This window comes from Flavobacterium sp. WC2421 (assembly GCF_040822115.1).
Taxonomy (GTDB): domain Bacteria; phylum Bacteroidota; class Bacteroidia; order Flavobacteriales; family Flavobacteriaceae; genus Flavobacterium.
The window spans coordinates 3,373,357-3,431,027 of sequence record NZ_CP162004.1; the positions used below are offsets into that span (position 1 = coordinate 3,373,357).

Annotated in this window: 54 protein-coding genes and 1 other RNA gene (1 of these 55 running past the window's edge); 33 read left to right on the forward strand and 22 right to left on the reverse strand. The window is 33.0% G+C overall.

All coding sequences use genetic code 11. The features are described from left to right. The first annotated feature begins 92 nt into the window (after positions 1 to 92). Both AB3G33_RS14370 and AB3G33_RS14375 read left to right on the forward strand, forming a co-directional pair. Positions 93 to 602, forward strand: coding sequence for a GNAT family N-acetyltransferase (locus tag AB3G33_RS14370; RefSeq protein WP_367770779.1), 510 nt, complete (start codon positions 93 to 95; stop codon positions 600 to 602). A gap of 55 nt (positions 603 to 657) precedes the next feature. Further along, positions 658 to 1,161, forward strand: a complete 504-nt coding sequence (locus tag AB3G33_RS14375; protein WP_367770782.1) for an SRPBCC domain-containing protein — start codon at positions 658 to 660, stop codon at positions 1,159 to 1,161. A 91-nt stretch (positions 1,162 to 1,252) separates the two neighbouring features. On the opposite strand, the gene AB3G33_RS14380 is transcribed toward AB3G33_RS14375, so the two are convergent. The 6 genes from AB3G33_RS14380 to AB3G33_RS14405 form a co-directional block, all read right to left on the reverse strand. Then, on the reverse strand, positions 1,253 to 1,795 hold the full coding sequence (locus tag AB3G33_RS14380) for an NADPH-dependent FMN reductase (protein ID WP_367770784.1): 543 nt from the start codon (positions 1,793 to 1,795) through the stop codon (positions 1,253 to 1,255). Positions 1,796 to 1,915: 120 nt separating this feature from the next. Beyond that, on the reverse strand, positions 1,916 to 2,446 hold the full coding sequence (locus AB3G33_RS14385; RefSeq protein ID WP_367770787.1) for a carboxymuconolactone decarboxylase family protein: 531 nt from the start codon (positions 2,444 to 2,446) through the stop codon (positions 1,916 to 1,918). 113 nt (positions 2,447 to 2,559) lie between these two features. Beyond that, complete coding sequence (locus tag AB3G33_RS14390; RefSeq protein WP_367753959.1) at positions 2,560 to 2,943, reverse strand: DUF3037 domain-containing protein; 384 nt, start codon at positions 2,941 to 2,943, stop codon at positions 2,560 to 2,562. Further along, positions 2,921 to 3,715 carry a HipA family kinase gene (locus AB3G33_RS14395; RefSeq protein WP_367770790.1) on the reverse strand — a complete coding sequence of 265 codons (795 nt, stop codon included), beginning with the start codon at positions 3,713 to 3,715 and terminating at the stop codon, positions 2,921 to 2,923. Before AB3G33_RS14395 ends, AB3G33_RS14390 begins: the two co-directional genes overlap by 23 nt. A 46-nt stretch (positions 3,716 to 3,761) precedes the next feature. Then, positions 3,762 to 4,253: a hypothetical protein gene (locus tag AB3G33_RS14400; RefSeq protein ID WP_367770793.1), complete on the reverse strand. Its 492-nt coding sequence runs from the start codon at positions 4,251 to 4,253 to the stop codon at positions 3,762 to 3,764. Positions 4,254 to 4,269: 16 nt separating this feature from the next. Next, positions 4,270 to 5,124 carry an NAD(P)H-hydrate dehydratase gene (locus tag AB3G33_RS14405; RefSeq protein ID WP_367770796.1) on the reverse strand — a complete coding sequence of 285 codons (855 nt, stop codon included), beginning with the start codon at positions 5,122 to 5,124 and terminating at the stop codon, positions 4,270 to 4,272. Positions 5,125 to 5,342: 218 nt separating this feature from the next. Between AB3G33_RS14405 and gcvT the strand changes: the two genes are divergently transcribed. The 5 genes from gcvT (at position 5,343) to AB3G33_RS14430 (ending at position 12,794) form a co-directional block, all read left to right on the forward strand. Further along, positions 5,343 to 6,425 carry a glycine cleavage system aminomethyltransferase GcvT gene (gene gcvT, locus AB3G33_RS14410; RefSeq protein WP_367770799.1) on the forward strand — a complete coding sequence of 361 codons (1,083 nt, stop codon included), beginning with the start codon at positions 5,343 to 5,345 and terminating at the stop codon, positions 6,423 to 6,425. 110 nt (positions 6,426 to 6,535) lie between these two features. Further along, positions 6,536 to 8,575, forward strand: coding sequence for a carboxy terminal-processing peptidase (locus tag AB3G33_RS14415; protein ID WP_367770802.1), 2,040 nt, complete (start codon positions 6,536 to 6,538; stop codon positions 8,573 to 8,575). A gap of 99 nt (positions 8,576 to 8,674) precedes the next feature. Beyond that, positions 8,675 to 9,388: a YebC/PmpR family DNA-binding transcriptional regulator gene (locus tag AB3G33_RS14420; RefSeq protein WP_367774160.1), complete on the forward strand. Its 714-nt coding sequence runs from the start codon at positions 8,675 to 8,677 to the stop codon at positions 9,386 to 9,388. A gap of 84 nt (positions 9,389 to 9,472) precedes the next feature. Then, entirely contained in the window at positions 9,473 to 10,330 is an 858-nt protein-coding gene (locus AB3G33_RS14425) for an EamA/RhaT family transporter (RefSeq protein ID WP_367770805.1), read from the forward strand. A 391-nt stretch (positions 10,331 to 10,721) separates the two neighbouring features. Continuing rightward, complete coding sequence (locus tag AB3G33_RS14430; RefSeq protein ID WP_367770807.1) at positions 10,722 to 12,794, forward strand: hypothetical protein; 2,073 nt, start codon at positions 10,722 to 10,724, stop codon at positions 12,792 to 12,794. Between the two features lie 85 nt (positions 12,795 to 12,879). Here the strand turns inward: AB3G33_RS14430 and AB3G33_RS14435 are convergent, their stop codons facing one another. Both AB3G33_RS14435 and AB3G33_RS14440 read right to left on the reverse strand, forming a co-directional pair. Continuing rightward, positions 12,880 to 13,920: a PLP-dependent cysteine synthase family protein gene (locus AB3G33_RS14435; protein WP_367753975.1), complete on the reverse strand. Its 1,041-nt coding sequence runs from the start codon at positions 13,918 to 13,920 to the stop codon at positions 12,880 to 12,882. 70 nt (positions 13,921 to 13,990) lie between these two features. Next, positions 13,991 to 16,051 (reverse strand): S9 family peptidase, encoded by a 2,061-nt coding sequence (locus AB3G33_RS14440; RefSeq protein ID WP_367770810.1) that lies wholly within the window; start codon positions 16,049 to 16,051, stop codon positions 13,991 to 13,993. A gap of 134 nt (positions 16,052 to 16,185) precedes the next feature. On the opposite strand from AB3G33_RS14440, the gene AB3G33_RS14445 reads away from it, so the two are divergent. Further along, the gene (locus AB3G33_RS14445; protein ID WP_367753977.1) at positions 16,186 to 16,506 is read left to right on the forward strand and encodes a YbaB/EbfC family nucleoid-associated protein; all 321 of its coding nucleotides are present in this window, start codon (positions 16,186 to 16,188) and stop codon (positions 16,504 to 16,506) included. A 64-nt stretch (positions 16,507 to 16,570) separates the two neighbouring features. On the opposite strand, the gene AB3G33_RS14450 is transcribed toward AB3G33_RS14445, so the two are convergent. Next, positions 16,571 to 17,590: a low specificity L-threonine aldolase gene (locus AB3G33_RS14450; RefSeq protein ID WP_367770812.1), complete on the reverse strand. Its 1,020-nt coding sequence runs from the start codon at positions 17,588 to 17,590 to the stop codon at positions 16,571 to 16,573. Between the two features lie 89 nt (positions 17,591 to 17,679). On the opposite strand from AB3G33_RS14450, the gene prfB reads away from it, so the two are divergent. Then, a protein-coding gene (gene prfB / locus AB3G33_RS14455) for a peptide chain release factor 2 (RefSeq protein ID WP_367770814.1) occupies positions 17,680 to 18,778 on the forward strand; the annotation gives its coding sequence in 2 pieces (ribosomal slippage) (positions 17,680 to 17,742 and positions 17,744 to 18,778; 1,098 coding nt in all). A 127-nt stretch (positions 18,779 to 18,905) separates the two neighbouring features. Here prfB and AB3G33_RS14460 read toward each other — a convergent pair. Then, positions 18,906 to 19,622 carry a L,D-transpeptidase gene (locus AB3G33_RS14460; RefSeq protein ID WP_367770817.1) on the reverse strand — a complete coding sequence of 239 codons (717 nt, stop codon included), beginning with the start codon at positions 19,620 to 19,622 and terminating at the stop codon, positions 18,906 to 18,908. Between the two features lie 499 nt (positions 19,623 to 20,121). Between AB3G33_RS14460 and AB3G33_RS14465 the strand changes: the two genes are divergently transcribed. Further along, complete coding sequence (locus AB3G33_RS14465; RefSeq protein ID WP_367770819.1) at positions 20,122 to 22,086, forward strand: aconitate hydratase; 1,965 nt, start codon at positions 20,122 to 20,124, stop codon at positions 22,084 to 22,086. Between the two features lie 138 nt (positions 22,087 to 22,224). Next, complete coding sequence (locus AB3G33_RS14470) at positions 22,225 to 22,923, forward strand: energy transducer TonB (RefSeq protein ID WP_367770822.1); 699 nt, start codon at positions 22,225 to 22,227, stop codon at positions 22,921 to 22,923. A gap of 25 nt (positions 22,924 to 22,948) precedes the next feature. Here the strand turns inward: AB3G33_RS14470 and AB3G33_RS14475 are convergent, their stop codons facing one another. After that, positions 22,949 to 23,860, reverse strand: a complete 912-nt coding sequence (locus tag AB3G33_RS14475) for a phospholipase A (RefSeq protein ID WP_367770825.1) — start codon at positions 23,858 to 23,860, stop codon at positions 22,949 to 22,951. Positions 23,861 to 24,043: 183 nt separating this feature from the next. Between AB3G33_RS14475 and lpxD the strand changes: the two genes are divergently transcribed. The 5 genes from lpxD to AB3G33_RS14500 all read left to right on the forward strand — a co-directional run bounded on the left by lpxD (position 24,044) and on the right by AB3G33_RS14500 (position 29,857). After that, positions 24,044 to 25,042: a UDP-3-O-(3-hydroxymyristoyl)glucosamine N-acyltransferase gene (lpxD, locus tag AB3G33_RS14480; RefSeq protein WP_367770828.1), complete on the forward strand. Its 999-nt coding sequence runs from the start codon at positions 24,044 to 24,046 to the stop codon at positions 25,040 to 25,042. Positions 25,043 to 25,209: 167 nt separating this feature from the next. Then, complete coding sequence (locus AB3G33_RS14485) at positions 25,210 to 26,838, forward strand: acyl-CoA carboxylase subunit beta (protein WP_367770831.1); 1,629 nt, start codon at positions 25,210 to 25,212, stop codon at positions 26,836 to 26,838. Positions 26,839 to 26,915: 77 nt separating this feature from the next. Next, positions 26,916 to 28,490 carry a S41 family peptidase gene (locus AB3G33_RS14490; RefSeq protein ID WP_367770834.1) on the forward strand — a complete coding sequence of 525 codons (1,575 nt, stop codon included), beginning with the start codon at positions 26,916 to 26,918 and terminating at the stop codon, positions 28,488 to 28,490. A 156-nt stretch (positions 28,491 to 28,646) separates the two neighbouring features. Then, complete coding sequence (locus tag AB3G33_RS14495) at positions 28,647 to 29,279, forward strand: hypothetical protein (RefSeq protein WP_367770836.1); 633 nt, start codon at positions 28,647 to 28,649, stop codon at positions 29,277 to 29,279. Between the two features lie 155 nt (positions 29,280 to 29,434). Next, on the forward strand, positions 29,435 to 29,857 hold the full coding sequence (locus tag AB3G33_RS14500; protein ID WP_367753998.1) for a DoxX family protein: 423 nt from the start codon (positions 29,435 to 29,437) through the stop codon (positions 29,855 to 29,857). Positions 29,858 to 29,931: 74 nt separating this feature from the next. Here the strand turns inward: AB3G33_RS14500 and AB3G33_RS14505 are convergent, their stop codons facing one another. Continuing rightward, on the reverse strand, positions 29,932 to 30,978 hold the full coding sequence (locus AB3G33_RS14505; protein WP_367770839.1) for an AMP-binding protein: 1,047 nt from the start codon (positions 30,976 to 30,978) through the stop codon (positions 29,932 to 29,934). A 14-nt stretch (positions 30,979 to 30,992) separates the two neighbouring features. Further along, a complete protein-coding gene (locus tag AB3G33_RS14510; protein WP_367770842.1) occupies positions 30,993 to 31,931 on the reverse strand; it encodes a lysostaphin resistance A-like protein in 939 nt (312 codons plus the stop codon). A gap of 105 nt (positions 31,932 to 32,036) precedes the next feature. Between AB3G33_RS14510 and arsC the strand changes: the two genes are divergently transcribed. Then, entirely contained in the window at positions 32,037 to 32,378 is a 342-nt protein-coding gene (gene arsC, locus AB3G33_RS14515; protein ID WP_367770845.1) for an arsenate reductase (glutaredoxin), read from the forward strand. A gap of 95 nt (positions 32,379 to 32,473) precedes the next feature. Then, the gene (locus tag AB3G33_RS14520; RefSeq protein ID WP_367770848.1) at positions 32,474 to 34,954 is read left to right on the forward strand and encodes a TonB-dependent receptor; all 2,481 of its coding nucleotides are present in this window, start codon (positions 32,474 to 32,476) and stop codon (positions 34,952 to 34,954) included. 168 nt (positions 34,955 to 35,122) lie between these two features. On the opposite strand, the gene AB3G33_RS14525 is transcribed toward AB3G33_RS14520, so the two are convergent. Further along, positions 35,123 to 35,290 (reverse strand): hypothetical protein, encoded by a 168-nt coding sequence (locus AB3G33_RS14525; RefSeq protein ID WP_367754008.1) that lies wholly within the window; start codon positions 35,288 to 35,290, stop codon positions 35,123 to 35,125. 253 nt (positions 35,291 to 35,543) lie between these two features. Here AB3G33_RS14525 and fumC point away from each other — a divergent pair, with 253 nt between their 5' ends. After that, a complete protein-coding gene (gene fumC / locus AB3G33_RS14530; RefSeq protein ID WP_367770851.1) occupies positions 35,544 to 36,941 on the forward strand; it encodes a class II fumarate hydratase in 1,398 nt (465 codons plus the stop codon). 101 nt (positions 36,942 to 37,042) lie between these two features. Here the strand turns inward: fumC and AB3G33_RS14535 are convergent, their stop codons facing one another. Continuing rightward, positions 37,043 to 38,245, reverse strand: a complete 1,203-nt coding sequence (locus AB3G33_RS14535; RefSeq protein ID WP_367770854.1) for an NAD(P)-dependent oxidoreductase — start codon at positions 38,243 to 38,245, stop codon at positions 37,043 to 37,045. 239 nt (positions 38,246 to 38,484) lie between these two features. On the opposite strand from AB3G33_RS14535, the gene AB3G33_RS14540 reads away from it, so the two are divergent. Next, positions 38,485 to 39,681, forward strand: coding sequence for a serine hydrolase domain-containing protein (locus AB3G33_RS14540; RefSeq protein ID WP_367770856.1), 1,197 nt, complete (start codon positions 38,485 to 38,487; stop codon positions 39,679 to 39,681). A 94-nt stretch (positions 39,682 to 39,775) separates the two neighbouring features. Further along, positions 39,776 to 40,172, forward strand: a transfer-messenger RNA (tmRNA) gene (ssrA, locus tag AB3G33_RS14545). Between the two features lie 40 nt (positions 40,173 to 40,212). Here the strand turns inward: ssrA and AB3G33_RS14550 are convergent. Then, positions 40,213 to 40,683: an OsmC family protein gene (locus AB3G33_RS14550; protein ID WP_367770859.1), complete on the reverse strand. Its 471-nt coding sequence runs from the start codon at positions 40,681 to 40,683 to the stop codon at positions 40,213 to 40,215. A 123-nt stretch (positions 40,684 to 40,806) separates the two neighbouring features. On the opposite strand from AB3G33_RS14550, the gene AB3G33_RS14555 reads away from it, so the two are divergent. Both AB3G33_RS14555 and AB3G33_RS14560 read left to right on the forward strand, forming a co-directional pair. Continuing rightward, the gene (locus tag AB3G33_RS14555; RefSeq protein WP_367770862.1) at positions 40,807 to 41,670 is read left to right on the forward strand and encodes a DMT family transporter; all 864 of its coding nucleotides are present in this window, start codon (positions 40,807 to 40,809) and stop codon (positions 41,668 to 41,670) included. Between the two features lie 375 nt (positions 41,671 to 42,045). Next, positions 42,046 to 42,951, forward strand: a complete 906-nt coding sequence (locus AB3G33_RS14560; protein WP_367770865.1) for a DUF6268 family outer membrane beta-barrel protein — start codon at positions 42,046 to 42,048, stop codon at positions 42,949 to 42,951. Between the two features lie 69 nt (positions 42,952 to 43,020). Here the strand turns inward: AB3G33_RS14560 and AB3G33_RS14565 are convergent, their stop codons facing one another. The 4 genes from AB3G33_RS14565 to AB3G33_RS14580 all read right to left on the reverse strand — a co-directional run bounded on the left by AB3G33_RS14565 (position 43,021) and on the right by AB3G33_RS14580 (position 48,018). Then, positions 43,021 to 43,692: a hypothetical protein gene (locus tag AB3G33_RS14565; protein ID WP_367770868.1), complete on the reverse strand. Its 672-nt coding sequence runs from the start codon at positions 43,690 to 43,692 to the stop codon at positions 43,021 to 43,023. 337 nt (positions 43,693 to 44,029) lie between these two features. Beyond that, positions 44,030 to 45,907, reverse strand: a complete 1,878-nt coding sequence (locus AB3G33_RS14570) for a M1 family metallopeptidase (RefSeq protein ID WP_367770871.1) — start codon at positions 45,905 to 45,907, stop codon at positions 44,030 to 44,032. A gap of 165 nt (positions 45,908 to 46,072) precedes the next feature. Next, a complete protein-coding gene (locus AB3G33_RS14575) occupies positions 46,073 to 47,653 on the reverse strand; it encodes an NADP-dependent glyceraldehyde-3-phosphate dehydrogenase (protein WP_367770874.1) in 1,581 nt (526 codons plus the stop codon). Positions 47,654 to 47,706: 53 nt separating this feature from the next. Further along, positions 47,707 to 48,018 (reverse strand): rhodanese-like domain-containing protein, encoded by a 312-nt coding sequence (locus tag AB3G33_RS14580; protein WP_367754028.1) that lies wholly within the window; start codon positions 48,016 to 48,018, stop codon positions 47,707 to 47,709. 296 nt (positions 48,019 to 48,314) lie between these two features. Between AB3G33_RS14580 and AB3G33_RS14585 the strand changes: the two genes are divergently transcribed. The 3 genes from AB3G33_RS14585 to AB3G33_RS14595 all read left to right on the forward strand — a co-directional run bounded on the left by AB3G33_RS14585 (position 48,315) and on the right by AB3G33_RS14595 (position 51,154). Beyond that, the gene (locus AB3G33_RS14585) at positions 48,315 to 48,941 is read left to right on the forward strand and encodes a Crp/Fnr family transcriptional regulator (RefSeq protein ID WP_367754030.1); all 627 of its coding nucleotides are present in this window, start codon (positions 48,315 to 48,317) and stop codon (positions 48,939 to 48,941) included. A 74-nt stretch (positions 48,942 to 49,015) separates the two neighbouring features. Then, positions 49,016 to 49,804, forward strand: coding sequence for a sulfite exporter TauE/SafE family protein (locus AB3G33_RS14590; RefSeq protein WP_367770875.1), 789 nt, complete (start codon positions 49,016 to 49,018; stop codon positions 49,802 to 49,804). A 75-nt stretch (positions 49,805 to 49,879) separates the two neighbouring features. Further along, on the forward strand, positions 49,880 to 51,154 hold the full coding sequence (locus tag AB3G33_RS14595; protein ID WP_367770878.1) for an FAD/NAD(P)-binding oxidoreductase: 1,275 nt from the start codon (positions 49,880 to 49,882) through the stop codon (positions 51,152 to 51,154). Positions 51,155 to 51,228: 74 nt separating this feature from the next. Here AB3G33_RS14595 and cydB read toward each other — a convergent pair whose 3' ends face one another. Together cydB and AB3G33_RS14605 are read right to left on the reverse strand one after the other, a co-directional pair. Continuing rightward, a complete protein-coding gene (gene cydB / locus AB3G33_RS14600) occupies positions 51,229 to 52,305 on the reverse strand; it encodes a cytochrome d ubiquinol oxidase subunit II (RefSeq protein WP_367770881.1) in 1,077 nt (358 codons plus the stop codon). 3 nt (positions 52,306 to 52,308) lie between these two features. Beyond that, on the reverse strand, positions 52,309 to 53,640 hold the full coding sequence (locus tag AB3G33_RS14605) for a cytochrome ubiquinol oxidase subunit I (RefSeq protein ID WP_367770884.1): 1,332 nt from the start codon (positions 53,638 to 53,640) through the stop codon (positions 52,309 to 52,311). Between the two features lie 204 nt (positions 53,641 to 53,844). On the opposite strand from AB3G33_RS14605, the gene AB3G33_RS14610 reads away from it, so the two are divergent. From AB3G33_RS14610 to AB3G33_RS14640, 7 genes are all read left to right on the forward strand, one after another. Further along, positions 53,845 to 55,257 (forward strand): rhodanese-like domain-containing protein, encoded by a 1,413-nt coding sequence (locus AB3G33_RS14610; RefSeq protein WP_367770886.1) that lies wholly within the window; start codon positions 53,845 to 53,847, stop codon positions 55,255 to 55,257. An 88-nt stretch (positions 55,258 to 55,345) separates the two neighbouring features. Then, positions 55,346 to 55,552 carry a DUF2892 domain-containing protein gene (locus AB3G33_RS14615; protein WP_367754041.1) on the forward strand — a complete coding sequence of 69 codons (207 nt, stop codon included), beginning with the start codon at positions 55,346 to 55,348 and terminating at the stop codon, positions 55,550 to 55,552. 16 nt (positions 55,553 to 55,568) lie between these two features. Continuing rightward, the gene (locus tag AB3G33_RS14620; RefSeq protein ID WP_367770888.1) at positions 55,569 to 56,423 is read left to right on the forward strand and encodes a methyltransferase domain-containing protein; all 855 of its coding nucleotides are present in this window, start codon (positions 55,569 to 55,571) and stop codon (positions 56,421 to 56,423) included. A 2-nt stretch (positions 56,424 to 56,425) separates the two neighbouring features. Further along, positions 56,426 to 56,632 (forward strand): hypothetical protein, encoded by a 207-nt coding sequence (locus AB3G33_RS14625; protein ID WP_367754044.1) that lies wholly within the window; start codon positions 56,426 to 56,428, stop codon positions 56,630 to 56,632. Next, entirely contained in the window at positions 56,625 to 56,930 is a 306-nt protein-coding gene (trxA, locus tag AB3G33_RS14630; protein ID WP_367754046.1) for a thioredoxin, read from the forward strand. The genes AB3G33_RS14625 and trxA overlap by 8 nt, the downstream gene beginning before the upstream one ends. Further along, complete coding sequence (locus tag AB3G33_RS14635) at positions 56,927 to 57,121, forward strand: DUF6132 family protein (protein WP_367770890.1); 195 nt, start codon at positions 56,927 to 56,929, stop codon at positions 57,119 to 57,121. Before trxA ends, AB3G33_RS14635 begins: the two co-directional genes overlap by 4 nt. A 63-nt stretch (positions 57,122 to 57,184) precedes the next feature. Next, positions 57,185 to 57,671, forward strand: partial view of a TetR/AcrR family transcriptional regulator gene (locus AB3G33_RS14640; RefSeq protein WP_367754050.1) — the 5' portion only. It continues 107 nt past the right edge of the window; the window shows 487 of its 594 coding nt (coding positions 1-487); the start codon lies at positions 57,185 to 57,187; the stop codon falls past the right edge of the window.

Below are 57,671 nucleotides of genomic sequence, written 5' to 3' on the forward strand. Positions count from 1 at the left end.
ATCTTCAATAAGAAATTCCTTGAAACTCTTTTTTATTGTACTTTTTATCTAAATTTGTATGATCAATCCCATTTTAGAATATCTTGAATATCATGATTACAAAAGCAAGCTTAAAAGATGTTTCTCACTTAAATACATTAATCAATTCAGCTTACCGTGGTGCTTCTTCTAAAAAAGGATGGACCACCGAAGCCAACATTCTAGAAGGACTCAGAACTACCGAAGCGGAACTTACGGAAATCATGGCCGATGCTAAAAACACGATTCTAAAATTTACGGAGAACGACCAAATAATAGGTTCTGTATTACTGATTGAAAAAGCGCAAAAACTATATTTAGGAATGTTAACGGTTTCGCCTAACCTGCAAAATAGTGGTATTGGAAAACAACTTTTAAAAGAAGCTGAAAAGCAAGCTTTGGCCTTGGGATTACCAAAAATTGTAATGACTGTCATATCTGTTAGAACTGAATTAATAGCATGGTACCAGCGTCATGGTTATGCAGATACTGGAGAAAGAGATCCTTTCCCTAGCAGTGATGTTCATATTTCAATCTCTGAAAAACCTTTGGAGTTTATGGTTTTAGAGAAAAAATTAAGCTAAATTAACACTTCATTTTCAAGATTATAAACTATTCATTTAATACTATTAAAATCAAATGGCAAACAATAGCAAAACACTCGTTATAAAAGATTTAAAAGAGAAATCTATCTTGGTATCCAGAGTCTTTAAAGCTCCTCGTGATAAAGTTTGGCGTGCTTATACCGAAAGTGAATACTTGGAAAAATGGTGGGGACCACAACCATGGAAAGCCGAGACCAAATCCATAAGCTTTACCGTTGGTGGCTATTGGTTGTATGCGATGGTAGGCCCCAAAAACGAAAAGCACTGGAGTCGAATGGATTATACTGCAATAAAACCATACGAAAGTTTGGAAATTAAAGATGGTTTTTGTGATGAAGAGGGGAATTTAAACAATTCCCTACCCGTTTCAACTGGATCTATTATTTTTAATCCAAGTGATTCAGGTACTTTGGTAGAATTCAAAATGTTCTATAACACTGAAAAAGAAGTGGAAACTATGATTGAAATGGGTTTTGAGCAAGGCATTACAACTTGTCTTGAACAATTAGAAAGGTTATTTCAAGAAAATAAAATATAACTAAAAACCCAATCCAAAAACAACAAATTAGTGAATCATAGCTGAGATTATCAGCATTAATTTAAGCTCAGAACATAATGAAAAACTTGGTTTATTTAGGATGTATGCTCTCTAACAAAGAGACAAGAACTCCATTTAATTCTTGAAGCGTACTAGGATTTGTAACTACCCCTATTTCATTCATTTTACTTTTGATGGTTCCAATAGTCAAAGTCGCTTTTTGGGGTGTATTAGTCCCCAAGGCCGAAAGCGTTAATAACAACGATGCTAATGCCTTGTCGCCACCCATTTGCATGGGAGATACACTGATTGCAGCAACTGGTTTATCATTCAATTCTCCTGAAGAAACGAGCCAATCTAAAGCGTTCTTTAATACTCCGGGAATACCAAAAGCATATTCGGGGGTAGAGAATATAATGCCATCAGCCGCTTTAATTTGGTTTCTAAAATAGGTAACTGTGGGTATTCCTTCGGTTATTTCAGGGTTAAAATGAGGCAATTGATCCAATCCATCAACTATATTTAGAATAACATTTTCTGGAGCAATTTTAGCTATTTCCCTTAAAATATTACTATTTGCTGAAGTTGATTTCAAACTTCCCGAAATAGCAATAATAGTCGTAATCTGTTTCATTTTTCTTATTTATTTCAAAAATAGAAAAGTAAAAACTAACCTCGTTAATTAGTTTTTACTTTTCTAAATTCAATTTTATAACCATATTCCTTCTGTAGTATCTTACAGAATATACTATTTTTATAACGCAGGAGCCAGAGGAAAATCTACAGGAACTTGAGTTAAATTATGCAAAAAATTCATCGCCGTTTTATCGCTTACAAGCAAAATCAAATCTACTAAATTTTCATTAGTATAGCCCTGTGCAAAAAATCCATCTACTACTTCTGTGCTTGCATTTCCTTTGTTTGCAGCTATCTCTGCTGAAAGTTGTACTAAAGCATTTAATTTGGTATCCGTACTTTTACCTTTACGAATGTCTAACAATTGGTCATCCGAGAACCCATTCATTTTACCTAAAACCAGATGGGCACTTTGGCAGTAAACACATCCATTAACTTGGCTTACAATTAAATTCACTGCTTCTTTTTCTTTATTATTCAAAGAAGTTTTTGCATTTTGATAAGCCAAAAAACGAGATAATCCGTTAGTAGAATGCGCGATAGTAGCGTATAAATTTGGTACAAAACCCAATGCTTTTTGTAGATTGTCAAAAATGTCTTGGTTTGCTGGGGCTACTTGTTCTCTAGTTGGAACTGTAAATGTTGTCATTTTATTTTTGTTTAAATTGGTTGTCAATATTGACTTAGCAAAGATGCGACAGCAATAAACAGTATAAAATGGATAATAAACGCCAGTTGATGGACGATTTATTTCTTTGAAATTTACAGCACTAACTCTTCAAACAAGCGTTGAATGGTTTTTTCTAAATCGTCACACAATCCTGGATGGGGTCTTGAAGTTTGAATTACGGAACTGCGCAAGGCCGTTAACCAACGAAAACGAGACGGAATATCCATTACTGCTATTGACCCACCATCTTTTGTACCGTGTGCTACTTTTTCGAAAGCAGATAAGTTCATTTGGATTTGTTCTACATCAGCTTCTGTCGAAAAAGAAAGAACTCTTTCAACGTTTAAAGCATGAATTACTTTTATAAATTTGGCTTTTTTGCAAAATAGAATAACCCCTACATTCAGGAATTCTTCGCGCTCTACCCTAGGTACAACCCGAATTACAGCATACTCATATAAGTTTTTCTCTTGCATTTTGTGCTTCCTTTATAAAAATTTCTGAATGATTTAAGCGGGTCAATAGGAACTGTAAATATACATTTCTCAATTCGGCAGGTGTGGCTTCTACGTCTTCCCATTGCAACCAATCCTCTGGGATTAGGCTAACAATCTCCTGAAGAATTTCTGGAGTTAATAGTTTTTTGAAAGCGGTATCCGTTTCAGTTAATGCGGATGCTTGAGGCAATAATACGTGGTCTTTGATCAAGGCAAACGGACTTTGAGCATGATTCTCCCAATTTGTCCAAGAATGATGAAAATACAAACTTGCGCCATGATCAATAAGCCATAATTCTTTATGCCAAATCAACATATTGGTGTTTCTAAACGTTCGGTCCACATTAGTAATGTAAGCATCCAGCCATACAATTTGCGAAGCCAAAACGGGATCAACAACGGTTACAACAGGATCGAAATTAATCGCTCCCGATAAAAAATGCAGTGCTAGATTCATCCCCTGACTTCCTTGTAATAAATCCTGAATTTCCTCATCGGCCTCTGTTCGTCCAAAGGCTTCATCGAGATTAGCAAAGACAAGTTCTGGCATTTTAATACCCAATGCACGTGCGATTTCACCACCAATCAATTCGGCGATTAAGGCTTTTACACCATGACCAGCACCTTTAAATTTAAGTACGTATTTGAAATCATCATCGGCTTCCGCCAAAGCAGGCAAGGAACCGCCTTCCCGCAAAGGAGTGATGTACCGCGTAACATTTACGGTTCGAAGATTGAAGTTGGTTTTCATATTCGGGTTTTACTGAACTACAAACTTACAAATAAGTTAAGTGAGTTTAACTGGAAGCATTAAAAATCCTACTACTTACTAGTATAGGTTTTCCCTTTGCTTTTTTTATCGATAGAAGTTGCTTGCAATAATAAATAGACTCATCTCTTACTTCTATATTCATTTTTAATGTCACTTTCCTATTATTATTCACTAAATCATGAGAAACATAAGGCTTTAGCAATTTATAATCTGCCTCATCAAAATATACTATCTTAACAGAATCATTAAACATTACCCTGACCCAAGGAGAATCAATGACTTTATATTTTTTTAAATTATCAAAATATTCTAAAAGATCTAAATCATTTCTACTAGGATCTTTTATTTGACGTATACTATCCAAAATATTTTCCCATTTATTAATATTCTTTTGATCCAGATTATAATAATTAAATACTTCAACGGATTTAAAGGCTAAATCCCCCTCCATAATTCTGTCTTTTGGAGAACAGGAAATAAAAATAAATAGAACAATTAGTAGTTTCCATTTTTTCATGTTAATAGCGATTAAATTATTTGTTTTTTTCTAAACTCAAAAATGCTTTTCCTAAATACTTAATAATATCCGAAGCGATAAAGGATTGATAGCCCGTTTCAGGCAAAGCAATATCCGCGATCAAACCGTGAAGGTAAACGCCGAGAATTGCAGCGTCAATAGGTTCATACGATTGAGCCAGTAAACTAGTAATTATTCCAGTGAGTGCATCACCACTTCCCGCTGTTGCCAAAGCGGCATTTCCAGTTGTGTTTTCGTAAACCGTATCCCCATCAATAATATGCGTTGGCGCGCCTTTCATTACAATAACGACATTGTATTGTTTAGAAAAAGTAATCGTTTTATCGAATTTATCTTCGTCTGAAGTCCATTTTCCTATTAGTCGTTCTAGTTCTTTGGGATGTGGCGTTAGGATAGTTTTTGGTTGTAATAATTTCAGCAAATCTTTATTTTTTGACAAAATATTTAAGGCATCGGCATCGATTACTAGCGGAATTTTGTTGGTTTTTAGAAAATTAAGAAATGCTTTTTGAGTTTCTGTTTCTTGTCCTAAACCTGGACCTATAGCAATCGCTTGTGGTTTTATGTTGAATGTAATGTTGGAAATATATTTCTCGCTTTCATCGGTAAGCGTCATGACTTCGGGATTTGAAATTTGCAGAATTTCATAACCACATTCAGGAACATAGGACGTTACGAGTCCGCAACCCGATTTAAGACAAGCTCTGGAAGCCAGTACGGCTGCTCCTATCTTTCCATAACTTCCTGCAATAATTAATGCGTGCCCCTGAATCCCCTTGTGCGTTTGAGAATCAATGGGTTTGTAACGTTGTATGATTTCGGCTTTATGAATAGAAATGGGCTGTTTCATTTTTGAATTATTTGTTTAAAAATACAAAATTAATAGGGAAACGAAATCCCCTAGCCCAGATTGAAATGGAAATCCTTTTTATTTTTTCTTTAAAAATAAAAAGATTGCAGTGCAAAGCTGGATATAGCTCCTAAATAGTATTGAATTTACATATTTAATGCCTTTAATATGATAATTTTTCAATAATTTAGCGACTTCAAATTTTATATACACACACAATGAAAAATACTGCGCTTACGCACATACACGAAAGTTTGGGAGCAAAAATGCTTCCGTTTGCTGGATACAATATGCCTATTTTATATGAAGGGGTGAATGCTGAACATGAAACAGTTAGAAATGCTGTGGGTGTTTTTGATGTTTCGCACATGGGGGAATTCTTGCTTTCGGGTCCAAATGCTTTGGCTTTGATCCAAAAAGTGACTTCAAATGATGCTTCTGTATTGACAATAGGAAGAGCACAATATTCTTGTTTACCAAACGATAAAGGTGGTGTTGTAGATGATTTGATTATCTATAAAATGAAAGAAGAACAGTATTTATTAGTGGTGAATGCTTCGAATATTGAGAAAGACTGGAACTGGATTTCATCTCATAATGATTTAGGAGTGGAGATGAAAAATATTTCTGAAGACTATTCCTTATTAGCAATTCAAGGTCCAAAAGCAGTTGAAGCAATGCAATCTTTGTCTTCAATAGATTTGGCTGCCATAAAATATTACCATTTTGAAGTAGCTGATTTCGCTGGAATTGACAATGTGATTATCTCGGCCACGGGTTACACTGGTTCAGGAGGTTTTGAGATTTATTGTAAAAACACCGAAGTAGAACAAATATGGAATAAAGTTTTTGAAGCTGGAGCGGCTTTTGGAATCAAACCAATTGGTTTAGCGGCAAGAGATACGTTGCGTCTTGAAATGGGTTTCTGTTTGTACGGGAATGACATTAGCGACACCACTTCTCCACTTGAAGCTGGATTAGGATGGATTACTAAATTCACAAAAGAGTTTACGAATTCTGAAAACTTGAAAAAACAAAAAGAAGAAGGTGTTACTAGAAAATTAGTTGCTTTTGAAATGCAAGAACGTGCAGTACCAAGACATGACTACGAAATCGTAGACGGAACTGGAGCTGTAATTGGGATTGTAACTTCAGGAACAATGTCTCCATCAATGAACAAAGGAATTGGTCTAGGTTATGTAACTGTAGCTAACAGCGCATTGGATAACGACATCTATATTCGCATCAGAAAAAATGATGTTCCTGCGAAAGTGGTAAAATTGCCATTCTACAAGAAATAAAATAGCTATTTAACCGCTAATTTTAAAATTGGCGGTTATAAATCATAAAAAACAGCGAATTTAAAGTTGCTTTATGTAATTTTATAATAACCAAAACGCTTTCTTTTTTTATGAATAAAATTTTAATCGTATTTTTCCTGTTTCCATTTTTAGCACTTGCTCAAAATGAGGTTAAAACATGTGAGATACTTTCTAAAATAAACACACTTATACAAAACAAACATATTCAGCCTAAACCGGTAGACGACAGTCTATCGGTTTTTGTTTTTGATACTTTCATTGACAATCTCGACAATTCCAGAAATGTTTTCTTAAAATCCGAATACGATTTACTTGCTAAAAAGTACCGTTTAAATATTGATGATTTTATAAAAAATAAAAACTGTAGCTTTTTGACAGACATTATTTCTGTTTATAAAGGAGATCTCTTAAGAAATCAGTCGATTTTAGAAAAAATGAAATTGGAAAATATTGATTATGAACAGAAAGATACTATTCGGTTTTACAAAAAAATATTTCCAATCTACATGCAGCAAATAGATGTAGAAAAAGTTTTGAAGAAAAAAGTGCGATACGAAATTATTGAAGATATCGCCGCTGCAAATGAAAACAGAGACTCCTTAAATTTACATTTCACTTCATTAGAAAAAGAAACAAAAAACAGAATCATAGAAAATGAACTTTGTAAAATAAATGCCATCCTTCAAAATGAAATTAATTATCAAGAAGCTCTTTTTACCATTTTTTGTTCCTATTTTGATCCACACACTGCTTATTTCAGTAATGATTCAAAATCTAGTTTTGTAGCTTCTTTATCAAAAGAACACCTTTCACTGGGAATGAATGTGAATTTAAATAAACGAAATGAAATTATTGTACAAGATCTAGATGCCAATGGTCCTGCCTTTAAAACTGGTAAAATAAAAAAAGGAGATCAAATTGTTTCCATTTCAAACCTTAAAGATACCCTGCAGGTTTCCTGCGCTACACTGGAGTCTATATCCAATATGATTTTATCCGATTCTAATAAACAAATCATGTTAACCTTAAGACGGAATTCAGGCAAGTCATTTGATGTGGTCGTAGAGAAACAACTAATTAAAGATGAGGGGAATTCAGTTTACAGCTTTGTCATAGAAAACAACAATAAGAAATACGGTTATGTAAAGATTCCAAGTTTTTATGGTGATCTGGAAGGAAATAATGGAAAAGGTTGTGCCGAAGACACTGCCATGGAAGTACTTAAATTACAAAAAGACAATATCAAAGGGTTAATTATCGATTTAACCGATAATGGTGGTGGTTCGATGGAAGAAGCCATAAAATTGGCAGGAATGTTCATTGATTCTGGTCCGATTTCTATTGTAGTTAACAATAACCAAGACCGAACGGTTATTAACGACCCCTACAAAGGAATGATTTATAAAGAACCGATCGTGGTGCTTATAAACGGAAATTCAGCTTCAGCAAGTGAATTTTTTTCTTCAATACTCCAGGATTACAATAGGGCAATATTAGTGGGAAGTACTTCAGTAGGAAAAGCAACTATGCAATCTATTTTTCCTCTAGAAAATAATGATGATGAAAACTTTGTAAAAATAACCATTAATAAGTTTTACCGAATAAACGGGAAAAGCCATCAAGGAATTGGTGTAATTCCAAACATAAAACTACCTGCAATTTATGAAACTATTACTCAAAAAGAGAGCAATAGCCCCACTGCCTTAAAAAATGACAGTATAGCAAGTACTATTTATTTTTTACCCTATATGTCTACTAAAGCGGTGTCAAAAATAGTGGAAAACAGTAAAAATAGAATTGCAGTAAACCCGACTTTGAATGAAGTAATTCAAATCAATAAAAAAATTGAAGAACTCCTTGAAAAACCTAAATCGGCTGTACCAATAACTATCGATGCCATATTCAAAGAACAAACTATTATAAGTCAATTATGGGAACTTATAAACTCTTTTGAAACCCGAAATAACGGATTAAACATTTACAATTCCAATATAAATAATTTTCTATTAACCCTTTATCCAAACGAGAACGAGAATAACAAATTTCAATTGGAAAATTTGAAAACAAATCACTATTTAAATGAGGCAATATCGATACTTGATGACGCAAATTCTTTGAAAAGAAATTAAAAAAGCACTAATTACCTTAATTTATTGAAAAGAAGATACTATGATTTTGGTAAAATAAGGAATAACTGTATTTTTGCAGTTCAAAATAATAAATTAGAAATGGGAAGAGCGTTTGAATTCAGAAAAGGTAGAAAAATGAAACGTTGGTCAGCAATGGCTAAAGCATTTACCAGAATTGGAAAAGATATTGTAATGGCCGTTAAGGAAGGTGGACCAAATCCTGAAGCTAACTCAAGATTAAGAGCCGTTATTCAAAATTCAAAGGCAGCTAATATGCCTAAAGAAAATGTAGAACGTGCTATCAAAAAAGCAACCGATAAAGATACTGCCAACTATAAAGAAGTTCTATTTGAAGGGTACGCACCACATGGAATTGCAATATTAGTAGAAACTGCTACAGATAATAACAATAGAACAGTTGCCAATGTTAGAAGTTATTTTAACAAATGCAACGGTACAATGGGAACACAAGGTTCAGTAGAATTTATGTTTGACCATACGTGTAACTTCCGAATTCCTGCTGAAGGATTGGATGCTGAAGAATTAGAATTAGAATTAATTGATTTTGGTGCCGAAGAAGTTTTTGAAGACGAAGATGGAATTTTAATCTACGCTCCTTTTACAAGCTTTGGAACTATTCAAAAAGAATTGGAAAATCGTAATTTAGAAATCCTTTCTTCTGGATTTGAAAGAATTCCGCAAATCACTAAAAAACTAACTGAAGCTGAAATGGCTGATGTAGAAAAATTGATTGAAAAAATGGAAGAAGATGATGATGTAATGAACGTGTATCATACAATGGAAGAAGCATAATACTTCTTTCTTATAATAGATAAAACTCTAGCTTCGGCTGGAGTTTTTTGTTTGAAATTATTGAAAATTTTAAAATCGATTCGAATGTTATTTCTTCTTTTAAGTATATTATGTAGCGTTACAGTAGGCGTTATCTTTAAAGTTGTTCGAAAATATACCTTTAGTACGACACAAATCGTAGCTTGGAATTATGTTTTCGCACTAATACTTTGTTATTTCTTTTTTAGTCCTGATTTAAGCGTAATTGATGCGTCGATACCGTGGGAGATTTATATTCCGTTGGGGATTTTATTGCCCACTATATTCCTATTTTTAGCAGCTTCCATCAAGCATATGGGAATTGTAAAAACAGATGCTGCACAACGTCTTTCACTCTTCATTCCTATACTGGCAGCTTGGTTATTATTTAACGAAGAGTTTAACAGCCTTAAATTGGTTGCTTTCATGATTGCCCTACCCGCTTTGTTATTGATTCTTTCTAAAAAAACAGATAACGCTAACAATAAATGGATTTATCCAGCAGTCGTATTAGTTGGGTTTGGTGCTATTGACATCTTATTCAAACAAATCGCTTTGGCGACAAGCCTTCCTTTTACAACTTCATTATTTATTGTATTTGGTATTTCGCTCCTTTTAATTTTGGCAGTAGCACTTTACGAAATAGCTTTAAAAAAAGTGCCATTTAAAAGTAACAATATACTTTTTGGAACGCTTGTAGGACTGTTTAATTTTGGGAATATTTTATTTTATCTTAAAGCACATCAGGCTTTCGCCAAAAATCCATCGACTGTTTTTGCGGCGATGAATATGGGCGTAATTATCATAGGAAGCGTCGTAGGTATTTTAATATTTAAAGAAAAATTGAATACAAAAAATTATATCGGTTTATTTTTTGCCTTAGTTTCTATTGTACTTATTGCTTATTCTCAAATCCTGAATTAATAAAAATAATATTGAATAATTAGTGTTTATAATTGGTATATTACCTAACTATTTGTTTCATAAATACAACCGATCAAATACGCATAAATTAAAGTAAGGAACGTTAGTAAACGAGTAGTTTTTTATATTTTTTTTGATAAATGCAAGTTCATTATATTTGTCTGACTTTTGATCTATGCGAAGCCCATAAAACTAAAGGTTTTTTAAACCATTTAGAAATTAATCGTTTGAAAGTTAAGTCGTTAAAAATTAACACAAATAATACACAAGGAAAAGTCATTTATTTACAATGATTTTCCAAAGGATATAGCTGCTGATTAAAATAAATGAATCGTACAACTATTCCTAATAAAGAATATCGTTCTAAGGAACGTTTTAAATTATAACATCTATGACAAACAACATTCTAATTGAAAATCAATATAATAGAACAAGTTTATTTGAAAAGGAAAATGTAAACTATTTGGTTCGTATTTTAAAAAGATTTAATACCGTACCAAAGGTAAATAACATCAATATTATTACCTCTACTAGTGCCCCTACTATTTTTAAAATTGTACCCAATAAATCAATTATAATTGGTTCGTCCTACCTAGACAAGCCCGTTTTAGCTTTAGTTTATTTACGCTATGGTATCGAATGGCAACTCTGGTACAAAGCGTTGAATAACGAAAAAAAAGATGCTGTTTTATGTGATATAGCAGCACTTGAAGTGATTCGAATATTTTATAATTTACTCCCAAAAGACGATAAGGAAAAATTAGAAGACCTTGATTATCTCTTAATTAACTTAATTAAAAATGATGCCGATTTATGTACGGTATCTACCATAAAAAACGAAGAGCTACAGTCTTTTCACGGCTTAAAAAATCCAAATACAGAAGTTAATTCATCTTGGAAACCTATTGTTGAAAATCTAGCAAGACCTACCGAATATTTATTGATGGCTGGAGGTGATCTTAGATTGAATATTGACGAAATTCATTTGTTAAACAAATATGGTTGTCGCCCATTCCCCAGACCGGATGCATTTACATTTGCCTCATCAACAGCTTCAAGCGTTTCCAATTTTGCTTTTGACAAAACAGATAAAGTGCGAAGTATTTTAATTAGAAATAGCTTGAAAAACGGTTTTAAAGAAACAACTATCGAGTTTTCGGAATTGTTAAAAAATAATCTTCGAAAAATATTTAAACTAAATGAAGAATGTGAAATAATTTTTTCCCCATCAGGTACAGATTCCTCTCTTCAAATAGCGGCTATAACACAAATTATTTCTGATAAAGAAATTACACATATTTTGGTAGCCTCTGATGAAACAGGTAGTGGTGTGGCTTCGGCCTTGAAAGGATGTCATTTTGAAAACACAACAGCGCTTAATTATCCAATTAAAAAAGGGGATAAAATTGAAGGATTTAGAGATGTCGATGTAATTAAAATCCCTTTTAGAGATGAAAATGGCGCGTTAAAATCGGCTAAGCAATTAGACGAAGAAGTATTTAATGCTGTTTCTAAAACCAAAGATTTAGGTAGACATGTTGTGTTGCATACTATGGATCAATCTAAATTAGGCTATCAAGCTCCTAGTGACCAATTAATTAAAAAACTAAATACGCTTGAAGATTTATCAATTCAGATTATTGTAGATGGTTCACAGTTAAGACTAGATCCAAAAGACATACAAAATTACCTAAACAAAGGATATATTGTAACTATTACAGGGAGTAAATTCTTTACCGGTCCTCCCTATTGTGGCGCATTAATTCTACCTAAAAATGTCAATAAATTAATTCATTCTGTAAAAACCTCATTACCCGCAGGTTTAACCCAATATTACAATCATTCTGATTGGCCTGCTTCATGGTTCTGCTCCAATGAATTGTCAGATGGTTATAATTATGGGTCTTATATGCGCTGGAATGCTGCCATAGTTGAAATGGATAGATATTACAAAACCCCCATTTTATACCGAAATATGGGTGTTGAAATGTTTTGTAATTTTGTTGAAGACTCCATAAAAGACGCAGGTTTTTTAGAACCTATTTATGCCGACGAAGCCAAAACAAATAGTTATAATAGTAAAGAATTTGGAATAAGAAATATCCGTACCATTTTTCCTTTCTTTATTTTTAAAGATAATGAAGCCTTATCTGTTGATAAAGTAAAAAAAATGTATACTTTATTAAACTCTGATTTATCGGATCAATTTGAAGATTCTTCTATAGAAATCATTCGGCTTGCTGCCCAAAAATGTCATATCGGCCAAGCGGTTAATGTAAAATATACAAATGATATTGCAAGTGCCGTTTTAAGAATTAGTTTGGGTTCAAGAGTAATTTCTGAAAGTTGGGTCAATAGAGATATTAGTCTCTTTTTTAGAAATATAGAATTACAAATGAACCAAATTACAATCATAATTAAAAAGATAGAATTAATTCTTAGCAATCCTGAATTGCTTGACTAAATAAAATAATTATTGCCAATTCTATTCCATAAAAAAGTCCCATTTGCAAAAGCAGATGGGACTTTTAAAATTTATAATAATAAACTTATTTTATCATTTCTATTTTTTGAACTTCTTCTTCATTGACACTGTCAAAGAATCCTTGTTCATTCATCCAGTCGTCGCTAAACACTTTACTCATGTAACGAGAACCGTGATCTGGGAAGATTGCTATTACATTACTGTTTGCATCAAATTCTCCTTCTTCAGCATATTGCTTGATGGCTTGCATCACAGCTCCTGAAGTATACCCTACAAACAATCCTTCTTTACGAGTGATTTCTCTTGCGGTATGAGCACTCTCTTCATCAGTTACTTTCATGAACTTATCGATCATGTCAAAATCGGTAGCCGATGGAATTAAGTTTTTACCTAGACCTTCTATTCTATATGGATAAATCTCGTCGTTATCAAATTCTCTTGTTTCATGGTATTTTTTCAATACAGAACCAAAAGCATCTACTCCAAGCACTTTAATATTAGGGTTTTGTTCTTTTAAATATTTTGCAGTTCCTGAAATAGTACCACCGGTACCACTACAAGCAACAAGATGGGTAATCTTTCCATTTGTTTGCTTCCATATTTCTGGTCCAGTTGATTTATAATGGGCATCAATATTCAATTGATTGAAGTATTGATTGATATATACAGATCCTTTCGTTTCTTCATGTAATCTTTTGGCAACATTATAATAAGAGCGTTCGTCATCTGCTGATACGTGAGCTGGACATACATAAACTTTTGCTCCTAAACTGCGAAGCATGTCGATTTTATCTTTTGATGATTTTGAACTTACGGCAAGAATGCAATTGTACCCTTTAATGATACTTACCATTGCTAAACTAAAACCAGTATTACCTGATGTTGTTTCGATAATAGTATCTCCTGGGGATAAAATTCCTTTTTTCTCAGCCTCTTCAATAATGTATAATGCGATTCTATCTTTTGAGGAATGTCCCGGATTAAAAGCTTCTACCTTAGCATAGAAATTTCCTTCTAACTTTTCGGTGACTTTATTTAGCTTAATAAGTGGTGTGTTACCTATTAATTCTAAAACATTATTATAAGCGTTTATTTCTTCTTTCATAAAAAAATAGTTAATCAAGGGCAATTTTATTCAACCTCGAAACGTTGCAAATTTAACAAAAAATTTCGAATTACTTTTTAATTTTCTCTAAATCTAATAAAAAACTAAATTCTTTAGCTAATTCTTTAAGTGCTTCAAACCTACCTGAAGCACCTCCGTGACCAGCATCCATATTAGTATCTAAGTATAAAACCGTATCATCTTTTTTTAATGTTCGCATCTTAGCCACCCATTTTGCAGGCTCCCAGTACTGCACTTGAGAGTCATGAAGACCTGTAGAAACATAAATATTAGGATATTTTTTCTCTTTTAAGTTATCATATGGCGAGTACGACTTCATATATTTATAATACTTTTTAACATTAGGATTTCCCCATTCGTCATATTCTCCTGTTGTCAATGGAATAGAATCATCTAGCATTGTGGTCACTACATCCACAAAAGGCACTTGAGCAATAACACCATTATACAGTTGTGGTGCCATATTAATAATCGCTCCCATTAACAATCCTCCTGCAGAACCTCCCTCAGCATATAAATGTTTTGCAGATGTGTATTGATGCTCGATTACATATTTTGAGCAATCTATAAAATCAGTAAATGTATTTTTCTTTTTGGCTAATTTTCCTCCTTCATACCAAGGTCTCCCTAAATCCTCTCCCCCTCTAATATGTGCAATCGCATAAACAAATCCTCTGTCCAGTAGCGAAAGTCTTGTTGAAGAGAAATAAGCGTCCATGGAGTGTCCATATGAACCATAAGCATATAATAACAAGGGGTTTGTACCATCTTTCTTCAGGTCTTTTTTGTACACCATCGAAATAGGCACTTTGGTACCATCTTTGGCGGTAGCCCAAACTCTTTCTTCGTGGTAATTGTTTTTATCAAATTGCCCCCCTAAAACCTCTTGCTCTTTTTTAACTTCTTTTTCTTTGGTTTTCATATTGAAATCAATCACAGACGAAGGTGTCGCCATCGATTGGTATCCATAACGCAGAATATCAGTATCAAAGTCGATGTTTGCAGTGGTGTATGCAGTATATGTCTCACTTTCGAAAGGTAAAAAATACTCCGCATCCCCGTTCCATGGCATAATACGGATTCTGTTCAAACCATTACTACGCTCAGAAACTACAAGAAAATCTCTAAAAATATCAATATCTTCTAGCAAAACATCCTCGCGGTGCATGATTACTTCTTCCCAATTTTTTCTATTGGTTGCCTTTTCAGGCGTTTTCATTAGCTTAAAATTAGTTGCTTTATCTTTATTAGTAACAATATAAAAACTACCTCCGTAATACGAAATACTATATTCCAGTCCGCGAACTCTTTTTTGGAAAACCTTAAATTTTCCGTTAGGATTATCGGCTAATAAAGTTCTAAACTCCGTTGTTAAAGTACTTGAAGAGCTTATTAAAATATATTTTTTTGATTTTTCCTTTCCAACCGCGACATCAAAAGTATCGTCTTCTTCAAAATAAACTAACTCATCATCTGTAGTTTCATTACCTAACTTATGTTTTAAAACTTTATCAGAACGCAAGGTTTTAGCATCTTGATTGGTATAAAACATAGTTTGGTTATCATTGGCCCACGTTGAGTTTCCAGTAGTATTTTCGATTTTATCCTTTAAAATTTCTCCTGTAGTAAGGTTTTTAACATGCAATGTGTAAATTCTCCTTCCTACGGTATCTACTGCATAAGCTGCCAGATTATTATCAATACTAATGCTAAGCCCGCTTAATTGAAAGTATTTGTGGCCTTTCGCCAATTCATTACAGTCAAACATTATTTCTTCATTTGCCGAAAGGCTTCCCTTTTTTCTAGAATAAATAGGATAATCTTTTCCTTTTTCAAATCGGGTAATGTAGTAGTAGCCATTGTATAAATAAGGAACCGACTCATCATCCTCCTTAATTCTAGCTTTCATTTCTTCATATAAATCTTTTTGAAAATCCTTAGTATGAGCCGTCATTGCTTCATAATATTCATTTTCTTTATTAAGATAATCAATGACTTCTGGATTTTCCCTATCCTTTAACCAAAAATAATTATCGATTCTAATGTCGTCAAACTTTTCTAATTGAGTAGGAATCTTCTTTGCTATTGGTGCTTGTATCTTTTCTGTCATTTATTGAACTTTCAAATTTTTACAAAAATAACATAAAGCAGAATTAGAATACAAAAGCTTTTCATGTTATTTAACATTGGTTATTCCTTCAAATATAGTAATTTCGTGTTTCAATAACTTATAAAATAGGAAAAATGGATTTAATGGGAATGATGGGTAAATTGAAAGAAACCCAAAATAAAATTGAGGAAACAAAAAAACGTTTGGATTCAGTTCTAGTAGACGAACAAAGTACTGATGGTTTATTGAAAGTAACAATTACAGCCAACAGAAAAATAAAATCAATAACCATTGCTGATGACTTATTGCAAGACAAAGAGCAACTGGAAGATTATATGATTTTAGTACTTAATAAAGCGATCGAGAAAGCAACCAAAGTAAATGAAGCGGAACTAGATGCTGTTGCAAAAATGGATATGCCAATGATTCCAGGTATGGACAATTTGTTTAAATAGTAAAAAAATAAGTGGTGAATTAGGAGTCTCAATAGTTGAAATTTTCTAATTCACCACTTTTAATTTATAACTTAGATAAAGTTTCTAAAACATAGGTATGCATGACTTCTCTATAGTCAAGATGCGTAACCATTCTAAGCTTACCTTGTCCCATCGAACTAATTGATATGTTTTTTTGTTTTAACTTTTCAATCAATTGCTTATCCCCGTAATTGGGTGCCAAAGAAAAAATTAAAATATTCGTTTCTACAGGTTCTACAGAAGCGACCCAATCCAACTTATTCAATACCGCTGCTAATTCTTTAGCTCTTCTATGATCTTCGGCAAGGCGACTGATGTTATGTTCTAAAGCATATAGTCCGGCTGCCGCCAAATAACCCACTTGACGCATACCACCTCCTAATATTTTTCTAATTCTTAATGCACGATGAATCGTTGCTTTGTCTCCAAGTAAAACAGAACCTATTGGAGCTCCAAGCCCTTTTGACAAGCAAACTGAAATAGTGTCAAAAAGTTGCCCAAAAGACTTTGGGTCTTGCTTTTTAGCAATCAATGCATTCCAAATTCGGGCACCGTCAAGATGAAATTTTAAATTGTTAGCAACGCAAACTTCTTTTATTTTTTTTAAATCTTCAATTTCATAACAAGCTCCTCCCCCTTTATTTGTGGTATTCTCTACACAAACTAAACTCGTTAACGGACTGTGATAAGACTCGGGATCATTTATGGCTCCAGCTACTTGCTCGGCAGTGATCATTCCTCGATTACCGTCTAGCAAACAAAAAGAAACTCCACTATTAAAAGAAGCTCCTCCTCCTTCATACAGGTAAACATGAGCATATTTATCGGCAATTATTTGTTCTCCAGGTTGGGTATGTAGTTTTAAAGCTGTTTGATTTGCCATGGTTCCAGAAGGAAAAAAAAGCCCCGCTTCCATACCGAAAATTTGTGCAATAGAATCTTCTAATTCAATAACGGTAGGATCTTGCTTGTATACATCATCACCCACTCCAGCATTAAACATGTACTGCAACATTTCATAGTTAGGCTTAGTAATTGTATCGCTGACCAAATTTATTTCCATATCTTGATTTTATAAATATTTAAAAGACAAGTCACCACTTGTCACTGCATAAAATTTTCTTATTTTTGCCCCACAAAATTACATAATTTATGACAACTACCGAACAAATTAAAGGTATTGTAGAGCGCCTTGGTGCGTTGAGGAGGTATCTTTGACGTTGATGCCAAACTAATTGAAATTTCTAACGAAGAAGAAAAGACTTTTGCCCCTGATTTTTGGAACAACGCCAAGGAAGCAGAGGTTATTGTAAAAAACCTTCGTAACAAGAAAAAATGGATCGAAGATTACAATAAAGCAGTTGAAATGACTGACGAATTGCAACTAGCTTATGAGTTTTATAAAGAAGGTGAACTTACCGCAGAAGAGTTAGACGAACAATATAATCTTACTCAGAATCATATTGAAGCGATCGAATTCAAGAACATGCTTTCGGATGAAGGTGACACTTTAAGTGCTGTAGTACAAATAACTGCTGGTGCTGGTGGAACTGAAAGCTGTGATTGGGCTGAAATGCTCATGCGTATGTATATGATGTGGGGCGAAAAATATGGATACAAAATAAAAGAGTTAAACTTTCAAAAAGGAGATGCTGCAGGTATAAAAACAGTGACACTTGAATTTGAAGGCGATTATTCTTTTGGATACTTAAAAGGCGAGAATGGTGTGCATCGATTAGTGCGAATATCCCCTTTTGATAGCAACGCCAAACGCCATACGTCATTTGCTTCCGTTTATGTATATCCACTTGTTGATGATAGTATTGAAATCGACATTAATCCTGCTGATATTGAAATTACAACTTCGCGTTCCAGTGGAGCTGGAGGTCAAAATGTGAACAAAGTAGAGACCAAAGTACAGCTTTTTCATAAACCAACGGGTATCCAAATTCAGTGTTCAGAGACACGTTCTCAGCAAGACAACAGACAACGAGCGATGCAAATGTTACGCTCTCAGTTGTATGAGATTGAATTAAAAAAACAACTAGCACAGCGTGCCGATATTGAAGCGGGAAAAATGAAAATTGAATGGGGTTCCCAAATCAGGAATTACGTAATGCAACCCTATAAATTAGTAAAAGACGTTAGAACGGGTTATGAAACCAGTAATGTTGACGGCGTCATGAACGGTGAAATAGATGAGTTCCTAAAAGCCTATTTGATGATGATGGGGCAAAAGGAAGAAGAATAGAAATTCAGTTTTACATCCCTTTGATATAATCCAATAAAAAAAATCCTTTCTACCTTTAATTTTTTAAAGTTTGAGAGGATTTTTTTATTTTATGACTTATTTTTAAACGCTAGGTGTATTACTCTCTTTACAATCCGTTTTTCAAAACATTTAAATTTCCCATAATAATTGTGGGGTTTTGTTTAGGATCTAACCAATTCACTAATGACTTCATCCTTACTTCATCAATCGCCACGCAACCTGCGGTAAAAGATGGCTTTTTTATAGCCAAATGAAGAAAGATTGCACTCCCCTTCCCTTTTACAATTGGGTTTGTATTGTATTCAATAACTAAACAGTATTTATAAGCATCATTATTCAATACTAAATTCTCATACGATTTTGCATTAGTAGCTCCTTTGATGTACGTATTGTAATCCTTTGAATTGGGGTCATCAATCCATTTATCCTCAGCAGTAGTTTGTTGGTTTTCTAATAAAGTTTCAAACTGTTTTTCATAACTAAATAATTTTCCTAAACGAAAAATTCCTGTTGGCGACTTACCGTCTCCTTCCATTTTATGAAATGGCAATGCAAAGCCGTTTTTCCCTATCCCTACTTCTACCGGACCTAGTTTTACATTATAACCAGTTCCTTTTTTTTCTAAAGCTACAAAAGAAGCTGTATAATTTTCTGGCTGATAATTATACACTACAAGTAATTGTTGTACATTTTCTAAGTTATTTTTGTTCTGTTTCGCAATTAACAAAGCATTTTCAATTGTAGCATTGTTCTTTTGCGCCTTGGAATGATTAGACGAAAACAATACTAAAGTTAAAAAGATAAAAGGATTCAAAAACTTCATTTTATTAGGGATTATTTATCTAATTTTTAAGATTCTAAAAATACCTTTTTTAGATTAATCTATTTACCTTTAATGAGTATTTGTCCTTAAAAATTCAAAAAAAATATAAATAAGTAAAATCCATTCTAAAGGCAAATCAATAAAAAATGGAATGATCCCTAAAAAGACTCCTTTTTTGTTATTAAAACGTTAATATATGAATGATATAAAACTTTTACTGCAGAAAGTTTTATCTTATAGATTCAACAAATTATTTTACAAACTTTAGTACTATTTTTTTTTAATAAAAACATAGACTTCGCAAAAATCCCCTAAATACCTTGTTGACTATTATAGATGCTGAAACTATCAGTTTCTTATTATAAAACATTTTTACAGAAGCAAAAAAATAAACCATTTTTTAAATATAAATATAGTAATAGTAAGCGACAGCGGATTATCCGATCCGTTCTAGAATAAAAAAATAAATCAGATTTTACATTTAATAAAAAAACAAAATATGTCAAAATTAAACGTTAGTCAGAAATTAATTCAATCGCATCTCTTACACGGGGATATGATTGCGGGCAAGGAAATTGGAATCCAAATAGATCAGGCTTTATTGCAAGATGCTACTGGAACATTAGTCCAATTAGAGTTAGAAGCTATGGGGCTGAAAAAAGCAAAAACAGAAATTGCAGTTCAATATGTGGATCACAATTTACTGCAAACCGATTCAAAAAATGCCGATGACCATTTATTCTTACTTTCGGCAGCACAAAGATTTGGTCTTTGGTTTAGCCGACCTGGAAACGGCGTAAGTCACCCAGTACATATGGAGCGATTTGGCAAACCCGGAAAAACACTCGTTGGATCTGATAGTCATTCTTGTGCTGCAGGTTCATTAGGAATGCTTGCGATTGGAACTGGTGGTTTAGATGTTGCTGCAGCAATTGCAGGTCAACCCTATTTTGTTAAAATGCCAAAAGTAATGGGTGTAAAACTCACAGGTAAATTACCAGATTGGGTTAGTGCCAAAGATGTTATTTTAGAAATGCTAAGACGTTACGATGTAAATGGTGGTGTTGGGAAAATAATAGAATATTATGGTGAGGGATTAAAAAATCTAAGTGTGATGGATCGGCATGTTATTGCCAATATGGGTGCTGAATTAGGTGCTACAACTACTGTGTTTCCCAGTGACGCCGAAACCAAACGTTTTTTAATTTCCCAAGACCGGGAATCTGATTGGACAGAATTAGTAGCCGATGCAGAAGCGACTTATGATGAATATGCCGAAATCATTTTGGACCAATTAGTCCCTTTAATTGCACTTCCTACTAGTCCTGGAAATGTAGTTCCCGTGAGCCAGGTTGCTGGGAAATCAATTTCTCAAGTCGTAATAGGTTCTTCTGCCAATCCTGGATTAAGAGATTTTTGGATTGCCGGAGCCATAGTAAAAGACAAAACAATCAACAGTGCGGTTTCTTTTGATATCAATCCTACCTCGAGACAAACAATTCAAAATATGCTGAAGAATTTTACTTTTGCAAATTTAATTACTGCAGGCGCTCGGTTTCATCAATCGGGTTGTATGGGTTGCATTGGAATGGGCCAAGCTCCCGCAACAGGAACAATCAGTTTAAGAACCATGCCACGAAATTTCCCAAGTAGATCAGGAACAGAAGACGATCAGGTGCATTTATGCAGTCCTGAAACGGCTGCGGCATCTGCTCTGACAGGAAAAATAACTGATCCTAGAGATTTGGAAAAAATCTATGGTATGAAATATCCTAAATTTGAAAATCCTGAAATAGAAATTATCAATACCGATATGCTTATTGCTCCTTTAGAAGATGGTTCGGCAGTTGAATTACACAAAGGACCAAATATTAAATCTATCCCTGAAATCGAAGCTTTACAGCAAGATTATCGCATTCCTATCTTATTAAAAATGGGTGATAATGTTTCAACTGATGAAATTTTGAAAGCCGGAGCCGATGTTCTCCCCCTAAGAAGTAATATCCCTGAAATTAGTAAATATACATTTAGTGTAATCGATCCTAGTTTTTATGAGCGGGCCATGAAATCAAAAAAAGAATTTGGTGGACACATCGTGATTGCAAAAGAAAATTATGCTCAAGGTTCTAGTAGAGAACATGCTGCTCTTGCTCCTAAATATTTGGGACAAGTGGCTGTTATTGCTCATAGTTATGCCCGTATTGCTTGGCAAAATTTAGTTAATTTTGGAATTGTACCTTTAGAATTTATAAACGTTTCTGATTACGACAAAATCGAACAGGGAGATTTAATTCGTTTTAAAAACCTTCGAGATGACGTTATGAATAGAAAGAATATAAAAGTATTGGTTGAAAAGGAAGACGGAAGTATTATAGAATTTGAAACCAAACACAACTTAAGTGATCGCCAAATTAATGTTCTTTCAAAAGGAGGAATCATAAATGATTTTAGATCAAAACTTTAAGTTGGATTTAAACAAGTTATATATGGAACTTAAAGAATAAAAATGAATCATACATTCAAACAAACTAAAATTCTGTAGCTTTTTTTTTACTTGTTGCAGCAATATTTGGTTATTTTTGCTTGGAAAATTCATCCTTTTATGAAAAAAAATATAATCCTTTTTGTTTTGTTTATGTCTCTCACTTCTTATGGGCAGAAAAAAGTTTATTATACCGAAGATTTTAAAGAACTAGCTTCAGCTAAAGATGCAACTTACTATAGCATTTATCAAGAGAGCAAAGACGGGACACAGAGAACAACTTACTATTTAGATGGTACAATTAGAAATAGTGATCAATTTTCTAATTTGCGAAAACACATTTTAAATGGCGAATCAGTAAATTGGTACAAAAATGGAAATAAGGAATCTATTTTATTGTATACAAAAGGGAAGCAAGAAGGAATTCAAACGCGATATTATGAGAATGGCCAAATTAAACGTACCGAAAATTACAAAAATGACGAATTTATTGACGGAAAATGCTTTGATCAAAATGGCTTAGAAATTGCTTTTTTTCCGTATTATGTAAAACCTGAATTCCCAGGTGGAATGCAAGAGTTCTACCGTTATATAGGAAAAAACTTTAAGTCAAAAAACAATGCAAAAGGACTAATAAAAATTGATTTTGTTGTCGAAATAGATGGTAGTTTGAGAGATTTTAAAATAAAAGAAGGACTAAATTACGACATGAATGTTGAAGCTCTAAGAGTACTTTTTAATAGTCCGTTATGGATTCCTGGTAAAGTAGATGGTAAACACTCACGAGTGAAATACAGTATTCCAATTACTATAAAATAAATCTTTCAACTAAACAACTTTGTTTTTATAACCATTCAATCAAAGAAACCCCAACACCAATGGTCGTTTGTAAATTGTTATAATCAATTAGCGTTTCACCATAACCATGTGAAAGCAACAAATATCCTTTCAAGTTATTTTTAATAGGATATGACCATGAAAAAGAAGAATTCCCCCTGGCTTTTGATCCAAAATTCAAATTATGACTCCCTATAAAGGAAAATACATTTCCATTTTTAGCATAAATTATATTTAAATCTCCTCTACCTACATATTCAGAAATATCCGGATTATCATCTTTTGTAGCTTTCATTCGCAACCAAGGTCGTATATAAACCGTCCAATTATTGCGCTCAAAACCAGCATGAAAAATAATTCTGTTCCAGCTTCTAGAAAAAGGATCACTTTTCCCATTGGATTCGTGATTAAAAGCGACACCAACCATTCGGGTTTTAAAACCAAAAACTTTTAACTTTACAGGAATATTTAAAATCAGTTCTGGTTCGTAATTCACTTCTCTAAATGGTCTTGATAGGTTATTATTATAAATTTGCCAATGCGATATTTGAGTATATGCCACCCATAAATCACCCCTTCCCCAAAAAATACCTTGCAACACTTTGGTTTTAAAACTCAATTGAAATTTAGCTTCAATATTATTGTAATCAACTCCTGCTGGTGCTATATAATCTGGATCAACATTTCCTGAATGGGGCTGCTCATTTGGATTATTTGACCAACGAACTGGTAAAACATACATGGGTTTATAAGGTGTTACTAAAAAAGTACCTCGTACAGAATTTGTATCTAATTCCCAGCGCTCCGTTAAATTATGAAGCTGTGTTTTATTATTGAATAGCGCTTGAACTTGTGCATTTAAAGAAATAAAAGAACAAAAAGTTATAATAATCGTTAATTTTATTGATATTACTTTCATATTTTAAAAACATATATTAGCCTGTAAAACTAGCTATTAACTATTGCTCTTCGTTATATATTTATTCCATTTACTTACATAAATCACACATTTAAACTTGTTAAAGAATTTCGAAATATTAGGAATTAAAGTACCAATTTGTTTTATTTGACAACTTAAACAAACCAAACACATCTAGACTTAATGAAATCCTATTCACTCGAAGAAATTAATGAAATTTTAAATGGCTGTATCATTGGTAGTGTACTACAAAAAATTACAGCTCCTGAACAACTTGAAGTAGCAAATGAATCAGAAATTTCATTTATTGGAAACAAGAAATATGAGAAATTTTGGGCAAATTCCAAAGCTGGAGTTGCTGTTGTTAACGAGGATATTTCAATAGAACCTGGAGAAAATAGAGCTTTTATTAAAGTAAAAAATGCTGATTTGGCCATGTCCCAAATATTAGCTCTTTTTGCTCCTCCAACTCCAGTATTTCAATTAGACATTCACCCTACAGCTGTAGTGGATCAAACTGCAATTATATGTAATGGGGTAAGAATTGGTGCAGGCTGTTATATAGGTCCTAAAGTAGTTCTTGGAGATAATACTACTATATATCCTAACGTGACTATTCTAGATGAAAGTTCAATCGGAAAAAATACCGTAATCTGGTCTGGAACAGTGATTAGAGAACGTTGCCACGTAGGTAATGATTGTATAATACATCCAAATGCTACAATTGGTGCAGATGGATTTGGTTTTCGCCCAGATCCAGAAAGAGGTTTAGTTAAAATTCCACAAATAGGAAATGTAATTATAGGAAATAGTGTTGAAATTGGTGCAAATTCTTGCGTGGACAGAGGGAAATTTAGTTCTACAGTACTTGGTGATGGTTGTAAAATTGACAACCTAGTACAAATAGGTCATAACAGTAAGTTAGGACGTTTTTGTATTATGGCTGGTAACAGTGGATTAGCAGGTTCCGTAACCTTAGGAAATGGAGTCATTATTGGTGGAAGCGCATCAATAAAAGACCATACAACCATAGGTGATGGCGCAATTGTAGGTGCTGGATCTGGTGTTACTGGAGATATTCCTGCTGGAAAAACCATGTTAGGGTATCCCGCTGTTGAAGCACGTGACGCATTAAAACAATGGGCAATATTGAAACGATTAGTAAATGATTCAAAAAAATAATTATTCCACTTTTTATTAAATTCATAAAAAAACAGAAGCTTACTTCTGTTTTTTTGGTTTTAAGACCTGAAATTTTCACATAAACCATGATAATCCCATTCAAATAATAATTTTATTAGTTGGGATTTTGTACTTTAGCACAAACTATTTTTAACCTTATTTCACCTATGGATTTGAACTTCAACAAAAACGAAGACCACAATAAACTTTTATTAAGTCAATTAAAACAAAATTTCTCTAAAGTAAAATTAGGTGGTGGTGAAAAACGAATTCAGAAGTTACATGCCGAAGGTAAAATGACCGCTAGAGAGCGTATCGATTATTTACTTGATCCTAAAGCAAAATGTATCGAAATTGGTGCCTTTGTAGGTGAAGGAATGTATGCTGCTTATGGTGGATGCCCTTCTGGTGGTGTAGTCGTTAAGATTGGATACATCAAAGGAAAACAATGTATTGTAGTGGCTAATGATGCAACAGTAAAAGCCGGAGCATGGTTTCCTATTACTGCTAAGAAAAATCTACGTGCACAAGAAATAGCCATGGAAAACAGACTGCCAATTATTTATTTAGTAGATAGTGCAGGTGTATTTCTACCATTACAAGATGAAATTTTCCCTGATAAAGAACATTTTGGTCGCATATTTAGAAATAATGCCCAAATGAGTAGCATGGGAATTACCCAAATTTCAGCTATAATGGGAAGTTGTGTTGCGGGTGGCGCGTATCTCCCTATAATGAGTGATGAAGCTATAATAGTAGATAAAACTGGAAGTATATTTCTTGCAGGAAGTTATTTAGTAAAAGCAGCTATCGGTGAAAGCATCGATAATGAAACGCTGGGCGGAGCAACAACACATTGCGAAATCTCAGGTGTTACCGATTATAAAGCCAAAGACGACAAAGACGCCTTAGACAAAATAAAAAATATAGTTGACAAAATAGGTGATTTTGACAAAGCGGGATACAGTCGTATTAAAGCTGTAAAACCGGCATTAGATGAAAAAGAAATCTATGGTATTCTACCAAAAGCGCGAAATGAACAATATGATATGATGGAAATCATCAATCGTTTGGTTGACAATTCTGAATTCGAACCATACAAAGATGGTTATGGTCAAACCATTATTACTGGATATGCACGAATTGATGGCTGGGCAGTTGGAATAGTTGCTAATCAACGAAAAGTAGTAAAAACTAAAAAAGGAGAAATGCAATTTGGCGGTGTCATCTATTCTGATAGTGCTGACAAAGCCACTCGTTTTATAGCCAACTGCAATCAGAAAAAAATACCCTTAGTTTTTGTACAAGATGTTACCGGTTTTATGGTAGGGTCCAAATCAGAGCAAGGCGGTATTATTAAAGATGGTGCAAAAATGGTTAATGCCGTTAGTAACTCTGTTGTTCCTAAATTTACTGTAATCGTTGGAAACTCTTACGGTGCAGGAAATTATGCTATGTGTGGAAAAGCATACGATCCAAGACTGATTTTTGCATGGCCAAGCGCTGAATTAGCAGTTATGGGCGGAATTCAAGCTGCAAAAGTATTGGCACAAATAGAAGCTTCTTCGCTTAAAGCAAAAGGAGAAACCGTAGATGAAGAAAAGGAAGCCGAATTGTTCAATAAAATCAAAGCGCGCTATGACGAGCAAACTTCCCCTTATTATGCTGCCTCTAGACTATGGACTGACGCTATTATTGATCCACTAGACACTAGAACTTGGATTTCTATGGGTATAGAAGCGGCAAACCACTCTCCTATTGAAAAACAATTTAATCTAGGTGTCATTCAAGTATAATATAGTACTGGCTCTCCGTTTTTATTTAAAAAAAATAATTCCCTTTCTAGCTAAAAACGGAGACCTAAACAAACACTATGAAAAAATTATTTACTTTAGTCTTTGTCTCCATATTGTTTATTCAATGTGCTTCTATCAAAAAGCACAATAGTCATTTGAATGATTTAATCTCGGCAAAAGATTTAAAATCAGATGTAGATTTTACATATAAAAAACTGCAGCAACTACATCCTGATTTATATGAGTACATCACTAAAAAAGAATTGGACTCGAAATTCGACAGTCTTAAAACAACGATTCGAAAACCCATGACAAGTTTAGCATTCTACAAAAAATTAAGTCCTGTAGTTGCTGCTATTAGACAAGGTCATACTTTTGTTTATGCTCCAACAAAACTAATGAGCAAAAAAGTGACTAAGGCTATTACAAAAAAAGGAACTGGACCGTTTTCACAATTTAATTTTGATTTTATAAATGATAAATTATATGTCGTTAAAAATAAATCAGACAATAAAACCATAAAGCCTGGGACTGAGGTTGTGTCGGTAAATGAAGTAAAACCCATAAATTTAATTGAGGAGTATAACACTTTTTATAGCTCGGATGGTTATAATACCACATTAAAAAAACGCTATTCAGGCAAACGTTTTTCTTCTTATTTTACTATAGAAAATGGATTAAAAGATAGTTTAAATTATGTTTTCAAAATTAATGATAGCCTAAAAAAAATAACCATACTAAGACACCAAGAAGATACAACTAGTAATTCCCTAAAAAAAAATAAACTAAAAAAAACAGCATTTAATCATGCTAAAAGAAAAGTCATCCGAAAGAAAAAAAGAGTTAATGGCTACAACAAAACCGAAAATATATTTAATAGAAATTTACGTTTTATTGAAAAAGACAGCAGTATTGCCATACTGAAAATAAATAGTTTTAAACTGGGGGATTTTAGAACTTTTTACAAAGAAAGCTTCAATAAAATAGACCGGTATAAATCAAAAACATTGATTCTTGATCTAAGAGATAATGGCGGAGGGAGATTAAACGAAATAGTTAATTTATATACCTATTTAGCCGATTCCTCATTTGTATTTATAGATGAATCAGAAGTAGTTTCAAAATCGAGCTTATTAAAAGGTGCTTATTTCAGCGAAGGTACATTTGTTGAAAAAATTATCAAAACCATTTATTCACCTCTACTTTATGGCTATTTATTTCTTACGGTGCACAAAGGACAAAACGGAAAAAATTATTATGCAACGCAAACAAGGCTTCATAAAATCAATAAAGCTGCATTTAAAGGAAAAATATATGTACTGATTAACGGAGGTAGTTTTTCGGCCTCCAGCATTATTTCATCCAATTTAAAGGGATCAAAAAGAGCCACTTTTGTAGGACAAGAAACGGGTGGTGGATATAACGGAACTGTAGCTGGATTTATGCCTAAAATAAAACTCCCTAAATCCGATATAAAAATCCGAATTGGTTTAATGTTGTTTGCGCCCCATTATAAAACAGATCAACACGGGCACGGTATTTTTCCCGATCAAGAAATAATACCAACCCTGCAAAACAAAATAGAGGAAATTGATGTTGAACTCAACTGGGTTTTAGAGGATATTAAAAAACAGAAAACAAAACATAATTAACACTGATTTACAGCTAGTTGCATTATTATTTCATAACTTTATATACCCAAATAGCAATCTAAAACATAATAATATGTTTTTCTTTTACACTCTTTTTCATTTTTAAAATGAAAAGAAATTACTTAAAAATTATAATGATTTAAAATTATAAGTAAGATGAAAAAGATTCCGATTCTATTTTTAAATGTATTGCTTATGACCGTACAGTCTGTTGTTGCGCAGGCCATAACTCCAGATAGCACCTCACCCAAAAAGGACAAAAAAATACATTGGGAATCAGGCATAAACCTTTCAGTACCTGTACACGTACAAATGTATCGTTCCCATAGGTTTGAAATTGGTTTGAATTTAAGGGCTTGGAGAAAAATTTCACCCAAATGGGACCTGGGAATTAAATTCGATTATGACTATTGGCTTGTCAAAAAAAATCCACCAGTACTAACACCCGAAAGTTCTTTAAGCGATAGAGCATTATACAGTAACTTTAGCATCTTTTCATTGAAAGCAAATACACAATATAGTCTCACCAACAAGTGGTATTGGGGAGCAGAATCTGGTATAGGCTATGCGCTTTCGGATGCAGACGGGAGGTTTGGACTTGGTTTTGTATCTGAATTTGGTGGTCCACAACGCTTTGGAATTTCCTCGAGCTTCTATATTGGGAGGTATTTCTTCCTTTGTAACCAAAAAAATAAATTAGGATTATCTATTGATTTCACACAATATTTAGCTCATGGGCATGCAGAGAACAGCCTTGGCTTGAAAGTAAAATACCGCTTCATTCATTAAGTAACTAGAATTTATATAGTATTATAGAACAAATAGAAACGATGCACTAAAAACCCCAATTTTCTATTTCAAACTGAAGGAAATTTATAGGTCTAAAAACACATTTTTACACTTAAAATCAGTAACTTAGTGTAGTGTTTTTAAACTATCGCAATATGAATAATGTAAAACAACTAAATAAATGGGCCAATGCGCACACTTATTTAACTTTAGATTTAGTACGAATTGCACTTGGAGTATTTTTGTTTACAAAAGGTATTTCCTTTATTACAAATATCCAGTATCTAGTAGATTTAATTTCTCCAATTGATCGAATTGGTGGTGGAATGTTTCTAATTCATTATATTGCTCCTGCCCATATGATAGGAGGTATTATGATTGTATTTGGTTTGTTAACGAGGTGGGCTATAATTGCACAATTACCTATCCTGATAGGTGCCATTGTTGTCAATTTTATGGGAGAAATGCATTCTCAAAATTTATTATTGGCGCTACTTATATTAGTAGTATGCTTATTTTTCTTGTTTTATGGAAGTGGCAAGCACTCCGCTGACTATTATTTTAAAATGCAAAAGTGAATCTATAAAAAAAAGCATTATGAATTATCATAATGCTTTTCTTTTATAATAGAATAAAGGCTTTAAAAACAAGCCTAAATACTTTCTAACATTTCTTTCCTTTTTATTTTTCCGTTTTCGGTTTCCATAAATTTAGAAACATAAAAAACATTTTTGGGTTTTTCATATTTATCCAATCCGTCAAAACTCAATTCGACTGCACCGTCTTTTTCTCCTTCTATGACCAAAACTAATTTTTCACCTAGAATGGTGTCAGGAATTCCACCTAAAAAAAAGCGAGAATGAATTTCGTTAGCTAATTTTTCCTCAATTTGTTCTGGAATTAATTTTATTCCTCCACTATTGACTACATTATCAATACGTCCTAAAAACACAAATTGCTTTTCATTTAAAATCTCGACTAAGTCATTGGTAACAATAAGTTCTTCCGATATTTTTGGTGCATCAATTACTAAACAATTTTTCTCGTTTTGAGAAATTGAAATATTCGGCAAAATAGAAAAAGCGTTCTCCCCCACTTTTTTGGCAGCAATATGAGTAATAGTTTCAGTCATTCCGTAGGTTTCATAAACTTGAGTCTTCCCTTTTAATAGACTTTTTTCAAGAGACTTGCTCATTTTAGCGCCACCCACTATCATTTTCTTCACATTTTTTAAGCCAGCCAAAGAATTTTGAGCTTGTAAAGGTACCATTGCCACAAAATCATATTTGGTTTCATTCTTAGTCAACGGATGTGAGTTTGGTTCCACAAAATCAATATCAAGTCCTAAAATAAAACTTCGAACTAGCATCATTTTACCCGCAATATACTTAGTTGGCAAACAGTATAATGCTTTATCACCAGGACTTAATTCAAAGAAATCACCTGTTGCTAAAGCCGAATTAACCATTGTTTGCTTATTTGTTCTAATAATCTTAGGTGCACCTGTAGTTCCCGAAGTTTGTAAATCAATGTACGATTTCTCATCAAACCAATCGAGCAAAAAGTCTCCAATCGATTTTTCAAATTCATCTCCTTCTTTTATCAAACAGTAAGATACACGGCATAAATCTTCTTTATTCAAATGATAACCATTCAATTTGAACTGATTATGCACGTTTTTATAAGTTATTTTTTTCATTACTAGTATGTTGTTTATAAGATGTTTGTTTCCTTATTTAATTCAATCTTTCCAGTTAATTTTTCTTTCCAGTCAGACCAATTGTATTTTCTACTAAAGATATATAAAAGTAATGGGTAAATAACTATTACCGGTAAGATAACATCGATTCCCGCTTTTGGTTCCGAAATATCTTTAAAAATAGAATTCGTTTGAAAAGCAGACCAATCTGAGGTAACTAATAATGCACTAATTAAATTATTTGCTGCATGGAAACCCAATGCCAATTCCATTCCTTCATCCATCAAAGTGAGTATTCCCAAAAATAAACCGGTACCTATGTAATAAATAAAGATGATATTTCCCATTTTAGAGACTTCCGGATTCGATAGATGCATTGCTCCAAAAATAACAGAAGTCATCACTAATGGGAACCATTTATTCTTGGATAAATTAGCAAATCCTTGCATTAAATATCCTCTAAAAACATATTCCTCTGTACTAGTTTGAATAGGAATCAAAAGCGTTCCTATAACTACTAAAATCGCAAAAGGAATAGGTTTAAAATTGAAAACAAAATTCTCAGGACTGGCATAATAAAAAATTAAAGTAGAAGCAATTGTAAAAATAGACCAGATTGAAAAAGAATAAAAAAATCGATTCCAATCCATTTTTTTTCTTGAGGTAGTTATGGAAAGCATGGTTTGATTGTGAAGATGTCGCACCACAAAATAAATCCCAATTAAAGTAAAAACAAACGAAATTAGGATTAAAAACAAAGTGAGATTAGGCTCAAAAAAACGCATTATATCTTCGTTATTTGACGGATAAGCCTTACCATTTATCATTACTTCATATAAAAGTCCAACTAATAATGGAATTTGCCCCACAAAAGAGGTCACTATAATTAAAGTAGAACCTACTAAATATTTCCAAAAGTTATTTTCTGAATTAACACCTTGCTCTATAAACATTTATTTAATTTAAATATGAGTATAATTAGACTATCAAAGTCTATTTTTGTCAGTCGAAAATACCTTTTTTATTTTAATATAGACTAAAAAACAAAAATAAAACAAATGATACAAATATACCATAACCCCCGTTGCGGAAAATCAAGAAATGCTTTAGCACTAGTAGAAGAAACAAAACAAGAATATGAAGTTATAAAATATCTAGAGCAACCACCTACTTATCCAGACTTAATTTTACTATTAAAAAAGCTTCATTTAAAACCACTAGAATTAGTACGCCAAAAAGAAAAAATTTGGATTGAAAATTACAAAAATAAATCTATGACTGACGAATCAATAATTAATGCCATGGTATCAAACCCAATTCTTATTGAAAGACCCATCCTTATAAAAGGAGATAAAGCAATCATTGGCAGGGACTTAGAGAAAGTTAACCATTTCCTGTAGCGGGAAGCTTTTTTATTTAACAGTTTTTTATGATTTACCCTTTAAACCAAATGCAATTTTTGCAATCAAATTGCGATAATCTAAACTAAAAACTAATGCGTTATCAATTAAAATATTATTTGACCCTCACCTTGTTCTTCACATTTCTACTGAATTTTGCACAACAAAGACCAGCTGGTCCAGCTGGAGCCGAAATGCCTAAAATAAAAATCACAGGAACTGTTATTGAGAAAATAAGTAAGCAACCGCTAGAGTATGCAACTGTTACTTTTATTAACTCAAAGAATGCAAAAGTGATTGCTGGAGGAATTACAAACACAAAGGGAGAATTTAATATCGATGTATTCCCAGGAATGTACACGATTAAAATTGAGTTTATTTCTTTTAAATCCATCGAATTAAAACAAACTTTAAAAGAAAACACTAGTTTAGGAACTATTTCTTTAGTTGAAGACGCCGCACAATTAAACGAAGTAGTTGTTCGTGCTGAGAAATCTACTGTCGAAATTAAGCTGGATAAAAAAGTATATAATGTAGGTCAGGATATGCTTGTAAAAGGAGGGACAGTAAGTGATGTATTAGAAAATGTACCTTCCGTTTCTGTAGATGTTGAAGGAAACGTTAGTTTAAGAGGTAGTGATAATGTTAGAATTTTCATCGATGGACGTCCTTCAAATGCTCTAAATATGGCTGAGGCTTTGCGCCAAATTCCAGCAGACGCAATTGATAAAGTGGAAGTAATTACAAATCCATCGGCACGTTATGATGCTGAAGGTGGTGCTGGTATCTTGAATATCATCCTTAAAAAGGGAAAAAATCAAGGTTTAAACGGAACCTTTATTGCCTCTACAGGAATTCCAGAAACCTATGGTTTAAGCGGAAACTTAAATTATAAAACAGAGAAAATGAATTACTTCACAACTACTGGTTATAATTATAGAACTAATGAAGGTGGTGGAAAAACAAACTCTCAATATTTCAATTCGGATGGTTCTACTAATAAATTCATTGATGAATCTCGCGATACACAAAGAATCAGAAAAGGAATTACAACCAAAACTGGTGTAGAATGGTCGATTACTCCAAATACGTTTTGGACAAACTCTATTAGCTATCAAAATAATACGGGAAGTACAGAAGACTTAGTGAACTATAATAATTTTGATGCCAATAAAATTTTTACTTCAAAAAGTTCTCGTTTAAATAGTGGAAACACAACTGGAAAAGACTTTGAATATTCTTCGAATTTTATTAAAAATTTCAATGATAAAGGGCATAAACTAACAGCTGACGCATCTTATTCTAGAGAAAATGATATCGATGATTCCGCAATCAATGGTATTAACGAAACATTCCCTGATCAAAACACGTATAGTACTACTTATAATGATGCAATACAAAAACAATATCAAATTCAAGCGGACTACGTTTTACCAATAGGAGAAGGAAGCCAATTTGAAGCTGGATACAAAGGAAACTTTAACAATCTAAACAAAGCCTTCGATATTTTCTCTGATGATGGTAGTGACCTTGGAAATCTTTTGTCAAATACATTAGAGTATAAAGAAAAAATTAATGCGCTGTACACACAATACGGTTTCAAGGTAAACAAGTTCTCTTACTTATTTGGTTTACGTTGGGAAGACACCAATATTGATGTTAACTTACTTGATACCCAAGAATTCAACAATAAAAAATACAATAAATTTTTCCCTAGTGCATTTGTCAATTATGAAGTTTCAGATCAAAGTAGCTTATCTTTAAGCTATAGCAAACGTTTATCTAGACCAAGAGGTAGATTCTTAGACCCTACTCCTAACATTTCAAGTAATATTAATATTTTTAAAGGAAACCCAGATTTAAATCCTTCATTAACGGATAAATTTGATTTAGGCTACATCAACCGTTGGGATAAAGTAACCTTAAATACTTCCATGTATTTTGAAAACACCACTGATGTATTTTCATTTGTACGATATGAAAGTGGAGAGTTTGTAAATGGTACTCCAGTGATTCTGAGCACTCCAATTAACATTGGAAAAGAGCAAAAAATTGGTTTTGAATTTACTTTAAACTACAACCCAATTAAAGCTTGGAAAATCAACAGTAGCTTCAACTTATTTAATACTAAAACAACAGGAGATTTTCAATATACAAATTCACAAAATGTAGTAGTAACTCAAAACCTAGATAACCAAGCAACCTCTTGGTTTACCAGAGTGAACTCTCGTTTAACATTACCCTACAAAATTGATTGGCAATTAAGCGGAATGTACTTTGGACCTAGTAAAACAGCTCAAGGTAAAAACCTAGGTCAATACGGTATCAACACCTCATTTAGTAAAGATATACTAAAAGACAAAGGAACGATTGCCTTCAATGTTAGTGATATTTTCAATACCCGAAAAATGAGATCCGAGACTAACTTACCTAGTGTAAGCAATTACAGTGAATTTCAATGGAGAAAAAGACAATTCAATTTATCATTCACTTACCGAATCAATAAAAAGAAATCGGATAGAGATAAAAATGCTCCGAAAAATGGTGAAGAAGAAGGCGGTGGATTTCCAGGATAAAAGCAAGATTAAGGACTCATGAAAATGGGTCCTTTTTTTTTTTATTATAACAATACAACATTGTCCCTATTTATAAAATAATCCATAAAGCTACAATCTAAAAACACAATTTTAGGCATAAAAAAAAGGACTCGCAAAAACGGGTCCTTTTTTTATGTGTCAATCAAACTAAACTGATTGCTCTTTCTTTGCTTTTCTTTTCTCTTTATATGCTTCCCAAGTTGCTCCACCTACCCAATAGGATACGAAACCAACTAAAAAAAACATTAACCAAAATCCTAATGTAAGGATTGATAAAAAAAGTAAAAAGCCTAAATACTGTGAAAATTCAAACATGTTTTCCGGAATTTTTGAATGTAAGTACAAATGTATGTTTATTATTTTTTCTTAGCAATAAAAAAACAAATCAATTTTCATAAATTAGTATTTATACGTATTTTTGAGCTCAATTTTAGGAGCTATTCCCGCTATTCGTTACAATCTTACATGCCAAACAATGGCATATAAGGATTTTCACTACTATCGGGGCTAGAAAACAGAATGCAGTGCAACTAAATCAATTTTCAACATAACACAAATAAATAATAAAATGAAATTCAGAATAGAAAAAGACACCATGGGTGAAGTGCAAGTTCCAGCTGATAAATATTGGGGTGCACAAACAGAACGTTCTAGAAACAATTTTAAAATAGGACCATCTGCTTCCATGCCAAAAGAAATAGTAGAAGGTTTTGCCTACCTAAAGAAAGCAGCAGCTTATGCTAACTGCGACCTAGGAGTCCTTCCTGCTGAAAAAAGAGATGCGATTGCAGCTGTTTGTGATGAAATTCTTGCTGGGAAATTAGATGATCAATTTCCATTAGTAATTTGGCAAACAGGTTCTGGTACACAAAGTAACATGAACGTTAATGAAGTTGTAGCTAATCGTGCTCAAGTTTTAAAGGGATTTGCAATTGGTGAAGGAGAGCAGTTTATTAAAGCAAATGATGATGTAAACAAATCACAATCATCTAATGATACTTTCCCTACAGGAATGCATATTGCAGCTTACAAAGCGGTTGTAGAAGTTACAATTCCTGGAGTTGAAAAATTAAGAGACACATTACATGCTAAAGCAACTGAATTCAAAAATGTGGTAAAAATAGGTCGTACACACCTTATGGATGCCACTCCACTTACAGTAGGTCAAGAACTTTCAGGATATGTAGCACAATTAAACTATGGTTTAAAAGCAGTTAAAAATACTTTAGCACATTTATCTGAAGTTGCTTTAGGAGGAACTGCTGTAGGAACTGGACTAAACACACCTGCAGGATACGATGTAAAAGTAGCCGAATATATTGCTGAATTTACAGGTCATCCATTCGTAACTGCCGAAAATAAATTTGAAGCTCTAGCAGCTCATGACGCTATTGTTGAATCACATGGTGCTTTAAAACAACTGGCTGTTTCATTAAATAAAATTGCTAATGATATTCGTATGTTAGCTTCTGGACCTCGTTCGGGAATTGGTGAGTTAATCATCCCAGAAAACGAACCTGGTTCTTCCATCATGCCAGGAAAAGTAAACCCAACACAATGTGAAGCGTTAACAATGGTATGTGCTCAGGTAATGGGTAATGATGTGGCAATCACTGTTGGTGGAATGCAAGGTCATTATGAATTAAATGTATTCAAACCAGTAATGGCGGCAAACTTCTTGCAATCAGCACGTTTATTAGGAGATGCATGTACCTCATTTGACGAACACTGTGCTCAAGGTATTGAACCTAACTACAAACGTATTAAAGAATTAGTTGACAATTCATTAATGCTTGTTACGGCTTTGAATACAAAAATTGGATATTACAAAGCAGCTGAAATTGCTCAAACAGCTCATAAAAACGGAACTACTTTAAAAGAAGAGTCAGTACGTTTAGGGTATGTTACTGCCGAAGATTTTGATGCATGGGTAAAACCAGAAGATATGGTAGGAAGCTTAAAATAATTATAAATTTTGATTTATAAATCAAAAACCCTGAAATGATAAAACATTTCAGGGTTTTTGTTTATTAACATATATGCAATAAGGACAACATTCAATACTAACTACTTCCCATCAACATAATCTTGTAAATAACTAAATCTTGGAGTCAGTTTTCCTTTTTCGGTCATTTTGGCTCTTTCAAGAATACCCTCTTTATCGCTATCAAAAAAGGCAGGAATAACATGTTCCATAAACATAGTTCCAAAACCTTCACTGGCATCTTTTGGCAATTCGCAAGGCAAATTATCAACGGCCATAACTACAATAGCAGCAGGGTGAAAAACATCCACTTCTTTATGCTCCGATGGTAAATAACCATATAAAGGCTCTGCTATAGTTGAAGCTCTAAGAGTAGATGCTATAGGTCCATTGATATCACAGGAAACATCACCAATTACTTTTATCTTACAGTCCTTTGCTTGAAGCATTTCTTTTGTCAGAATATCTGGTGCATCATTCCCATGAAAATGACCAGTAATTAAAATTTCAGATACTTTAGTGAATCGCTCAAAATCTCCTATATATTCTTTAGGATTATCGTAAAAATCTTTACAATTTAGTACTTGTCCGTCAATACGTTTATTATAATCTAATACATCAATCTGAGTATAAACAGCTTGTGCATACTTTTTAGATAAGAAATTTTCAACCGAAACCTCCGTGATTTTTATAGCATCCAGCACTTCTTTTATTCCCCCTCCTACTTTACCGCTTCCGGTAACAACAAATTTAATGGGTGGGAAAATAATCCGTTTCAATTGTCTAATTAACTCCTCTTTACCTGAAAGTGTCTCCGCTTTTGGTAATTTAAATAATTCAAATTTGATTCCAAAAGCACGAATCGTATTATAAGCACCAACTATTCCAGCATATCTACCAAAACCAATCAATCTGCGATTTTCGGCATCTACTATTGTTTCATGATCATATAAATCAATACTTTTTTCTAGAACTGTTTGTAATAATTTTTTATTGTAAGGCTGCTTCTTTATCGTATGTGAAAAAAAGAAATAGGATTTATTAGGGATTAGATTTTCAACAGGAACTTCTTTAACTCCAAATAATACATCACAATCGCTTATATCATCAGTAACTTCAATTCCTAATTTTTTATATTCTTCATCAGAAAAAATTCTAATATCTGAACTTTCTACTTTTACAATTGCATCTGGATAAAGTTGCTTTAATTGAACTAACTCACTAGGAGAAAAAACGACTCTTCGATCAGGTGGGCTTTTTCTTTCTTTTAAAATTCCGAATTTCATATCTTAGTTTTACATGTATTATTATAACTTTAATCGATGTTATTGTTACAAATATAACAATTTAAACAACATTAAGTTGGGTTTTATAAAAAAAATTAAATCCTAAAAAATTTTAAAAGCTGAGGTCCAAAACAATAGAAAAACAGTTCTAAAAACTTTAATAAAATACTGTTAACGTTTGCTAAAAAAAGGGACTAAAGGGATTGATTCCATATATTTGCCTTTCTAGCACCACAGTAATGATTTTTATAAAAAAAGCAAATATACTACAAATACTCATGCTCTTATTGGTTTTGAGTGGCTGTAAAGAAAAGAATAAATCGGAATCAAATTCAACAGCAAACACAAAAGAGAAAGCAAGTCTTGTAATCAATTCTGGGCCAAAACTTAGTGAAAAGTATTACGAGTCTAAAAAGAATTCTATCCTTCATTTTTACAACAAAAACTGGCCTCATAATAGTTTAAATGGGGGTTTTCTTGTGGCGAAAAATGGTCAAATTATATTTGAACGATATGAAGGTATTTCAAATCACAAAACCAAGTCAGAAATGACTAGCACAACGCCCTTGCATATCGCTTCTGTTAGTAAAGTAATAACAGCAACAGCAGTATTAAAATTAGTAAGTGCTGGAAAAATAACATTAGACCAAAAAGTAACTACAATCCTAAAAGAGTTTCCTTATCCAGATGTTACTATAAAAACGCTATTAAACCATAGAACTGGGATGCGTAATTACGCCTATTTTACAGAAAAAAAAGGAATTTGGGACCGACATAAAATTCTAAGCAATCAAGATATCTTGACTATCATGGCAACAAAAGGGATTGATTTAGAATTTAAAACCAATACTCGTTTTAGCTATTGCAATACTAATTATGCCATGTTGGCATTAGTAATTGAAAAAATAACAGGTAAGCCTTACAAAGATGCCATGCAAGAAATTGTTTTCAAACCATTAGGGATGAAAGACACTTATGTTTTTGATTATGAAAAAGACAAATTGACGGCTACACCTTCTTACAGAGGGAATTTTTCATTGATTAATATGGATTATTTAGATGCGATATATGGTGATAAAAACATCTACTCTACTCCTAGAGATTTATTAAAATTTGATGATGGTCGTAATTCTGCCAGTTTTTTAGATCCAAAATTACTAAAACAAGCCTTTATAGGATATAGTAACGAACATAAAGGAACAAAAAATTATGGCTTAGGTATGCGAATGATCAATTGGCCTACAGGACAAAATTTCTATTTTCATAATGGCTGGTGGCATGGTAATACTTCTGCTTATATTACTTTACCAGAAGAAAAGGTTACAATTATTGCTTTGTCAAATAAATTCAATCGAAGTACCTATAAGGTTCGGAATTTAGCTGCACTTTTTGGAGATTATCCATTCAAACTGGATGATGATGGAAAAGAGGAATGATATTTGTAGAATAAAAAGAGTGTTTAAAATGTAATTTCAACTAGAAAAGAATACATTTGCAAACTCAAAATTATCAGCGATGGTAAAATAAAAAGGGGTCGACTGGTTTTGACAGCAAGTCGAATTGACAAGTAAGCACGTCGAGAACTGGGACAATTCTCGTTAATAAAAGGTTTCAAAACACTTACACGGCGAAGGAAACTACGCTCTTGCTGCATAATCTGAATCATAGTAAGATTAGCCTAGTTCCTATAAGATAGGAAAGCAGGATTTACCTCGAAAGCTTTGGTTTATAGCGGTCGATCAAGGTGAATCGTAAATTTAAACCTAGATTTCCATAAGCTTCGGGTGGATTTCGAACTAAAGAAGATAAGTTATGTGCGGCTGTTTCTGGCCAATCACATAATCGAAAATTCAATCAGGAAATAAGCGTGTAGAAAGCTTCTTAGTTGCTTGTTTGGACCCGAGTTCGATTCTCGGCGACTCCACAAAAAACCTTGTAAATCAATTATTTACAAGGTTTTTTTTTATTTATTCTATTTCACAACTAGGAAAATGGACAATAGGAAAGTTACAAGAGTTCGCAATGAAACATAATTCGTTGGCTTTTTTATGTAAAGTTAATGCTTCCGCAATCTTTTCTGGTTGCCTAATAGCAACTTTAGGATAAAGACGAACTTCAATAAAACGACCACTACCATCTTCAGTAACTTCAAGTGTTGCCTCAGCAGCATCTGTATAGGAAATAACTTCTATTCCTTCTTTCCCACAAACGTACAAATACGACATCATATGGCACGAAATTATACTACTTAATAACAAGTCTTCGGGATTATACAAAGTTGGATCTCCTTTAAAAGCTTTGGCAGCTGAAACACTTAAAATAGGCTTACCTTCAATTGCGATAGTATGACTTTTACTGTACGTCTTGACTATCGAAATTTCCCGATTTAAAATCGAAGACCATGTTACTTTTGCTTTAAATAAATGTTTAAATCCCATTCTTTTTTTTATTTCAAAAGTAATTAAAACTGTCTAACAGTTTAACCACATTTAGTATACAATTACAAAATCATTTGATGCATAAATTTTGTAGTTTTACGAACCTAAATCTACAATCAAAAAGTGAAAAATAAATTACTCAATATTCCTCCAATTCCAGCTGTTCTTTTCGCTATAATAAGTGTTCAGTCTGGTGCTGCTATAGCAAAAACTCTTTTCCCTTCTATCGGTGCCGCAGGCACTGCTTCGCTAAGAATTGGTATATCAGCAATCATTCTTTTTGCTGTTTACAGACCCAATTTATTCAAAATCACTCCCAATCAATGGAAAATTGTAATTCCATATGGTTTGTCATTGGGTGCCATGAATTTAATCTTTTATCTCGCTATTGAGAGAATCCCAATTGGACTTGCAGTAACACTAGAGTTTATTGGCCCTTTAGTAGTAGCAGTAATGGGTTCAAAGCGATTATTAGATTATTTATGGGTTCTACTTGCTGCCGCAGGAATTGTTTTAATAGCACCTTGGTCTGATAATGGAATTGATCTTTTAGGTGTACTCTTTGCGCTATTGGCTGGTGCGCTTTGGGCAGCTTACATCGTTTTGGGTGGAAAAATTTCGAAAATAATGAAAGGTGGAGAAGCTGTAGCCACAGGAATGCTATTTGCTTCGATATTAATAGTTCCTTTTGGAATTTTAGGAAACGGCTTAAATAATCTCACTCCTACTTTCCTTTATTTAGGGATAGCATTAGCTCTTTTGTCAAGTGCAATTCCTTTTACATTGGAGATGAAAGCTCTTGGTCAACTTCCTGCCAGAACATTTAGTATATTAATGAGTCTAGAACCTGCAGCAGCCTCTATTTGTGCACTTGTATTTTTACAAGAGCACCTCACTTTTAATGAAGTTTTAGCCGTAATTTTTGTCGTAATAGCTTCCGTTGGATCAACAATTACTTCAAAAAAAACAACTCCTAAAATTGATTGAAATTATAAATAGTTCCATTATATGGATCTCAAGTTTATATCAAGTTAAGTGATAAAATTTATTGATCAAGTAACGCAACAGTAAAAATAATAAACTTGCCACAACCGCAAATGCCAGGATAAAACTAAACAGATTTATAACAATATTAGGGATAAACTTCAGTTTGGGATGGGTGTAATATGGCTCACGATGTAATCTTTCGTGGATGCTTTTATTTACTATTTTAATTTTCTTTTTGATACTGTTACCTTTTGAGTTATTACTATAATAAATTCTAACGTTTCAAAGCTATTCCTATTTTACTCTAAATTACTCAATTAATTTAAAATAAAGGAGTTAAAAAATAAAAATAAAAAAAAATACTATATTTAGAGAATGAAAATAAAATTACTAACCCTGTTATTTTTAATACTTCCTCTCTTAAGTAATTCTCAAGAATATGTCGATTTGATAAATGTCAATTATGGAGAATCTGGAAACACTTCTTTTGAAAATAGTTCCGAAAACACAACTATTTCAACCTTTAGAGCAAGTACATTATTTCCTTTAGTTCTAAACGATAAATATGCAGTTATTACAGGAGCCGACTTTAATAAACAATCCTTACAATTATTTCCCAATACAGAATATAATCATTTATATACTACCCGATTAAAATTAGGAATGAAAGTAAAATATTCTGAACATTGGAGTACTACTTATGTATTTCTTCCAAAATTAGCCTCAGATTATACTAACATAGATAAAAATGATTTTTATCTTGGAGGTGCAGTGGTATTTAAATATAAGAAAAGTAATACTCTTAATTATCGTTTTGGTTTATATAGTAGTACCGAAGCATTTGGATTGTATTTTTCCCCTTTAATTGGAATCTATTATAAAAGTCCTAATTCCCTTTTTGAATTAAACGTATCTTTCCCTGGTGATTTTGATGTGAATTATAGCATTGCTAAAAACACAAAAATAGGAATTGATTATTTTGGTAATTCTGAAAGTTTTAGACTTTCGAAAGAGAAACTAAATCCAAATTATGTACAAAACAACTCTTTAGAATTTTCGTCATATATTCAAAACAACTCCATAAATAAAAATTTATTATTACGCTTTAAACTAGGGTTTTCAAATAACAATTATGAAGTTTATCCTGTAAATCAAAAAATTGATTTAGGAATTTCATCTTTACGATTTGGAGACGACAGAACTCAAATGAACTCTAATTTATCAAATAGTCTTTTTTTTAAGGTTGAAGCCATATACCGTTTTTATATTGTTCCTAATTAATTTAAAAAACATAAAAAAAACCGTCTCATTTCAATAAAAAAGACGGTTTGTTATAGATATAATAATTAATTACTCTACTAATTTATAATAAAACATTTCAGGTGCTCCCACTACTCCAGCGTCCATCATTACTTTTTTCTTAGCCTCAGAAGTTATAGCCGCTTTAGCTTTTTTCATATCAGAAATTGCAAAAACTAAAGTTACCATATTAGGATCATCAACACTACGAGCCATTCCTCTATCTATAAGCCCTTCTTCCATTCTTTTTGCTGTCCCTTCTGCATCATACACTTTGAGCCATGCATCAAAATCTTTTACTTTATGAGTGACCATTAGTCGATCTTTGATGTTTATTTTTGAATCATCATTTCGAATTACATTGTAAAAAGAAAAAGTAGGAACACCCATTACACCCGCTTTTTTCATCGCATCCTTAAGACTTGGCAGTGTACTAAATTCCTTTGCTTTTTTTATGTCATTCATTTTATCAATGACAATAACCATATTTTCATTTTCCATTCCTCTTCCTATCACAAAGTGGGTGATTCCATAACTTTGTCTTATTGAATCATGGGCATTATAGGCTAATAACCACTTATCATAATTGACTACTTTGTGCTTTATTACAATTACATCAAAAGGGGTAAATACTGGAGCCTCTGGCATAACAGGTTCCTCCATTTTTTTTGGTTCTTCTACTTTTTCTGTTTTATTGTTCTTACAAGATAAAACTGTAACCATAAAAACTAATATTAAAAGGGGCTTCAAAAATTTTTTAATGTGTTCCATAGTACTATATATTTTAGTTGTTTATTATATAAATATAATGAAAAATACTGATAATCAGACATTTATATTTTCAATAAATTCAAAAAACTGTGTAGTAAAAAACGTACCCAACTAAAATTTTGATAGGTAATTGTCACATATAAAGCGTATAGATTACTATTTTCAAAAAAACTTCTCCATACATTTAAACAAAGAAACCGGTTCGCTTTTTAAAACGAATCGGTTTCTTTGTTTACTCTTATTCCCTTTTTTAAAATATAAGGAACAATTATATTCTAATGAATTTAAATTATTTAGAGGCCCAACTATTATCTGAAGGTGTAGCATCCATAAAAAGTCCCCCATCAATTGTTATTGCCTTTATTTTCTTTGAGCCTTTTAGGTTAATCGTTGTCATTTTTTGATTTGCTTCCCAAATAGCTGGCGTCTCATGTATCGTTTCTTTGGTTCCATCAGTATAACTAATTACTACATCAAACGGAATTGCAAATCCACCTTCATTTTTTATTTCAACTGACTGTTTTGTGGTATTCACATTTGCAATAGCAAGATCAATATAATTATTAGTAAAAAACCAGTTATTAAAAAACCAATTTAGATCTTTACCTGAGTTCGTATTCACTGAGTTGAAATAATCCCATGGAATAGGATGTTTCCCATGCCAATCTTCCATATAAGCATGTAGCACTTTTTTAAATAATTCATCACCTAATAAATCTTTCAAAGCTAGGTAAGAAAGTGATGCTTTACCATAGGAATTATTTCCATAACCAGACCCTGAAAGTTGAGATGACATAGAGATAATAGGTTGATCCTCTTCAGTAGATTTATCGTTAATATAGCGATTGACTCTAAACTGCTTATAAAACTTATCTGCTGCTGCTTTCCCGTGCTCTGAAATACCTATCAAATATTCTAATGTTGTAGCCCAACCTTCATCCATGAAAGCATAACGAGTTTCATTAATTCCCATATAAAAAGGAAAATAAGTATGCGCTATTTCGTGATCTTGTACTAATTGTGCAAAAACAGGATCTCCAGTTTGAGAATCATTGACCATCATTGGATATTCCATATCAGCAAATCCTTGAAAAGCAGTCATTTTTGAAAACGGATAAGGTACCCCAGGCCAGTTATTAGAAAACCATCCCAAAGCATAATTGGTGTTTTTTACTGAGTTTATAAAATCGGTTCCTTTCACATCATAAGCTGCTTGTGTACTCACACGACGTTTGGTCTTATTATCCACAATTACACTTGCTGCATCCCATAGATAGTGATTACTTAAACCAAAACACACATCCGAAATAGCATTGGCTTCAAACTTCCAAGTATTCCAATCATTTTGTAAAGTAACTTTTCCTTCTTTCATTTCCTGTTCGTTTGCAATATGAATAACTGCATCCGAAGTATACGATTCTTTTAAACGGGATGAAAATTTAGGTTGTAACACCTCTTCAGGATTTAATAGATCGCCTGTAGCATAAACAACGTAGTTTTTGGGCGCTTTGATCGAAAAACTGTAGTCATTAAAGTCATTATAAAATTCTTGACCGTCTGTATGTGGTAATCTATCCCAACCATTGTAATCATCATAAACAGATACTCTAGGATAACTATAAGCTACATAAAATGTAGTTTCATCAATTTGACCTTCACGCCCACTTTCTTTAGACAAAGGATAATTCCAATCAATATCTAACGTAGCTTTACTATTTGGTGCTAATCCTTTTTTAAGTTTAACGTTCCCAACTGTACCCCAATTTTTTGCGTTTTCATTGTAGACTTCGCCATCTATTTTAAAAGAAGTGATAGTTAATCCCGCTGATAAAAAGTCAGGACTTACCTCACCTCCTCTAGGAGCAGTAGGCTTATGCAAGTTATTCACAAAACGAATCACTAGGGTTTTCAAAGTATCCTTACTGTTGTTTTCATAAACTATACTTTCTGTACCATGAACCATTTTAGAAGTAGGATCTACACTAATTTCCATAGTATATTTTCCGCGGTTTTGCCAGTAATTATCTCCTGGTTTTCCGATTTTGGAACGAGTTCCCTTAGCATAAGCTTCTTTTATATTTCGCGGAGTGTAGAGCTCCTGAGCTGAACTATTTTGTGCAAAAAATGCAATTGTAAACAGTAGTAATAAAATTGATTTTTCTTTCATAAATAATTTTTTAAAAATAAATACTAATGTACCATTAGTAGCAATACCTTCAAGATTGTAACACAAAATAATTGAAAATAAAAAAGAATTTATTTAGGAGAATTTATACCATAAAAAAACCGCCTAATCATAAAAATTAGGCGGCTATAATGGGCACTGAATGATTTATAAAATATAATCGGTAGTGATAAAATTAGATTGATCACTATTTAATAACGCTTGTAATATTTCGTTGTTATACTCATTGTCTTTTGAAGCAACAAAGGTTCTAATCGAGAAAGAACGTAAAGCATCATGAATACTCAATGTTCCTACAGCCGAGTCTTTTCGTCCTGTAAAAGGGTAAATATCCGGTCCTCTTTGACAAGAACTGTTTAAATTGACACGACACACTAAATTGACTAAAGTATCGATTAGTGGAGCTAGTGTTTTAATGTCTTTCCCAAACAAACTTACTTGTTGTCCATAATTAGACTCTGCCATATCGTTTAATGGTTCTTGAATGTCTTTGAAGGTTAAAATAGGCACTACTGGGCCAAATTGTTCTTCGTGATACACACGCATGTCCTTATTTATTGGAAACAGAACAGCAGGAAAAATATAATTTGGAGCATGTTCTCCCCCTTTTGCGTTAATCACTTTTGCTCCTTTACTAGTTGCATCATCAATTAATTCCTGAATGTATGCTGGCTTTTCTTTTTCTGGTAATGGAGTTAATGAAACCCCTTTTTCCCATGGGTTACCAAATGGAATTGCATCCACTCTAGCTGCAAAACGGGCATTAAATTCATCGGCGATAGCTTCATGAACATATAAAATTTTCAAAGCTGTACAACGTTGTCCATTAAATGACAATGATCCCGCAATGCATTCTTGGATTGCCAAATCTAAATCGGCATCTGGTAAAATGATCGCTGGATTTTTGGCTTCCAAGCCTAAGATTAAACGTAGTCTGTTCTTATTAGGATGTTGATCCTGTAAAGCAATGGCCGATTTACTATTCCCTATCAAAGCCAACACAGCCACTTTTCCCGATTTCATAATTGGAGAAGCCACTTCACGACCTCTACCATAAACAATATTAATTACACCAGCTGGAAAGCTATTTCTAAATGCTTCCAACAAAGGAGAAATTAATAGAACTCCATGTTTTGCAGGTTTAAATACTACTGTATTTCCCATAATTAAAGCAGGGATAAGCAATGAAAAAGTTTCGTTTAAAGGATAATTATAAGGCCCAAGACACAAAACTACTCCAAGTGGTCCACGGCGTACCATGGCATTTACTCCTTGACTTTTAGTAAAACGAGCACTATTCCTATCTAATTGTTTATAGTCTTCTATAGTATCATAAATGTACTCTACAGTTCTATCAAACTCTTTTTGAGAGTCACCTAGCGTTTTTCCTATTTCCCACATCAAATATTTCACAACCGCTTCACGGGTAGTTTCCATTTGAGTTACAAAACGAGTCATACATTTAATTCGATCTGAAACTTTCATTGTAGGCCATAATCCTTGACCGTTATTGTAAGCGGCATCGGCAGCATCAACAGCTTCCAATCCTTCTTTTTCTCCCATAAATGGAATTGACCCTAATATAGTTGGCGCATATTCTTCAGTGGATGAAATAGTTGAAAATACTGGAGAAGTTTGACCTTCCCAATTTTTCAATTCTCCATTTACTAGATATGTATCTTGATTAAGAAGCTCTTTAATCTGAAATTCTTCTGGTATAAAATTCATTTTTTTAGTTTTTATTAGTAATAATTAAAAAAGAGGCCAAAGCCTCTCTAAAATTATGGCGAAACGATATCTCCGTTCCATGCCAATATTCCTCCTGTTAAATTATAGGCATTTTCAATACCTAATTCATTCATAATCTCGCAGGCTTTTGCACTTCTTGCTCCAGAACGACAATAAACATAATAGTTTTTACTTTTATCTAATGCTTCAATGTCATTAATAAAAGCTTGACCTTGATGGATGTCAATATTTATGGCATTTTCTATTATACCATCATTACATTCATCCTCAGTTCTTACGTCTAGTATCACTGCATTTTCATCCCCTTCAAGTTGAGAAATCCAATCTTGTTGTGTTAAATTCATGTTGCTCTTTTTTGTAAAAATACAATGTTTTTTGCTAACTAAAAACTAACAAAATGTGAATTAAATAATAATTCATAGAAAACGTTTTCGCGACTATTTAATAATCAGACATTTACGTAAATTACTATTTATTTTCAAAAAAAGCCTAGTAAATCTATGGGTAAATTGAAAAAACTACAACAGCAAATTTTAAAAAACAAAAAAAACAATCCTCTAAAAGCCTTCTCTATTCATGTTCATTTTTTAATGTACTTTTACAATAGTCAATTCAAGCCGATTCATAAAACAACTACAAAATGCACGATTCTTTAAAAAACACTTTTCCTTCTTTTTCTAATGAATTAATTCAAGAAATTGAGAAGAATGCCATACATCAGTCCTATAAGGCAGGAGACGTCATCATGCGAACAGGACAATATATTAATAATACCATTTTACTGACTAAAGGACAAATTAAGATTTATCGTGAGGGAGAAAATGGCGGGGAATTTTTCATGTATTATTTGCAACCTGGCCAAGCTTGCGCTGTATCTATGATATGTGCCACCAAAAGTCAAACCAGCCAGATCATGGCTAAAGCGATTGAAGATGTTGAACTGATTATGATACCGCTTGCACTAATGGAGAAATGGATGATGGAACACCGTAGCTGGTATGAGTTTGTTATTTTTACCTATCGCACAAGATTTGAAGAAGTATTAGAAGTAGTTGACAGTATTGCTTTTAGAGCGATGGATGAACGTTTAGAGTTTTATTTAAAAAGACATGCTGATGCATGTGGCTGTAAAGATTTAAAATTATCACATCAAGAAATTGGAACTGAACTTAATACTTCAAGAGAAGTTATTTCACGTTTGCTCAAAAAAATGGAGCAAAGAGGATTGGTAAAATTACATCGTAATCATATTGAACTTTTAACCTAAAAAAATCACTCAATGTGATAAATGTTACTGTTCACAATAAAAATACAAACCACCTTTGCAATAAAAATTCATAGATGGAAATAATTGGATATTTAGCTTCAATAATAATTGGCCTTTCTTTAGGATTAATAGGTGGTGGTGGATCTATACTTGCTGTGCCTATTTTAGTATATCTTTTTAAGGTACATCCTGAACAAGCAACTAGTTATTCCTTATTTATTGTAGGTATTACATCAATGTTTGGTTCTTACAGTCATTATAAATTAGGAAATTTAAAAATCAAATCTGCTTTAGTATTTGCAATACCTTCTATTCTTTCATTACTTATTGTTAGGAAAATTATTCTTCCCTTAATTCCTGACACCCTATTTTCAATTGATAATTTTGATGTTACAAAGAATTTATTAATCATGGTGGTGTTTGCTTTTCTTATGATTGCAACATCTATTTCAATGATAAAAAAAGCTAAAAAGTTAAAAGAAGTAGTTGAAATCAACTTTAAAATGCTAGCAATAATTGGATTCTTTGTTGGATTAATTATTGGATTTTTAGGTGCTGGAGGAGGTTTTTTAATTATTCCAGCTTTATTATTCTTTGCTAACCTACCCATGAAACAGGCCGTAGGAACTTCGCTTTTTATCATATTTATCAATTCTCTAATTGGTTTTGGTGGTGATTTATTAGGAGGAGTTGAACTTGAATATAAATTACTTTTTATTATTTCCATAATGGCCATTATTGGGCTTTTTATTGGAACACAATTATCTAAAAAAATTGATGGGGCTAAATTAAAACCTGCTTTTGGATGGTTTGTATTAGTAATGGGAATTTATATAATTACCAAAGAAATTTTATTCAAATAACACTTATGTAACATAAGTCACTGTGTATCAAAATGTATCACTGTAATATTGTTCTAACCATAATACTATTCAATCATGAAAGAACATTTTCAAATACTAATAATCGGCGGTGGTAATGCAGGACTCTCAGTTGCAGCCCAATTAATTCGTAAAAAAAGCGACTCAAATATCGGAATTATAGAACCTTCTGAAAAACATTATTATCAACCTGCTTGGACACTTGTAGGTGCAGGAATATATGATGTTGAAAAAACGGTGCGTCAAGAAAAAGATTATATTCCAAAAAACAGTACCTGGATCATAGATGCTGTAACTGAATTTTTACCAACTGAAAATAAAGTAATTTGTAAAAGCGGTAAAGAAATAAGTTATGATTTTCTAATTGTTAGCCCCGGAATTCAATTGGACTGGAATAAAATAAAAGGCCTAAAAGAAACTTTGGGCAAGAACAGCATAAGCAGTAATTATTCATTTGAATTTGCTCCTAAAACTTGGAAATTTATCGAAAATTTCAAAGGAGGAACTGCGGTATTTACGAATCCTTCAACTCCAATAAAGTGTGGTGGAGCCCCGCATAAAATCATGTATTTAGCCTGCGATTATTGGTATAAGAAAGGTATTTTAGATAAATGTGATGTTCATTATATTTCTGGTGGCGCAAGTATTTTTGGCGTACCTGAGTATGCAAAAACATTAGTAAAAACGCTAAAAAAATATAAAATTCAAACTCATTTTGGAGCCAATGTTACTGCGGTTAATGGAGAAACTAAAACGGTAGAATTTGAAACAAAAGCAACTGATGATACCATCAAGCAAAATCTCTCTACTTTGGACGCTTCTTGTTATTCTATTATACCATTTGATGCAAGTGCCGAAACTAAAAAAATCACACTAAAATTTGATTTTTGTCATGCTGTACCACCACAATCGGCTCCTGATTTTATTAAAAAAAGTCCTCTTGCCGATGCGAAAAATCCGTTGGGATTTGTAGAAGTCGATAAATACACCCTTCAACATTCTCGATTTCCCAATGTTTTTGCCCTAGGTGATTGTACAAATGCGCCTTGTAGTAAAACAGGTGCTGCTATTCGAAAACAAGCGCCGGTGGTTGTTGCCAATGTATTATCACTATTAAACGATACTACATTAGTTGCCAAATATGATGGATATAGTGCTTGCCCAATTCCTACACAATATGGAAAATTGATGCTTGCCGAATTTGATTATGACAATAAACCTAAAATGACTTTCCCATTTGACCAAGCAGTACCACGCTGGACGATGTGGAAACTTAAAACAAAAATATTGCCTTGGCTCTATTGGAATAAAATTCTAAAAGGAACCGCTTAATTCTATTCATAAAGAAAAATGCCCTTGTAATTCATTTTACAAGGGCGTTTTTATATTTAAAACATTCCATTTTATTAATGCTCTCCATAGCCAATATCATCCATTTTACCGCTGAACACTTTATATTGGATAACGAAATAAGCAATCACTAATATCAGGGCTACAACAAACCAATACACTCCCACTGATAATCCGTAATCATCTGCAGCCACATTGTAGATGGTTAATGATGGATTTAAATTATTTGTAGAGGGCAAAACATTTGGAAAAATGGAAGCAGTCGTAGACGTAAATCCGCCTACAAGAAACAGCGATGAAAAAAGAAATCCAAGTCCCTCCTTTTCAAATGATCTTACCTTAAACAAACCAAAAATTCCAATAAAAGTAAGAGTAGGAAATACCCAAAGTACTGGATTGTATATGAAGTTATGAAATGGTTTATGCTCTATATTATGCCAAATAAGTAGTGAAACAATCACCAAAACTAGTAGAACAAAATTAAGCTTGAATACCAGTTGTTTTAACTTTGGATTCAAATCGGAATTGGTTTTGTAAATAATCCAATTGGCTCCATGTATCATCAAAGCAACTACACTTACCACGCCTAGAAACAAAGTAAACCAATCTATAATTCCCAGTTGATCTGCTTTTGGACTAAAAGTAGGATTCCATAATGGCAAAAAGAAAAAATGAGCTTCCTGCGTAGACACACCATTTTCTACCATTCCTAAATTCACCCCACGTACTATATTACCCAATGCTACACCAAAAAATAATGCCAATAACAAACTAGCAATACCAAAGGCTTTATCCCAAACTACCTCCCACATAGGATGATGAATTTGCCCACGCAATTCTAAACCAATTGCTCTAAAAATAAGCAACCATAAAATCATCATCAATGGCAAATAAAAACCACTAAAAGAGGACGCATAAAGCGTAGGAAAAGCAAAAAACAAAACGCCTCCAGCTGCAATTAACCAAACCTCATTTGCATCCCAAAACGGACCAATCGCATTGGTAATGGCTTTTTTGTCTTTTTCTGTTTTTGCAAAAAACAAATGAATAATTCCAGCCCCAAAATCATAACCATCCAAGACAATATACACCGCCAATATTCCCATTAAAACCACATACCAAAAGAATTCCATAGCTTATATTTTTTTTGTTTCTGGACCGTTTTTAATAATTTTCCCCACTAATAATAAGAATAGTAAACCCAAAAGTAAATATAAACCTACGAAGCCAAGTAGGGTAAACAACGTATTTCCTGAAGAAACCGTAGGCGATGCTCCTGCTGTTGTGCGTAATAAATTATATACTAACCAAGGCTGTCTTCCTAATTCAGCTGTGTACCATCCCGTTGTGTTAGCAATATAAGGGAAGGGCAACATAAAAAGCAACGACCATAAAATCCAGTGGGTTACAAAAAGTTTTTTTCTAAATAATTGAAAAACTGCAGCTGCCATTAAACCTATAAAAACGGTACCCAAACCTACCATAATATGATAGGCATAATAAAGTCCAGAAATATTAGTAGGATGTGTTTTTTCATCAAACTGATCCAATCCTTTTACCTCTGTATTCCAACTACCGTAAGTCAAAAAGCTTAAAACATTAGGTACTGCAATCTTGTTATCTAATTTTTTATCTTTTACATCAGGCTGCCCAATTAAAACAATCTCAGCTCCTTTTTTCTCTGTATGAAAAATCCCTTCCATTGCAGCAAAAGTTACAGGCTGGTATTTCACTACATTTTTTGCTAATAAATCCCCTGTAGGAACAGCAACTACTATACTAGAAATCAACCCAAAAATAATTCCTGTTTTCAAAAATAATTTTCCGTAAAATTCACTCCTTTTACTTAAAATATAAAAAGCGCCAATACTAGAAACTACAAAAGAACTTGTAACCATGGAAGCCGCTTGATTGTGCAAATAAGAAGGCCAAATCCAAGGGTTTGTAAATAAAGCACCAAAATTATTAAGTACAAATTTACCATTAGCCAAGATCTCGTAACCCACTGGATTTTGCATCCAAGAATGGGTAGCAATTATTAAAAAGCCACTGGCCCATGATCCTAAACAAATAAGCAATCCAGTGACAAAATGCCATTTGTGTCCTAATATTTTTTCGCCAAAAAGAAACATCCCTAAAAATGATGATTCTAAAAAGAAGGAAAACATTCCCTCCATTGCCAATGTTTGTCCAATAATCCCCCCTGTCAATTCAGAGAATTTAGCCCAGTTTGTACCAAATTGAAATTCCATTGGAATCCCTGTAACGACCCCCATAGCAAAATTAAGAGCAAATATTTTCATCCAAAAATGAGTGGCTTTATTGTAATGTTCCTCATTCGTTCGTAGAAATTTCCATTTAAAATAAACAATGATTAAGGAAAGTCCCATCGTTAATTGGGGAAAGAGATAGTGAAAGGTAATCGTAAATGCAAATTGCATTCGATCGTAAAAAAGCATTTCTTCCATACTGATGTTTATGTTGTAAAATACTCGCAAATTTAACCAATTAAAACCGTAGCAGCCCAACATAATATTACTTTCTCACCCACTATTTGTTACGTTTTATGGTAAAATTATTTATTTCTAATTTTAAATTACTTTATGTAACATTAGTCACGTTTAAATACAAATACAAGAATTATCTTTGTAATAGATTAAAAAAAATATATCATGCAAATAGAACAAATATATACAGGATGTTTAGCACAAGGTGCTTATTATATAACTTCAAATGGAGAAGCCGCTATAATTGACCCTCTTCGTGAGGTACAACCTTATTTGGATCGCCTAGAACGAGATAATGTAAAATTGAAATATATTTTTGAAACCCATTTTCACGCTGATTTTGTTTCAGGACATGTTGATTTAAGTAAAAAAACAGGAGCACCTATTGTTTACGGACCTACAGCAAAACCTGAATTTAAAGCAATTATAGCTACTGATGGGCAAATTTTCGAATTGGGAGCTATTAAAATAAAAGCATTACACACTCCTGGACATACCATGGAAAGTACAACTTATTTATTGCTAGATGAAAACGGAAAAGAACACGCTATTTTCTCTGGTGACACCTTATTTATTGGTGATGTGGGACGACCAGATTTAGCCCAAAAAGCGGCTCATATGACGCAAGAACAATTGGCTGCAACATTATATCATTCCTTGAGAGACAAAGTGATGACTTTATCTGATGATGTTATTGTTTATCCAGCACATGGTGCAGGTAGTGCTTGCGGGAAAAACATGAGTAAGGAAACGGTAGGTACGATTGGTAACCAAAAAGAAACCAATTACGCTTTACGAGCAAATATGACCGAAGCAGAATTCATCAAAGAAGTGACTGACGGTTTGCTGCCTCCTCCAGCCTATTTTGGGATGAATGTAGCCATGAATAAACAAGGATATGAAAGCTTTGAAACCGTTTTAAACAATGGTATGAGAGCCATCAAAGTTATCGATTTTGAGGCTGTTGCCGAAGATACTGGTGCCCTAATTCTAGATACTAGAAAAAATGGCGTTTTTGCAAAAGGATTTATTCCGCAATCTATAAACATTGGCATCGAAGGTGATTTTGCACCTTGGGTAGGCGCGCTAATTGCTGATGTAAAACAACCTATAATTCTAGTTACCGAAATTGGACAAGAAGAAGAATCAGTGACTCGTTTAAGCCGTGTTGGTTTTGATAATTTAATTGGTCATTTAGATGGTGGTTTTGAAGCTTGGGCAAAAGCAGGAAAAGAAATTGATACTGTCAATAGAATCACAGCAGATGAATTTGCCAAAAAAGTAAAAATTGGCGAAAGCAAGGTAATTGATATTCGAAAAGACAGCGAGTATGCTGCGGAACATGTTGACGAATCCTATAGCAAGCCATTAGTAAACATCAATGATTGGGTGAAAGATATTGATCCTAAAGAACCTTTTTTCCTTCATTGTGCTGGTGGATACCGTTCTATGATTGCAGCTTCCATTTTACAAGCAAGAGGGTTTAGAAATTTCTGTGAAATTGAAGGCGGATTTAATGCGATTGCAAAAACAGATACACCAAAAACAAATTTTGTTTGTCAAAGTAAAACCTTATAATTTATTTCAATTATATTGATTATCAAATATTTATATTGTAATTTTATAGATAACGAATGCATTTTTTAACTAATTAATATAGGATATCATGAAAAAAAATATGGGTCAAATCGATAAAATAATTAGAGGAATTATAGCGGCTGTAATTGCAATTTTATATTTCACCAATGTAATTAGCGGTACACTAGCATTAGTTTTAGGCGCATTTGCCGTTATCTTTTTAATTACCAGCTTTGTTAGCTTTTGTCCCTTATATACCCCGTTTGGAATTAATACAAGAGAAAATAAGCAATAAATAAAACCAATCAATTTTGAATACAATAAAAAACACATCCAAAAGTACCGATTCTTGTTGTGTAGTATCTTGTGATAGACCACTAGATCAAGACTATTGGGATGCACAATACAAAGCCAAAACTACGGGTTGGGATTTAGGACAAGTGTCTCCTCCAATTAAGGAGTATGTTGACACTTTAGAAAATAAAAATAGTAGTATATTAATTCCTGGTTGCGGGAACACATATGAAGCAGAATACCTATTGCAAGCCGGTTTTACCAATATTACTGTCATTGATATAGCACCAACATTAGTACAGGAGTTAAAACAAAAATTTGAAAACAATTCAAATATAAAAATCATTCAAGGTGACTTTTTTGAACATAAAGGAACGTACGATTTAATTTTAGAACAAACCTTTTTTTGTGCTTTACCACCAACGATGCGCCAAAAATACGTTTGGAAAATGCACCAGCTTTTGGCCCATAATGGCATCATAGCTGGATTATTATTCAATAGAACATTTGAGGTAAGTCCTCCTTTTGGTGGAAGTAAAGAGGAATACGAATTACTTTTTAAAAATGCGTTTGACTTTTTAAAAATGGACGTTGCTCCAAATTCGATTGCTCCCAGAGCCAATTCAGAATTGTTTATCGAATTCAAGAAAAACAATAAAGTAAAAGTAAATCTCTATGAATTCAAAGGAATAACGTGCAGTGGCTGCATGAATACCGTAACAACACAATTCAAAGATTTAAACGGAGTCGAAAACGTAAGTATGAGCACTAATTTTGCTGAAGTTTTGATCGTAAGTAAAAATGAAATACCTGTTTCTCAGTTGCAAGAAATTGTCTCTTATGATGAAAAATACAGCATTATAAAAATTTAAAAATGAAACAATTACTCTATACAAATTGGCATGCCATGCGCTGGATTCGTCTCGTAATTGGTCTTTTCTTTGTACAGCAAGCAATTCAATACCACGAAATTTTATTTGGATTTATTGCTCTCTTTTTCTTATTTCAAGCTGCATTTAATACAGGTTGTAGTCTAAATGGATGTGAAGTTTCACCCTTAAAAAAAAGTAAAAATGAATAGTAGTTTTGACAAAATTATAAATTCCGAAAAACCAATTTTAATTGATTTTTTTGCCACTTGGTGTGGGCCTTGCAAAATGCTAGGTCCTATTCTAAAAGAGGTAAAAGACGACTTAGGAGATCGTATTTCAATTATTAAAATTGATGTCGATAAAAACCAGCAAGTAGCCTCACAATATCAAGTACGTGGCGTACCTACTATGATATTGTTCCAAAACGGAAAACAATTATGGAGACAATCAGGTGTTTTACAAAAAAATGATATTATTAAAATCATTTTAGAAAAAAGCAATCAATGACAAAAAAAGCAATCATTCTCACTGTGATAGGAATAGGTATTGGTGCCATAGCTGGTTATTTATATTATTTTTTTATAGGTTGCGCATCAGGGACTTGCGCTATCACCTCCAAACCTCTCAATTCCACTTTATATGGCAGTTTGATGGGAGGATTAATATTTAATATGTTTATTAAAAATGAAAAAAAGTAATTGCGATTACTTTTTTTTTCTACCTTTGTTAACCAAGTGGTTAAACCAAAAAGTTAAAACGAAATGACCACCGAAGAAAAAATATTTAATGCAGCCCGAATCGTATTCCAAAAAAAGGGATTTGCTGGTTCTCGTATGCAAGAAATTGCAGACGAAGCCGGTATTAATAAAGCCATGCTACATTATTGTTTTAAAAACAAGCAGCTGCTTTTTGAAGCTGTATTCATGAATGCATTTAGTCAATTGGCTCCACAAATCAATGCTATTTTTAATTCCGAGGAAACCGTTTTTGAAAAAATCACGCAGTTTACACACAGTTATATTTCATTTGTACTACTCAACCCTTTTTTGCCTCCATTTATTATTCAGGAAATGAATAACAACCCTGAATTTGTAAAAACATTTCTTAAAAATAAAAATACACCAAACCCTACGCTCCTGATATCCCAAATCAAAAAAGAAATAGCCGATGGAATCATTAAACCAGTTGATCCCCAACAACTAGTATTAGACATATTCGCTATGACGGTTTTCCCATTTGCAGCACAAA

What these genes read in the sequence shown, in the direction of transcription:
- AB3G33_RS14610 (WP_367770886.1), top strand. Translation starts at nt 53,845, where the DNA reads ATGCAAATAGAACAAATATATACAGGATGTTTAGCACAAGGTGCTTAT.
- AB3G33_RS14540 (WP_367770856.1), top strand. Translation starts at nt 38,485, where the DNA reads ATGATTTTTATAAAAAAAGCAAATATACTACAAATACTCATGCTCTTA.
- AB3G33_RS14470 (WP_367770822.1), top strand. Translation starts at nt 22,225, where the DNA reads ATGAAAAAAAATATAATCCTTTTTGTTTTGTTTATGTCTCTCACTTCT.
- AB3G33_RS14395 (WP_367770790.1), bottom strand. Translation starts at nt 3,715, where the DNA reads ATGAAAACCAACTTCAATCTTCGAACCGTAAATGTTACGCGGTACATC.
- AB3G33_RS14490 (WP_367770834.1), top strand. Translation starts at nt 26,916, where the DNA reads ATGAAAAAATTATTTACTTTAGTCTTTGTCTCCATATTGTTTATTCAA.
- AB3G33_RS14605 (WP_367770884.1), bottom strand. Translation starts at nt 53,640, where the DNA reads ATGGAAGAAATGCTTTTTTACGATCGAATGCAATTTGCATTTACGATT.
- fumC (WP_367770851.1), top strand. Translation starts at nt 35,544, where the DNA reads ATGAAATTCAGAATAGAAAAAGACACCATGGGTGAAGTGCAAGTTCCA.
- AB3G33_RS14430 (WP_367770807.1), top strand. Translation starts at nt 10,722, where the DNA reads ATGACAAACAACATTCTAATTGAAAATCAATATAATAGAACAAGTTTA.
- AB3G33_RS14375 (WP_367770782.1), top strand. Translation starts at nt 658, where the DNA reads ATGGCAAACAATAGCAAAACACTCGTTATAAAAGATTTAAAAGAGAAA.
- AB3G33_RS14535 (WP_367770854.1), bottom strand. Translation starts at nt 38,245, where the DNA reads ATGAAATTCGGAATTTTAAAAGAAAGAAAAAGCCCACCTGATCGAAGA.
- AB3G33_RS14380 (WP_367770784.1), bottom strand. Translation starts at nt 1,795, where the DNA reads ATGAAACAGATTACGACTATTATTGCTATTTCGGGAAGTTTGAAATCA.
- AB3G33_RS14625 (WP_367754044.1), top strand. Translation starts at nt 56,426, where the DNA reads ATGAAACAATTACTCTATACAAATTGGCATGCCATGCGCTGGATTCGT.
- AB3G33_RS14475 (WP_367770825.1), bottom strand. Translation starts at nt 23,860, where the DNA reads ATGAAAGTAATATCAATAAAATTAACGATTATTATAACTTTTTGTTCT.
- AB3G33_RS14425 (WP_367770805.1), top strand. Translation starts at nt 9,473, where the DNA reads ATGTTATTTCTTCTTTTAAGTATATTATGTAGCGTTACAGTAGGCGTT.
- AB3G33_RS14595 (WP_367770878.1), top strand. Translation starts at nt 49,880, where the DNA reads ATGAAAGAACATTTTCAAATACTAATAATCGGCGGTGGTAATGCAGGA.
- AB3G33_RS14485 (WP_367770831.1), top strand. Translation starts at nt 25,210, where the DNA reads ATGGATTTGAACTTCAACAAAAACGAAGACCACAATAAACTTTTATTA.
- lpxD (WP_367770828.1), top strand. Translation starts at nt 24,044, where the DNA reads ATGAAATCCTATTCACTCGAAGAAATTAATGAAATTTTAAATGGCTGT.
- AB3G33_RS14580 (WP_367754028.1), bottom strand. Translation starts at nt 48,018, where the DNA reads ATGAATTTAACACAACAAGATTGGATTTCTCAACTTGAAGGGGATGAA.
- AB3G33_RS14525 (WP_367754008.1), bottom strand. Translation starts at nt 35,290, where the DNA reads ATGTTTGAATTTTCACAGTATTTAGGCTTTTTACTTTTTTTATCAATC.
- AB3G33_RS14450 (WP_367770812.1), bottom strand. Translation starts at nt 17,590, where the DNA reads ATGGAAATAAATTTGGTCAGCGATACAATTACTAAGCCTAACTATGAA.
- AB3G33_RS14440 (WP_367770810.1), bottom strand. Translation starts at nt 16,051, where the DNA reads ATGACAGAAAAGATACAAGCACCAATAGCAAAGAAGATTCCTACTCAA.
- AB3G33_RS14550 (WP_367770859.1), bottom strand. Translation starts at nt 40,683, where the DNA reads ATGGGATTTAAACATTTATTTAAAGCAAAAGTAACATGGTCTTCGATT.
- AB3G33_RS14385 (WP_367770787.1), bottom strand. Translation starts at nt 2,446, where the DNA reads ATGACAACATTTACAGTTCCAACTAGAGAACAAGTAGCCCCAGCAAAC.
- AB3G33_RS14575 (WP_367770874.1), bottom strand. Translation starts at nt 47,653, where the DNA reads ATGAATTTTATACCAGAAGAATTTCAGATTAAAGAGCTTCTTAATCAA.
- AB3G33_RS14445 (WP_367753977.1), top strand. Translation starts at nt 16,186, where the DNA reads ATGGATTTAATGGGAATGATGGGTAAATTGAAAGAAACCCAAAATAAA.
- AB3G33_RS14465 (WP_367770819.1), top strand. Translation starts at nt 20,122, where the DNA reads ATGTCAAAATTAAACGTTAGTCAGAAATTAATTCAATCGCATCTCTTA.
- AB3G33_RS14585 (WP_367754030.1), top strand. Translation starts at nt 48,315, where the DNA reads ATGCACGATTCTTTAAAAAACACTTTTCCTTCTTTTTCTAATGAATTA.
- AB3G33_RS14560 (WP_367770865.1), top strand. Translation starts at nt 42,046, where the DNA reads ATGAAAATAAAATTACTAACCCTGTTATTTTTAATACTTCCTCTCTTA.
- AB3G33_RS14495 (WP_367770836.1), top strand. Translation starts at nt 28,647, where the DNA reads ATGAAAAAGATTCCGATTCTATTTTTAAATGTATTGCTTATGACCGTA.
- AB3G33_RS14635 (WP_367770890.1), top strand. Translation starts at nt 56,927, where the DNA reads ATGACAAAAAAAGCAATCATTCTCACTGTGATAGGAATAGGTATTGGT.
- AB3G33_RS14400 (WP_367770793.1), bottom strand. Translation starts at nt 4,253, where the DNA reads ATGAAAAAATGGAAACTACTAATTGTTCTATTTATTTTTATTTCCTGT.
- AB3G33_RS14510 (WP_367770842.1), bottom strand. Translation starts at nt 31,931, where the DNA reads ATGTTTATAGAGCAAGGTGTTAATTCAGAAAATAACTTTTGGAAATAT.
- AB3G33_RS14570 (WP_367770871.1), bottom strand. Translation starts at nt 45,907, where the DNA reads ATGAAAGAAAAATCAATTTTATTACTACTGTTTACAATTGCATTTTTT.
- AB3G33_RS14405 (WP_367770796.1), bottom strand. Translation starts at nt 5,124, where the DNA reads ATGAAACAGCCCATTTCTATTCATAAAGCCGAAATCATACAACGTTAC.
- AB3G33_RS14565 (WP_367770868.1), bottom strand. Translation starts at nt 43,692, where the DNA reads ATGGTTACAGTTTTATCTTGTAAGAACAATAAAACAGAAAAAGTAGAA.
- AB3G33_RS14505 (WP_367770839.1), bottom strand. Translation starts at nt 30,978, where the DNA reads ATGAAAAAAATAACTTATAAAAACGTGCATAATCAGTTCAAATTGAAT.
- AB3G33_RS14420 (WP_367774160.1), top strand. Translation starts at nt 8,675, where the DNA reads ATGGGAAGAGCGTTTGAATTCAGAAAAGGTAGAAAAATGAAACGTTGG.
- AB3G33_RS14590 (WP_367770875.1), top strand. Translation starts at nt 49,016, where the DNA reads ATGGAAATAATTGGATATTTAGCTTCAATAATAATTGGCCTTTCTTTA.
- AB3G33_RS14435 (WP_367753975.1), bottom strand. Translation starts at nt 13,920, where the DNA reads ATGAAAGAAGAAATAAACGCTTATAATAATGTTTTAGAATTAATAGGT.
- AB3G33_RS14370 (WP_367770779.1), top strand. Translation starts at nt 93, where the DNA reads ATGATTACAAAAGCAAGCTTAAAAGATGTTTCTCACTTAAATACATTA.
- cydB (WP_367770881.1), bottom strand. Translation starts at nt 52,305, where the DNA reads ATGGAATTCTTTTGGTATGTGGTTTTAATGGGAATATTGGCGGTGTAT.
- arsC (WP_367770845.1), top strand. Translation starts at nt 32,037, where the DNA reads ATGATACAAATATACCATAACCCCCGTTGCGGAAAATCAAGAAATGCT.
- AB3G33_RS14500 (WP_367753998.1), top strand. Translation starts at nt 29,435, where the DNA reads ATGAATAATGTAAAACAACTAAATAAATGGGCCAATGCGCACACTTAT.
- AB3G33_RS14415 (WP_367770802.1), top strand. Translation starts at nt 6,536, where the DNA reads ATGAATAAAATTTTAATCGTATTTTTCCTGTTTCCATTTTTAGCACTT.
- trxA (WP_367754046.1), top strand. Translation starts at nt 56,625, where the DNA reads ATGAATAGTAGTTTTGACAAAATTATAAATTCCGAAAAACCAATTTTA.
- AB3G33_RS14460 (WP_367770817.1), bottom strand. Translation starts at nt 19,622, where the DNA reads ATGAAGTTTTTGAATCCTTTTATCTTTTTAACTTTAGTATTGTTTTCG.
- AB3G33_RS14390 (WP_367753959.1), bottom strand. Translation starts at nt 2,943, where the DNA reads ATGCAAGAGAAAAACTTATATGAGTATGCTGTAATTCGGGTTGTACCT.
- AB3G33_RS14520 (WP_367770848.1), top strand. Translation starts at nt 32,474, where the DNA reads ATGCGTTATCAATTAAAATATTATTTGACCCTCACCTTGTTCTTCACA.
- AB3G33_RS14615 (WP_367754041.1), top strand. Translation starts at nt 55,346, where the DNA reads ATGAAAAAAAATATGGGTCAAATCGATAAAATAATTAGAGGAATTATA.
- gcvT (WP_367770799.1), top strand. Translation starts at nt 5,343, where the DNA reads ATGAAAAATACTGCGCTTACGCACATACACGAAAGTTTGGGAGCAAAA.